Source organism: Marinobacter sp. AC-23 (genome assembly GCF_001858325.1).
Taxonomy (GTDB): Bacteria; Pseudomonadota; Gammaproteobacteria; order Pseudomonadales; family Oleiphilaceae; genus Marinobacter.
Window position 1 is genome coordinate 1 of the sequence record NZ_MBPP01000025.1, and the last position, 56,785, is coordinate 56,785.

Sequence of the window (56,785 nt, forward strand, 5' to 3'; positions counted from 1 at the left end):
ATGGCGATAATGATGGATAGCACAACCAACCAGGTACATAAAAAATGTACGGATTCATGAGCATTGCTCCATGCCGGTATAGTGCATGGAAGCAATGCCCAGCCCCATCAGAATGCCGCCCGATAACAGTCGCCCGAAAGGCAACTTGTCTTGGCACACCAGATAAAGTGCGAGTGCTGAGGAGGCGATGGCAATGAGCAACGAAAGCAGGGTCAGGGGAATGTTGTAGCCCAGATCAATGGGAAGGCTAAAGGCCAGCATGCCGACAAAATGCATCGACCAGATGCCAAACCCCATGGCGAAAGAACCGCCAGCCAGCCACAGTACAGCCGTTCTGCCCGAGGCGCTGGATACGCGGCTGGCCATGTTCAGAGCCGTGTAGGATGCAAGAATGGCAACTATGATGGAGCAGGCAACCAAAACTTCGTTGTAACTGCTTTCTAACATCGAAAACCTATTTTATGTGAGGTGGTGGTCCGGGGACACGATGAAAATTCGTTTGTTCACCACTACTTTAAAGAGGTTATTTTATTACAGGGAATTCATGGTTAGGTAGTGCAAATATGTTTTATTGCGTGAAGAAAGTTTTTTTGAAATGACATTTCAGGTGGATCAGTTCCTACTATTTGAGCGCGCAACGCCGCCGCTGGTTATAATGGCGTACCTCAAACCATTGCAGAGAACCCTATGCCAATCGAAAAGAATCAAGTTGTCTTGTTTCACTACAGTGTCAGTGATGACCAAGGCAACGCCGTTGAGAACTCCCGTAGCGGCGAGCCGAACGCTTACCTGCATGGCCACGGCGGCATTATCCGGGGCCTGGAAGAAGCCCTGGAAGGTCGCGACGCCGGCGAAAACTTCAGTGTCACCGTCACTTCCGAAAAAGGCTATGGTCCGCGCAAGGCCGATGCTATGCAGCGCGTGCCGATCAAGCATTTGATGGGAGCCAAACGCTGGAAGCCAGGCATGATCGCCCAGCTGCAAACCGAGCAGGGCCCGCGCCATGTGATCGTTGCCAAAGTCGGCCTCAAGTTTGCCGATGTGGACACCAACCATCCGATGGCCGGTAAAACCCTGACCTTCGATGTTGAAATTATCGAAGTACGCGCTGCCAGTCCGGAAGAAATATCGCACGGCCACGCGCATGGGCCGGGTGGGCATCATTGAACGATTAAGCCCTGCAGAATGAATGCTCCTTTTACGCTTAGGCCTTTTCAACAAGAAGCCGTTGATGCCACGCTGAAACACTTTCGCAAATCGGATGAGTCTGCCGTTATTGTGTTGCCAACCGGTGCGGGTAAAAGCCTGGTCATTGCCGAGTTGGCCCGACTTGCCCGGCGGAAAATTCTGGTGCTGACCCACGTAAAAGAACTTGTTGAGCAGAATCACGCCAAATACCAGAGTTATGGGTTAACGGCCGGCATCTTCTCTGCGGGGTTAAAGCAAAAGGAAAACCGGTATCAGGTAACCTTCGCCAGTGTGCAGTCTGTATCGGCCAATCTGGATCAGTTCAGGGATGAATACTCGCTGATCATCATCGATGAGTGCCATCGGGTCAGTGATGATGACAGCAGTCAGTATCAAAGGATCATCGAGTTGCTAAGGCAGCAGAATGACGCCCTTAAAGTGCTCGGGCTAACTGCCACGCCCTATCGTTTGGCTATGGGCTGGATCTATCGCTATCACTACCGGGGCTTTGTTCGCAGTGAAGAAGATAAGCCCTTTGCGCATTGCATCTATGAACTGCCATTGAGCTATATGATTAACCGGGGGTATCTCACCAAACCCGAGTTAGTTGATGCAGCGGTGTCGCAATACGATTTCTCTACGTTGTCTCAGAACCGATTTGGCGAATACGCTGAAAAAGACGTTAATCAGCTGTTGGCCAAACACCAGCGTGTAACCCGCGCCATTATCGAGCAGGTGATGGAGTTGGCCGTTGAGCGGAAGGCGGTGATGATCTTTGCGGCAACGGTGGATCATGCGAAGGAAATCACCGGTTATCTGCCGGAACAGCAAACAGCGCTGATTACTGGCGCGACCGATCAGAATGAACGGGATACGCTGATTCATCGCTTCAAACAGCGGCAGTTAAAGTATCTGGTGAATGTATCCGTACTCACCACCGGCTTTGATGCACCCCATGTGGATTTTATCGCCATTCTTCGCCCCACCCAGTCGGTGAGTTTGTATCAGCAGATCGTGGGTCGCGGTCTTCGTCTGGACGAAGGGAAAGAGGATTGCCTGGTGGTCGATTACGCGGGTAACCGTGTGAATCTGCATCACCCGGAAGTTGGGGAGAAGAAACCGGACCCCGATAGCGAGCCGGTGCAGGTATTCTGCCCAGGCTGTGGTTTTGCCAACATATTCTGGGGCAAAACAGACGATGAAGGTCATGTGATCGAGCACTATGGTCGCCGTTGTCAGGGGCTGCTGGAGCCTGCTGAAGAGGGTGAGCCTGGAGCGCAGAGCGGACGCCGGGAACAGTGCGATTACCGTTTTCGTTTCAAGGAATGCCCACACTGCAGTGCCGAGAATGATATCGCCGCCCGTAATTGTCACCAGTGTAAAAAAGCCATTATCGATCCCGATGATCAGCTAAAAGATGCCCTGAAACTGAAAGATGCCATGGTAATCCGTTGCGCTGGAATCACCATGAGTGGCACGGGCAGCAAACTGAGAATCACCTATCACGGTGAAGATGGGGAAGAGCTTAACGAGTCGTTTGATTTCAGCAAGCCGGCACAGCGCAACGTCTTCAACAAATTGTTCGGGCGTCGTTTGGCGAATGGCCAGGCCCCGCAAGCGTTCAGCAGAATTGAAGAGGTGCTTGAGGTGCAAGCCTTGCTGCCAGCACCGGATTTTGTCATTGCCCGCAAACAAAAGCACTACTGGCAGGTGCAGGAACGGATCTTTGATTATCAGGGTAGCTATCGTAAGGCGCAGTAAAAACCGGGGCAGACCGCCGTTTTTAACACAACCTTTCTATTTCGTTACCTAATTGAATTGTCCCACGTGTCCTTCCTCTCTACAGTCTGGATTCGCTTGCCGAAAGAGCGTTCTCAGTCGCTCAAGCTCCTGCTTGATAGGGGCTGTACCTAACTCCTGATCTCAGGATCAAAAGGAATAGAATATTTATGTCCGATTATCGGCCACTGTTTTTAAAGTCTTTTTGTCTGGTGACAGGATTATTTTTATTGTCCGGTTGTAACGACAACAATAGTGGCGGCACAGCGTCGTCGGAGAGCCCGCAAGTCAGCAGTGTAATGCCTGCTGACAGCGCCGCCGGCGTCAGCCCGGACACCACAGTTACTGCTGCTTTCGCCGAAGATATGTTGGGCACCAGTATTAGTGAGCGTACCGTTCGCCTATCCCGAAACGGCAATGACGTACCTGCTGGTGTAACGTTTGATGGTGCCAGCAATGTCGTAACACTGACGCCTGACTCCAGGCTTGGCCTCTTGGGTCATTACCAGTTCACGCTGGATGCTTCCATCGCGAATTTATCCGGTAATGCGCTGTCTTCCCCGGTGATGTCGTCATTTACCGTGCGTGATGGGGGCTGGGATGAAACGGCGACGTCGTTCAACATCCAGGAAACGAATACTGATGTTCAAGTGGCGACAGGCAACGATGGCCAGGCGTTCGCCGTCTGGGCTACGGCTAATGGAAATCCTGTCAGTAGCCACTATACGCCAGAGGAGGGCTGGAGTTCTTCCGTCAATCTTGATGGCGGCGGTTTTTCCGCAGTTAAGCGATATCCGCAGATTGCCATCGATAACGAAGGCAATGCTATCGCGATCTGGCAGACTTACGTCAACAATGGATCGTATTCGCTCAGCGCTAACCGTTATACAAAGGACGAGGGCTGGGGTGAGGCAGTAACAATTGGTACCGCCCCGATATACCTTGGCTTGTCACAACAAAATGAGAAAGCCCTGCTTGGGTTTGATGAGCAGGGCAATGCACTGGTCATTCGCGCTGGGAAAAACTATGGCCCTCCTGGTACCTATCAGGTTCTGGCCAACCGTTATACCAAGCAAAGCGACAGTTGGAGTGGCGAGACCCCCATAGCGTCCAATGGATCGCTTAAACTGCTTCACACACAGTTCACGATAACCGCCGATGGAAGCGCCTTTGCCACGTGGGTGCAGGAGAGCAGCTCTAGCGTCTGTGCTATCCAGGCCAGCCGTTATGCACCTGGTGGCGGCGACTGGACTGACGCCGAGATTGTTGGCCCGGGGCTCTGCGCTTCTGAACCGCAGATCGGAGCGGATGACGAAGGCAATGCTATTGTGGTCTGGAACCAGCCGTCAGGGCCAACGCCAAATATATGGGCTAATCGCTATTCGGTAGGCGAGGAGTGGGGAACCGCTCGGATGATTGAGTCGGACGACGAAGGTGCTTCCAGGGGCCCGCAGATTGCGGTAACACCGAAGGGCGACGCGCTTGTGGTGTGGCGTAAGAATAATGGCATGAGCGACCGGAATCGTGCCAGTCGCTATTCGCAACAAAGCGATAGCTGGAGCCAGCCTGAAAACATCAGTGCGGGTGATAGCGACAGCGTGAAGTCTCCCCGGTTGGCGCTTGATGTGGATGGCAATGCTTTGGCGGTGTGGGAGCGTGACGTGAATGGTGAGCTTGAAGTTCGCGCTGCCCGCTACGCAGTAGATAGCGGCTGGAAGGCACCTGAAACCATTTCATCAGATAAATCCGTGCCCAAAAACCTGGTTCAGATAGCGGTTGATTCTGCCGGTGTCGGGACAGCGTATTGGGTGCAGTCCTTGAATTCAGATTCCTATATTTATAGCAACCGTTTCGACTAGAGACGGCGGTATTGCTCAGAACCCGGTCAAGATCTCGAGACCATCATGCCTGCACTCGGTTCAATCCGGGGAGACATGCCAGGACAGGCCCAGCCGCTCGCTCCGTTCAAGTTCCGCGATTACCTGGGCGCCGAGCAGCAGGATAATGGACGCAATTTCCAGGCTGATCAGTATCACAATGATTGTGGCCAGGGAGCCATAAATTGCATTAACGAAGGATATATTGAGAAAGTAGTACATCAACAGCAAGCGGGTAGCTTCCCAGAGAACGGCCGCAACCAGGCCACCCACCAGCGCCCGTCGGGAGGAGACTCGCACAATGGCAGAACCTTGTAGATGGCGCTGAACAGAATAAATACGCCAACAAAACTGATCAAGTACAGAATCAGGCCCGGGGCTTCGTAAAGTGCGTTGATCAGGCTGAACAGCAGGGTCAGGGCTAGCAGACCGGCGCCCAGTATCAGGATAAAAAGATAGGGCAGCACGGCAGACACCCAGAAACTGCGATGGGGGTTGTCGGGCCGGTGGAAGATGATCGCAATGGAATCTTCCAGCATACGGAAAGCGAAGGAGCTGAAAAATAGCATCACCGGCAGGCCGACAATACCGATGATGTCTCTGGACTCCATAAAAGCTCGAACCGCATCAAGTAGCAGGCTGGCATGGGCCGGGGCAAAATGCTGTGCCTGCACTGCCATGACCTCCAGCAGTTGCTCTTCGTTCACCAGTCGGGTAAGCAATACCGCCAGCAGGGCAAGCATCGGCACCGCCGATAGCAGCACGTTATAACCAACACCGCCCGCCAGCAACACCCCATGATTGCGCAGAAAATTGCGTAAAACCCGGTGCGCGAATTGAAGAAACTGCCGGGTAGAGCCTAAGTGTGGCTGCTTACTGTCGGTTGTGTCTGTCATGGGTTAATCCTGACACAGATTGTGAAACTTTCCTTCATCATAAAGAAACCGAGAAATCGCCGGTGGGTTCGCTCCTATGCGTTACCAAGTTATAGCTGGCAGAAAGCGACACTGCGTTAAAGTTGGGACATGTGATTGACCGTGGCCCGGAGCTATGCTCCGATCATTAGAGGCTAGTGCTGTGATGAGAAAAAATGGAATCAACCCGATGCAACGAAAAGGAGAACACAATGCGCACTCAACTGATTCGGAAATTGAGCGTTCCCCTATTGGCAGGGAGTATGGTTTTAAGCTTTTCTGCGGCCGCGACGGAGGGCTTGTATTCGGTCGAAGCACTCCTGGATGCCGATGTCTATGATGCTGATGGCCAGGAAATTGGTGAAGTAGAGGACATCCTGTTAAGCGACGATATGTCGATTCATTCGCTGATCATCGAAACGGGTTCAGTACTGGGTTTGGGGGGCCGCGAGGTAGTAGCCGAGCGTGGAACTTTTACCGTCAGGGTGGAGTTGGAGGACGACAACGAGGCCTTTGATGATATTGACTACGAAGTGCATATGGAAGCCACTCAGGATGCTGTAAAGGCGCTTCCGGAATACAACGAGGGATGGTGGAACCAGACCAAAGAAAGCCTCAGTCAGGCCTGGGAGAATACGAAAGATACCAGCCAAAGCGCCTGGGAGAGCACCAAGGAAGCAACGTCTTCGGCATGGCACAACGTGCGTGAGGGTGTCGATAGCATGGGCGACAAAGCAAAAGAAGCAACCAACAACAACTAGTGCTGTGTCTCTCATGGCACCTCAACTTCTCGAACCGCCCGGAGAAACGGTTCATTGGCTCTGATGGACACTCGCCAAATAACTGCTTGCAGAGGGCGGAAAACTGGCTGTGATGATAAAAGCCACTGAACGCCGCAATATCCGACACGGATTGCGCGTCGTCGACAGTATTTATGGAGGCCTTGATCTTTTCCTCCACGGCTTTTCGATGGGCATAGCTAGGCGCAACTTTTGGGTTGGGCTTCTCCACAGAGAGTAGCTCCACCTTGATATTGGCCATTTTCCGATAACTCAGCTGTGACAGAAGGATTACAGTGGAATGGATAGCAATATCCGTTCCCCCGGATCTGGTGAGTGTTCCGGGGGAACCCTGTCGAGGGGCGAGAAAGCACATGGATTACAAGTACACCTATACATTGGGGGCGCGTACCTGGCACTTCAGGAGTCTGGCTGACCTGTTGGCGAAAGCCACTCCCGCGCGCTCCGGCGACCGGCTCGCCGGAGTCATCGCAGAGTCGGCGGAAGAGCGCGTCGTTGCCAGATGCGCCTTGCCGAATTGCCGCTGCGGGCGTTTCTTTCGGAGGCGCTGGTTCCCTATGAGCAGGATGAAGTGACCCGCCTGATACTGGATACACACGATCTGGCCGCGTTTGCACCGGTTTCTCATCTCACGGTGGGGGACTTTCGGAACTGGCTGCTGGGCGATGATGCCACGCCGGCCGCCCTGGGAAAGCTCCGCAGCGGTCTGACACCGGAAATGGTGGCTGCTGTCAGCAAGCTGATGCGCAATCAGGACCTCATCCTGGTGGCAAAAAAATGCCGGGTGACAACGGCCTTCCGAAACACCATCGGCCTGCCTGGCCATCTCTCCACCCGCCTTCAGCCGAACCATCCGACCGATAATATATCGGGCATCGCCGCAAGCCTCCTGGACGGCCTGCTCTACGGAAACGGCGATGCGGTGATCGGCATCAATCCGGCGACGGACAACGTCAGCCAGGCCATCAAACTGATGGGCTTGATGGATGATGTTATTCGGAAATACGACATTCCCACCCAGTCCTGTGTGCTCACCCACGTCACCAATACCCTTGAAGCGATAGAGCAGGGTGCGCCTGTGGACCTGGTGTTCCAGTCCATCGGGGGTACGGAGGCCACCAACAGCAGCTTTGGTTTCAGTCTGTCGACACTGCAGGAGGCGCAGGATGCGGCCCTGTCACTGAAGCGGGGTACGGTCGGCAACAACGTGATGTATTTTGAGACCGGGCAGGGCAGCTCGCTATCGGCAAACGCCCATCATGGTATCGATCAGCAGACCTGTGAGGCCAGGGCCTATGCTGTGGCACGGCATTTCGACCCCTTGCTGGTGAACACCGTGGTTGGCTTCATCGGCCCTGAATACCTGTATGACGGCAAAGAAATTATCCGGGCGGGACTGGAGGACCACTTTTGTGGAAAGTTGCTCGGCGTGCCCATGGGCTGCGACATCTGTTACACCAACCACGCCGAAGCCGACCAGAACGATATGGACAACCTGCTTACCCTGTTGGGGGTTGCCGGTTGCACGTTCATCATGGGTATTCCCGGCTCCGATGACATCATGTTGAATTACCAGACCACGTCCTTCCACGACGCCCTGTATGCACGCAGGTCCTTGACCTGAAGCCGGCACCCGAGTTTGAGGATTGGCTTGTTCGCATGCAGATTTTCGAGAGTGCAGCGAGCTATAAGCCAAGCAGGGAGTTACCGGACCTGTTCAGGGGGCCATTGAAAGGGCTGACCCGGGAGGCGGGGCATGAGTAAGCAAAAAAAATCGCTGGTAACCGAGAATGTCTGGCGGGTATTGCGCCAGTTCACGGACGCCAGAATTGGCTTGGGCCGGGCCGGTATCAGCCTGCCCACCCATGAATTGCTCAAGTTTCAGCTCGCCCATGCCCAGGCAAGAGATGCTGTCCACTTTCCCCTGGATGTGAAACGCCTGTTGAAAGACCTGGGCGAATCTAGTGCTGCATTACCGGGCCAGTCTCCGTTGTTGCTGAAAAGCCAGGCGGAAGACCGGCTGACCTACCTTCAGCGGCCGGATCTCGGCCGGAGTCTGTCCCAGGAATCTTTGGAGTGCCTTGCCGGGCTCTGCAGGGGTGATTCGGGTGAGCCAAGTGTGGCCATCGTGATTGTTGATGGCTTGTCTTCATCCGCCATCCAGAACAACGCAGTGCCCATGGTCACGCAGTTTCTCAGGGATCTAGAGGAAGAAGCTGGAGATTGGCTGTTGGCGCCCCTGATCATTGTCGAACAGGGAAGGGTGGCTATCGGTGACGAGATCGGTGAATGCCTGGGAGCCAGCGTGGTGGTTGTGCTGATCGGTGAGCGCCCCGGCCTCAGCTCACCCGACAGCCTGGGGATTTATCTTTCCTGGGGGCCGAAAAGTGGTTTGAGCGATGCGCGCCGCAATTGCATCTCGAATGTGCGGCCCGCGGGTTTGAGTTTTGAACATGCCAGCCAGCGCCTCCTCTATCTGATGCGTGAAGCAAGACGGCTCGGGATATCGGGAGTCAGTCTTAAAGATCGAACACAAGAGGTTGTGATCGAAAAAACGGCGAATAACAAAAACTTCCTGACGGATTGATGAGGAGCGTAGCCGGAGAACACAGATGACGAGCAATGTAGACTAGGACTACTCGGCCAAACGCCAGCTAAAGAAAGGAGCGGCGGACTGGGTGCTGATAGGGGTTGACGAAAACCCAATGGCCTATTCCTCATAAATCATCTTGCGAGTCATGCCGCCGTCGATCACGAAGTTCTGGCCGGTCACAAAGCCGGCTTCGGGCGAGACCAGGTAGGCGACCATGGCCGCTACGTCGTTGGGTGTGCCGACGCGACCGCTGGGATGCTGATTGTGATCGGAATCCGACAGCGGCTGCGGCTCAGAGGGCGCATGAGCCTGCCAGGCACTGACATCTATCCAGCCCGGGCTTATGCTGTTGGCCCGCACATCGGGGCCCAGGCTCATGGCCAAAGCGTGGGTCAGGGCGATCAGGCCACCCTTGCTGGCGGCGTAAGCCTCGCTATGGGGCTCGGACTGCAGAGCGCGGGTGGAGGCCATGTTGACTATGCTGCCTCGGCTCTGGCGTAGGTGCGGCACAGTATGCTTTGCCATCAGGAAGGCGCCGGTCAGGTTGACGTCGATTCGCCGTTGCCACTGGGCAAGCTCAAGCAACTCTATTGGGCCGGTTTCCGGATCCGCGATTCCCGCATTACTGACCATTGCGTCTAACCGCTCACCCCATTTCACTGCCTCGGCCACGGCGGAAGCCACTTCGGGCTCGCGGGACACATCCGTTTCGATCAGCAGCAGGTTGCCGGGATTGTCGAAATCCTGTCTGCATGCCTTGATGGCTTCTGCATCTCTATCCAAGACCACAACTCGCCAGCCCTTGTTCAGGAAATAGGCGGCAATGCCCTTGCCGATGCCTTGGGCACCGCCGGTTATGAGTATGACCGGGAGTTGCTGTGTCATGGGTATTGCCTCTTTGTGATCAGAAAATGGAAATGGGGTGGGGTCTGTTTTAAGGCCCGGCTAATTAAAGCCTCGTTAATTAAAGCAAACCTGATTTGATCATATCGAAGGTGTCCAGAATCCGCGCCACAAACTGGTCTTTCGGGCGAAAGCTGCTTTGGGTGCTGAGTGTCACGTCTCGCTGCAGGTGGTCCAGTAGCTTGTGCAGGCGCCGACGATGCAGGCCAACCGCCGCCTGAACGGGATCGAAAATAACACCAGATAAGGCCGCAAACGCCGCCAGTGTGGCCATAACAGCAACCATCACGCTGGCCGTTGTCGCCAGCGAAGGCTCCGGTGGAAACCAGCTGTAATACCACCCGCCGATGGTTTCACCCAGGATAAAGTCCTGAGCGGCCAGGGTCGTTGCGACCATGGAGGCGAGCACCACCCCAAGCCCAATACCACCCGGAGTAAACTTCTGGAACGCGAACGCCCCCAGCACCGTGCAGGAAATACTGTTGGTGATGTCGGCAGACGCTGTTCGGGTTATCCGGTACTGACTGAGCGCGTCGGCGACCAGCGGTTCAGTCAGTTTGCTAAACCGCTGGTGATCGACCGGCTTTGAGGTATGGCGCTCATAGACCGCCTCCAGCGCCTCAATCAGATAGTTCTCCAGTATTGGGTATGCCTGGCCATCATTCAGCAGATCCACCAGGATAAGGTGCGAGATGTGTTGTTGTACCCGTGTCGTAAAACCGGCGGGTAGACGATTTGCCACACTGTGTAGCCACTTCAGGCCTGTACGTTTGGGGGCCAGAATTTTTATCAGGCATGCCAGCGCGTACACCGGCGCCCACAGCAGGTTGATGGGGGCCCGCAACATGTCCCATCCCAGCGCCATCCGGTTGGTCGCTATGGCACCGGGATAATGAAAATGACGGTCAATAAACGCCGGTACCCGCGCCCGACAGTCGTCAAAGTAGCGCTCGATGCCTGAGCGGATTGCCTGCTCTATCTCAGCTTCGGATACGTTTTGCTCAGGCGATGTGGCAAGGGGCATAGTGATAGGCGTATTTACAGGCAAATGAGTGTCTCGCGCATTAAACCGCAATTGAGCAAAAATCGGGACAGATTTATTTTTACGGCCTCACCGGCCAACCCGCGTCCGGTTGGAACCGCTGGCCATATCGGTCGGCCAGGCTAACCAGTTGTTGCCGGATGTTATCAAACCCACGGTCATGGGCATACTTCATTGGCCCGCCACGGAAAGGCGCAAAACCGGTGCCGAAAACCATGGCCCCGTCGGCCATGTCTTCATCGGCAACAACCTTCTCGCGAATGCAGGCCATACAGGCGTTCAGCATGGGTAAAAGCAGGCGATCCAGGGCATCGTCAGGCGCTGAGGTCGTTTCGTCCTTCTTAACGGCTTTGCCGTCTTTCCATTGGTACAGGCCTTCGCCAGATTTCTTGCCCAACTTCCCCTCTTCCACTAAATCTGTCAGCCATTTCGGGGAATCCGGCATGTTGGTATCCAGGCGCTCCCTAAGCATGTCAGACACACTGATACAAATATCGAGCCCGACCTGGTCTGCCAGCTCGATGGGCCCCATTGGCATGCCGAAGTCCTCCGCTAACTTGTCGATGGTTTCCGCCTGAATACCTTCATCCAGCATGGTGATAGCTTCGACCAGATACGGCGTCAACGCCCGATTAACCAGAAAGCCCGGGGCGGTGGCAACAGGCGCTGGCAAGCGGTTGGTCTGGCCGACAAAGGCTCTGGCCCGATTATAGGTAGTCTCTGAGATGGCATCGTGTGTGACCACCTCCACCAGCGGCATGCTGGCCACCGGGTTAAAGAAGTGCAGGCCAACCAGTCGTTCGGGGTTTTTCAGTCCTTCCTGCAGACTTTCAAGTGGAATACTGGACGTATTGGTCGCCAGGATAGCGTTTTCTTTCAGTTTGGGTTCTGCTTCGGCATAGACCTTGTGTTTGATGTCCTTTTTCTCGGGGACGGCTTCAATGACAAGGTCCGCCTGGCTGACGCCGTGGTTCTGGAAATCCGGGATCATATTATCCAGAATATCGCGGGTTTCTGATCGGGAGCGATGCTTCTTCTCGCACAGCTTCGACAGTTTCGCCACGGCCTGGGCAATTTTCTCCGGCTCCATATCGAAAAGGGTGACTTTCAAACCCTGGAAAGCACACCAGCCAGCGATGTCTCCCCCCATTTCACCGGCCCCGATTACATGAACGTGGTGGATCGGTTCCACATCGGCCCGGGTGATGCCTTTCATTTTCTCCCGAAGAAAGAACACGCGCACAAGGTTGCGGGAGGCGTCCGTATTCAGCAGCTGAGCGAAGGACTTGAGTTCCGCCTTGCGCATGGCTTTGCCATGGCCGCCGTGAGTCTCCCACAGATCGATCAAGGCCTTGGGAGCAGGGTAGTGCTCTGGGGGCGCTTTACTGAAGGTCTTTGCGCGCATCTGACGGGCTTGGATCTGCCGCGCCGGGCGGGTGCTCAGCAGGCGCTCACGAAGGCCGTTGCCGTTGTGTTTTAGGTCACCCTGAGCGGCAGCGCGAATTGCCGCCTCCACGTGGCGCTCCTGAATCACGTCATCCACAAGTCCTAGCTTTTTAGCCTTGCTGTCATGGGTGTTTTTGCCAGTCAGCATCATGGTCATGGCTTCAATGGGGTCAATCAGGTGGGTGAGGCGGTCCGTCCCTCCAAGGCCTGGATGCAGGCCAAGTTGCACCTCCGGGAAACCCAGTTTGGCTCCGGCAATGGCCAGCCGGTGGTCGCAACACAGTGCCATCTCCAGACCACCGCCCAGGCAGGCACCGTGGATCACGGCGATTTTGGTAAATGGCAATGCTTCAAAGCGGTCGACCACCTCGTGGGCGCGGGAGAGCTTTTTGATCGCCTCCTCTTCCGATTGCAACTCTTTGAACTCGGAAATATCGGCGCCCATGCAAAAACCGGATGATTTAATGGAGCGAAGGGCGAGGGCTTTGGGTGGGTCGTTTTCGAGATCGCTGACAATCGAATCAAGCTCTTCCAGAACATCGGCCGAGAGCACGTTAACGCTCGCCTCATGCTTGTCAAAAAGAAGCCAGGCGACATCGTTGTTGTCGCAGCCCAGGCGCCAGTGTTTCCAGTTGTTCCCGTGGCTGGCTTGGTTGCTTGATTGCTCATTGGTGCTGAATGGTCCCAGCGCCATTTCACGGGCGCTTAGTGCTTTGAGAATATGACCGGTCATGGTTTTCCTCCTTAAAGCTGTTAGACCGTTTCGATCAAAATGGCGCCTGATTGGCCACCGCCAATGCATTCGGTTGCGATACCGCGCTTTAACTTCTTTCGGCGCAGCGCGTTTACCAGGTGGAGCACAATCCGGTTGCCGCTGGTGCCAACCGGGTGACCCAGGGCGATAGCGCCACCATCGACATTCAGGCGTTCGGGATCGAGACACCCCATGGGTTCGTCCAGCCCCAGTGCGACGCGGCAGAACTCAGGGTCTTCCCAGGCTGACGTGCAGGCCAGAACCTGTGCCGCAAAAGCTTCGTTGATCTCCCAGAGGTCTATATCGTTCAGACCGGAGTTATGGCGCTTGAGGATTTCGGTGGCACTCAGGGTTGGGCCAAGTCCCATGATTTTTGGGTCCAGCGCTGACCATTCGCTGTCTTTGATTATGGCGAGTGGTTCCAGCCCATATTTTTCAACCGCTTCTTCCGATGCCAGAATCAACCAAGAGGCGCCGTCGGTAATCTGGGAGCTGTTCCCCGGCGTGACTTGGCCGTACGGCGGCTCGAACGCTGGCTTGAGCTTGGCAAGGGCGTCTACGGACGTATCTGCTCGCACACCGTCATCCTGCGTATAGAGAGTGCCGTCGGATGTAACGGCAGGCACAACCTCGCCGTCGAGCCAGCCTTCGCGCTGGGCTTTGGCCAGTCGCTGGTGGCTGCTGACGGCATACTCATCAGCGGCTTGGCGGGTGATGTTGAATTGCTGTGCCAGCACTTCGGCGGTTTGCCCCATGCTCAGGCCTACGATGGGATCGGTCAGCCCCTTTGCCAGGCTGATTTCCGGTTTGAACTGGCTGGGGCTGAATTGAGCCAGTTGGCGAGCATAGTCCTGGGGTGATGAGGCGCTATTCAGCCCGGCGAGCCAGCGCGCTGCGTCTTCCGTGAGCATCATTGGTGCTTTGCTTAGCGCCTCCGCACCGCCTGCCAGAATCAGATTACTGTGCCCGTCACGGATGTATTTGTAGGCGGTATCAATCGACTGCATACCGGACCCGCAATTGATCTGCACAGTAAAGGCCGGCATGGCCTCGCCCATGCCCAGACGCAAGGCGGCCACTCGTGCTGGATTCATTTCTTCGGGGAGTACGTTAACGCAACCAAGAATAACCAGGTCGAAGGCGCTTGCCGGTATGGGCTGCCGCAAAAGCAGCGGGCGGCCGCACTGGACAGCTAGGTCAACGGGTGTGAACGGACCGGGTTGGCCGCGGGCCTTAATGAAGGGTGTGCGGGCGCCATCGACAATATAGACAAGCCTGGGGGATCTGGCCGACTTGTCGGTGCCGGAAGCCTGGTTTGTTGATTGAACGGTTTCTGAGTTTGAAGATCTCCGTGGCATTGATGTTCCTCCTTTGTCTGATCGGGCGATTTCGCAAGTACGGCGAATCTGATCAGGAAAGAACTGCTGGTGAGCTTTCCTTATTACTATGAATATTAGTTACAGCAATCAAAAAATTCCATGACTGAAGCGGGTTGCCCGGTTTCTATCGCCCCGAGGCCCAACTGCCTTGGGCCAGTTGCATTGCCCGATTGACTTCATCGGTTGGGACATCGCTTGGCTCGCCCTTTTCCAGCGGGTCATAGTGAAATACATACAACCTGGAGGCGAACTCGGCCACCGGCAAAGACGCTTCACCGAAACGCTCGCCATGGCCCTGGGTTGAGGTGACGATTCCCTGGCCCCAGTTTTGCCCACTGTCGTTGTTGGGGTTGAAAAAATAGACCCGCATAACCTCGTCTGGATCCAGCGAAAGCCGCTGGATGGTAATGGCGTGCCAGCCAAGAAAGCGCGTGGCGCTGTCGGTCACCGCAATACCGGCCGGTTGGGGCTGATGACCGGGATGTTGCCATTGTAAAAGGGGTGATAGGCGGCATAAAAGTCGCGAATAAACCCTTCAAAGTCTTTCAGACTACCCGTGAAAACATCCACGGCTATGCGAAATCCGTGGCCGACATGATCGCCGTGGAATTCAGCGTTAACCCACTTGTGAGGGTCTTCTCCGCGCCCGATACTGCGTCGACCCATTTCAAAATAGATGCGATCCAGGTGCGGCACGGTCAGCAGTGATACTGCATCCACATCCACCGGCGGCTCGGTCGCCAGCCCGGTGCCAAGTTCCCGCGAAGAAATACTGTTGCCTTCAAAGCGCATTACGATTTCATCGTCGCGCGCCGCCCAAGCAAGGATCCGAAGCAGCTCTGCCGGCATGTTGTAAGCCCACATGGAGAGGGCGCGCGTAGACTGGCAGGTGGGATAGTTGCCCTGTCCTATCCCTAGTGGGCGCCCGAGCACATTGAGCACGTCGGCGAGCAAAAAACATTCGGGGGAACGGCTGCTCCCAAAGACGGTCACAATTTTCTCGGCCGCGGCATCGCACAGCGATAGGCGTATCTGGCGCCACAGGGAAGGCGCCACCGAAGGCGCGTAGAGAATACCCCGCTCAAGCATCATGGCCAGGCCATAGGCACACTGGCTGGTCTCTGGAAACAGAGCTTCGTCAATCAGGGTGTGAATCAACGCAGGGTAGCAGTTAAACGCGTCTGCACCTGTGTAGCTGAGCCCCAAAGCCGTGGGGATCAGAGCATTCCAGCGGCCGCGCAGGTAGCGCACGAACACCGGCATGTAGGCCGATACCAGGCCAGTACTGTGCATGGCGTGGGCAAAGGCGATGGCTTCTTGAAGCAGGGTGGCATCGTCCATTTCCGCCAGACGTTCAGTGTAGACATTAAAGCCGGGATCTTCACGGCAACCCTCGGTGGGGCTGAATACGGCGTTAATCAGCTGCAGTGCGTCGTCGCTAACTTCGCCATCCAGGCGTCCGGTTTTTCCATGCAGACCGCTATTTGGGTCACCATCTGTTTGACACCATCAACCTGGACCGGGCGCTGCGCCAGAATCCGCCAGACTTCGGCCACCAGGTGTTCCAGAAGGTTGTCGTAGCCCAGATGCCTGAGCAGGTAGCGATACAGGTTCTGAACGGCGTAGCCAAGCCTATCGGGTCGCAGTCGGTCGCTCTCATGGAGATCACCGACCACCAGGTCGAGGTTCAACGCCAGTACCTGGGCGAGAAAGTGATGGGCGTGCTCCGCCGAGATAGACGCGTGGGTGTAATCGCCTTTTGCCACCGCCAAAAGGCGAATCTGGCTCAGGCTTTCAACCATTGTTGCAGCCGGTTCACCGTGGCGAACCGTGCGTGCGGCCAGTGAGGGCACCAGTGTTTGGGGGTAGTCCCAATCGCTCCCACCAAAGAACCCGGCCGCCTCAATGGCGGGCACGCGTTCGTAAAGCGCTTCCAGGCCCTCAGGGCTGAACATCAGGGGCTGTGCAGCATCGATCACTTCGAATACCGGCGAGACACCCTCAATAGTATTGCGTTCAGCAAGGCGGTTGAGGGCCGCGTCTAGTGGCTTCACAAACTCAACAGGCGCGCCGCTACTTTGATTTTCAGATTCATGATTTGCTTTAGCCATAGCGTCCTATCCTTTAGCTAACCTTAGAATATGTCAACCTGAGCGGATTGCCTGCTCTATCGCAACTTTGGAGACATTTTACTCGGCTATTCGCTTTTGTTTTAGGTGAACTGATACAGGCGATCGGGGTTAGCTACGAGGATAGCCTGACGACCAGAAGAGTCAGGTACCAGCCTCAAAAACTCATCAACAAGAGTGGCATCGTTGGGCATGGCCCCTGGCAGCTTTACGTGCGGCCAGTCTGTGCCAAATAGGCAACGGTCTTCGCGCGCTGCGCGCAGCGACAGGAAAAAAGGATCAACATCTGTGAACGGTGCCTGGTCCAGAGCGCTGATGCGGTTTGGGCCTGTGAGTTTTACCCAGGTTCGTCCATCTGCTAGTAGGCTCAGAAGCTCTTTAAAGCCTGGGTGGTTGATGCCGAACGAGGCCGGTACATGGCCCATGTGGTCTACCACTGAGGGCACCGGCAAATTGTTTAGTCGTTCTGCAAGGCGCTCAAACTTTGATACATCAACCAAAAACTGAATATGCCAATTCAGCGGCTTAATGCGATCAGCGAGGGCTTTGACGTCATCAAAGGTGACTCCGCCCGGGAACACCATGTTTACTCGGATCCCACGCACCCCTACTTTGTGCATGTAGTGTAATTCGTCATCACTGACATGGCGGTCGACGACGGCAATTCCCCGCCATTGCAGCTCATCGTCAGCGGTGATGCTGGATATGGTGTCTAGCATCCTGCTGTTATCGGTCCCATAGACACTTGGTTGCACTAACACCGCCCGATCAAAACCAAGGGTTTTTAACAGGTGTCGGTAAGCAGTTTCGCTGGCATCGGGCGGTGTGTAGTTTCGATCTGGATGATAGGGGTAGCGTTCTTGGGGGCCAAAGAGATGAGCGTGGGTGTCACAGGCGCCAGCAGGTAGCTTTTGAGCAGGCTGGCCGGGAGCTGGATCCGGTGCTGGTATATCAGAAGGCGCAATCATCGTCGGTTTCTCACTTGTTGGTCATGAGTGTCATAGTCAGTCATAAAAACCGGGAAGCCAGAGCGTCACGGCGGGTACATATGCAATCAGACCAACCACGCCGAGGAGTACCAAAAGGAACGGCCAGATATGGCGGGCTATAGTCTCGACTCGCATTCCGCTGATACTGGAGGCCACGAAAATGGAATAGCCAACTGGAGGCGTTACCATTCCAACCGCAAAGTTAATAACCACCATGCGCCGAGTTGTATCGGATCCAGACCAATCTGTTGGCCCAGACCAATCAATACAGTGCTGAGGATCACCATGGCGGAGATGTTATCCATCACGGCGCCCAGGACCAGCAACATGAGATTGATGATCAACAGCAGAAGAAACGGATTAGTGGTCAGAGTGAGCAAGCTTTCCGTGATTCTCCCGGGGATCTGTTCGCTGGCCATAACCCACGCGAACCCATAGGCCACAGCGATAATGAACATGATGACCGCAGTTGTGCGCATGGACTTGACCAGGATGGCGGGGAGTTCCCTGAAACGTAGGTCGCGGTAAAAAAACAGACCTATCAGGGCACTATAGAATGCCCCAGCAGTCGCAGCTTCTGTGGGTGTAAAGATCCCGCTGTAGATACCCCCAAGGATGACCACGGGCGCTAACAACGCCCAGGCCCCATCGCGCAGAGCAAACAGAATGTCTGCTTTGGTTGCACGATGTTCCTTGGGTATCCCCATACGCCGTGCGTATAGAACACTGACGACACAAAAACCAGCCGCTGCAATAAGCCCGGGAATAATCCCGGCGAGAAAAAGCCTGGAAATGGATTCTTCTGCGAGTACGCCCCAAACGACCATTGGGATAGACGGTGGAATCATTTGACCGAGCGGTCCCACTGCAGTGGCCAGTGCCGCGGCGTAACCCCGTTTATACCCCTTAGCTTCAAGCTCATCGATCATAATCGAGCCGACTGCCGCGGTAGTCGCTGGCGCAGAACCGGAAATTGCCCCAAAGAACGTGCCGGCCACGACAGTAGACATGGAGAGTCCACCGGTCAGATGACCAAAAAATACCGATGCCACTCGCACAAGACGGCGGGAGAGCCCGCCCGCGCTCATCAATTCGCCGGCAAGAATGAATCCGGGTATAGCCAGAAGGCTGGAGACTGAACCACCGGCGAGAAAGCGTTGCGCCATGATCATGGGATTGCTGTCCGCCATCCAAACGCCGACGGCTGTGAGCAGGCCCAGGGTAATGGCAATGGGGACCCCGAGAATGAGCATAACAAAGAGGCCGACAATCATAACCGTGCCGATGTCACCCATTGTTCACCTCAGGCATATCCCTGATCCACGAAGGGCGCAGCAAGAGAACCAACGCATGAAAGGCAATCAGCCCACCGCAAACGGGGATTGCTGCAGTCTGCAGCCACATCGGGTACCGGACAGCCGCCGACACACGGTTCGCCGTAAACTCGGCATAATCCCAGCCAGTCGTGAGCAGGATATAGCCAAAGATTAACACTAAAATAACGATGGCCCGCTCGAAGAGTTCAGCGGCCACACGCGGAAGGGCGTCCAGCAAAAGCGCGACCCGGACATGGCCGAAGTCGCGGACAAGAGCGCTTGCAAACAGGAAGATGGTCCAAATAAAAGCCAGGGTAGCGACCTCGTCGCTCCAAGCTAAAGATGCGTCAAGTACGTAACGGTAAAAGACGCCGAGGAGGAGGCTGCCCAACATAATCAGGGCGCTAAGCGCCCCGAGAAGGTGGGAAATTTTGACTACCCAGCTCCCTACAGTATCCAAACAACGATACATTGATAACATGTCCCGCAAAGATCGATTTCCAACTTCTGGCGGCGATCGCTTTATGTCTGCTTATTCGCTTACCTGACCCAGCGCTTTATCGACGAGATCGGCACCGATTTTGGCACTGTAGGCATTGTAAACGCTGGCGACTTTGGCTCGGAAAGCCTCGACATCTTCAACTTCATTCACTTTCATACCGGCATCTTTGATTTTTTGCAGGATGTCTTTTTCATTGGCGGCTACAGTAGCCCGTTGGCGTTCGATGGCGCTTTTGGCGGCGTCTTGTACGGCGTCTTGAAGCTCTTCCGGCAAGCCATCGAAGACGTCTTTCGACATCAACAACGCGAGGGCGTTGTAAGTATGGCTGGTCAACGAGAGGTATTTAGTAACTTCCGGGTACTTGTTTGCAAAGATGACGGCAAGCGGAATCTCCAAACCATCAACAGTGCCTTGCTGTACTGCCGTGAAAACGTCACTCCAGGCCATTGGCGTTGGGTTTGCGCCAATCGCACGGAAGCTGTCGATAAACAGGTCACTGGGCTGGACGCGCAGCTTGATGCCCTTGAAGTCGTCTGGCTTTGCCACTGGCCGTACATTATTGATGGTATGGCGGAAACCGGCCTCGGCAAAACCTAGTCCCATTATGCCTTGGGCTTCAAGCCGCTTGAGTAATTCCTGACCGACCTCGCCATCCAGAACCTCATGGGCCTGGGCGCTATTGGCGTAAAGGAATGGGAGGTCATTGAGCTGAAACGCCGTCTCCAACTGGCCTATCTGGGTGCCGGTAATTACACCTGCGTGCATGGTGCCAAACTGTAGCCCCTCAAGCATCGCAGTATCATTCCCGAGCTGATGGTTAGGGAAGAACGAAACGTCGAATTCGCCGGGTGCTGCGTTTTCGAGTTCTTCTGCAAAGTAGTGCGCGGCGATCGCGTAAGGGTCTACCTCGCTATCGGATGTAGTCCATCCGAGTTTAATTTCGGTAGCTGCGAAAGCACTACTTGCTAATAAAAGGCCAACAACGGTGGAGGCAAAAACAGAAACGGATCGAGTGCACGTATGGTTAAGCATTTGAATCTCCGGGTTATTTTTGTGGCCGGTTAGATTTCGTTTTGAGCCATTTGCCAATCAAATAAGAGATAAAAAGTATAGTTCTGATTGTCCGGAGTGCAAAGTTGCAAAAAGAAACTCAAGCAGCAAACCGTTGCTGAAGAGGATGATTGTTCCAGCTTCATAAGCAAGCCTGCACGTTGTCGCCGAGTGTCAGCTCGCCTCCTTCTACCACTCGTGCCGTAATACCACCGTGCCCGCGCGTGGCGTTGTACCCGCCGGGCCCCAGAGTGGTCTCCATCTTGCTGCAGGGGTGGCAAGGGCCCGTGTATTCCAGCACCACGCCCCCAATTCTGAACATTTTTCCTTTCAAGGCCAGGAGGTTTAGGCCCGATACCACGATGTTGCGCCGGAAAACGTCGGGGCTAATTGCCTCCCGCTGCAAGCAGGAAGCAATGACGTACAAGTGCTCCTTCTGAATCAGGGTAACCTGCCGTTTGCTGGTTTCGCTGCCCTTGAATCGATCGCCTTCCAGGCCTGTGCCCGGTGCGATCACCACGCTATTGAGCGCTTTCATTGCTTCACCACGGGCTGGACGGATACCGATCCATTCCACTCTGCCGGATTGGGGGAGGGTGTCGAACAAGGTTTGAAGTGGGGTTGGTTCAGGCATAAGCGATCGTTTTGATGAAGGTGGTTGTTGGAGTGTCACCTGCCAGGGCGATTCGGACCAGTAGTTGTTGAAGCTTTTTTAACGTTTATTATTAACATGCGTTAATGTTTTTGGGCGTTTTATCCCTTCCGGATGTGCCGCTAAGCAGTGCTTGGCTCCGTGTATTTATTTTCGGCTTTATTTCGTAACGATATATAATGATGTCGTTATAAGCGTCATAAATTTCGAGAGTTTTAATAATATATGAAACATAATAATCAACAGTATTAAGTAGTAACTAAATTTTATTGCTAATAAGCCATTGGGCGTTTTAATAGCGAATTCGTCTTTACCGCTTCGCTTGATCAAGCCTGCTCGCCCTATTCAACCCATCGAATTTGGTCTCAATGCTCAACGGCCGAACTATTACAAATTTCCGTTGACTCCATTGCGAACCCATTGTGTGACGTATGCTTTTATAACGCAGTTGCAATGCTCTTCCCGGCACTGATCTGGCATTTGGTTCCGGGAATACGAGAGCAGTCGCAAGCAGTCGCTCAAAAGCCAGTAGCACTTCAAATAAAAGCAGGAATGTACGAGGAAACAATTTATGAAACTCAAGTACTCTGCGGCAATTATTTGCCTGGCACTCTCACCCGCGCTGGTTTCGGCTGAACCCGAGGCCGGTGATGGCCTCTTTGCTTTGACCGGCACCGGTTCAAGTGACAATGAGTTCGATAACAACGTTGCTGCCGTCAGCTTTGATGTGGGTAAGTTCTTCTCCGACAATCTGGCCGCTGGCTTGCGCCAAAGTTTTGGCTTTGCGGATTCGGAAAATAATTCGAGTTGGTCTGGCGCCTCACGGGGCTTTGTCGATTACCATTTTGACGGTGGTAGCTGGCAGCCCTTTGTCGGTGCCAATCTCGGTGGTATCTATGGCGATGATGTGGATGAAACTTTCTTCGCTGGCCCCGAGGCTGGTGTGAAGTACTATGTTCGGGAAAAAACCTACATCACCGTTCAGATGGAATATCAGGTCTTCTTTGACAGCGCCAGTGACGCCGACGACAACTTTGATGATGGCGCCTTCGCATACAGCGCGGGTATCGGTTACAACTTCTGATCAATAACTTATTTGTTCTTTTGAAATTCCCCAAAAGCTGCAAGAGAAGCCTGGGCTCAGATCGCCCAGGGTTCTCCTGTCTCTCCCCCGTAGTTCTGCAGCCGACTGCAGTTAGGCTTTGATTTTTGAGGTCTTTGCGGCCTTTTATTTGGTAAGGTCGATTCAGGAAGAGCGGAACCCGTTGGTTGGCGCCAGGTTTCTGAGGTTTTCTTTTTCGGGATATTTTATGGCAAAGCCTACCGAAGCCCGGCAGCGGGCGATACTTGAACGGCTCGATAAGTTTAGCCGCTTTACCGACAACAGTATCGGCATTCCCTTTACTCGATTTCAGATTGGGGCTGAGGCCATTATCGGCCTGGTGCCTGTAGTGGGCGATGCCGCAGGCCTTTTGTTGTCTGGCTATGTGTTGGTCGAAGCTCAACGGGCCGGGGCCAGCAAGGATGTGAAGCGACTTATCCTGCGCAATATGGGTATCGATTTTGTCGGTGGGCTGGTCCCAGTGGTGGGAGATGCCTTTGATGCCATCTATAAGGCCAATACTCGCAACACTCGTTTGCTGAGAAACTATCTGGAAGAGCAACTCGCTGTGGAGCCGCCTCCGCCGCCTTTCCCATGGAAGGCCTTAATCGGTTTGTCCATCCTGTTTGGAATTATTACCGCTGGCTTGGTGTTCGTCTTTTGACACGCTGAGGTAGCTCAAATTCAGTTAAAAAATAGTCACTCGGGTGCGCGTATCGATACTGCATTTCGCCCACTATACTGACATTTGTCGAATACAAAGGAGGAAGTGAAATGAACAGGATCGCAATCACCTTATGTTCAGCACTGTTAATCGCGCCGGTCAGCGCGTTCGCTGAGAGCATGATTTCAGATGCCCCTGAAAATGCCGAAGTGTATTTTGTTCAGCCAAGCGACGGTGCAACGGTTGAGGGCACCTTCGACGTCGTGTTTGGTCTGCGCAACATGGGCGTCGCGCCGGCGGGTGTCGATAAAGAGGGTACCGGGCATCACCATTTGTTGATCGACACTGAGGTGCCGTCCGATTTGAGCAAGCCGCTTCCAGCCACAGACCAAATCAAGCATTTTGGTGGCGGGCAAACAGAAACAGAGATTACGTTGCAGCCTGGCGAGCACACCTTGCAGTTGTTAATTGGCAACTACGCGCATGTGCCGCACAGCCAACCGGTCGTCTCTGAGCAGATCACAGTCACGGTCGAATAATTGAGCTAAAGGTGAGGCCGGCAGGCGCGGCTGTCTGCGGTTGCCTTGCCTTCTAGATTGGTTTCAATACGTTACAATGTCATCGGGGACATCGGGAAACAGGTGAACTAGAATTCATGTAATTGGGTTGTTTTCCTAAGCTGCAGCTGCAATTTTCAGATCTTCTGGTGAATCCGATGCATCGATTACTTGTCATCATGATGAGTGCAGTGCTAATTGCAGGCTGTGGCAATTTAAAGACGAGTGACTTCCTGAGTCGCACCGGTGACGCGCTGAGTAAAATCGGGCAAAAGGCTCCGGCTGCGGGTCCTGACCAGGAAATTAAACCGCTTTTTGATCAACCATACATTGATCCGCTAACGGAATACCTCCAACGTTACGCGCGTGATCCGGCCCGCACGACCCAGCTGGAGCAAGTGAGCCAAGAGCGTGAACGCCGCTGTGGCGCTGTCGCCCGGCGTTACAACACGGATGAGATTACCGCAGCAGGCCTGGCCTCGTATCGCCGTGGATATAGTTTTTCCTGTGCGCAGGATGTGGCGGCCTATGAGGCGCGGCTCGAAGCTATGCCGCCGGCGCCAAAACCCTCGCAGCAGCCGTTCAATGCTCTCCTGAGCGATAACACTGAGGTGCGCGATGGTGAAGCTAAAAAAGCTGCCGTATCCCGCCAGTTGAACGACTGCTATTTGCTCACCCGGATTCGCAACTTCAGTGATGCCCTGATTGCCTGTCGCGGCCCTGCCGAAGATGGCGCTGCGGGTGCGCAGGCAAACATGGCTCAGATCCAGTACGCTCTGGGCAATCACGAATCAGCCTATCGCTGGGCCCAGATGGCCGTGCCTGAATCTGGGCAGGCGGCCTATCTGCTAGGCGAAATTTACGCCCAGGGGCTTGGCGTAGCGCAGGATAAGAATGCGGCTGCGAAGTGGTTCAGAACTGCTGCAGGGCTCGGCCACGCGGGGGCTGAAAACGCTCTTAACAATCTGGTTTCATCCCCTGAAGGTGCAAGTGCCAATTAAACAGCTGCCGTGGCCAGCCTTGTCCAGGTGGGCACGGCCACATCTTGGCTTCTGGAGAAGCAGCTATGCTATACACTCCATTATGGGGCTGCTACTGCTACTGATTGCGCTTTTTGCTATTGGCATGTTTCTGTTATCCCACTTGAACCTGAACTACTCCCAGCAGGCGATGTATGAGTTGCGCAGGGATCAGATTCGGGATGTGTTCTTCACCGGATTGGTCCGCATTGATGCCCACCAAACTGCTCTGGAGCGCCAGGTGGCGACACTCGCGACTATAGGCGAGACATTCTACCGGTTATCGCGGGAACAGCAGGGTTCGCGAACAGCCCAGCGCCAACTGCAGAGCCAGCTTGAAAAAACACTGCAAAGCCTTCTAGAAAGCGAGCTGGGTGTATCCGGTGCTGGTCTCTGGTATCAGCCGGGCATTGTAGCGCCTGCCGGTAAACGCTATGCGCCCTATCTGGTCAAGGCCGGAGTTGGCGACCCCAGAATGCAATCCCAATCAACTGATTTCAAACAGACTCGCTGGTTTGAGTTGACCCTGGGGAGGGAGGGTGCCCGCAGTCCCGCCTCTGGCGAGACTGCCTACTGGTCACCGGTTTACTTTGACATGGCAACCGGACGCGTTGTTCTTACCCTTGCTCAGCCGGTGGTCAGCGCCGAAGGTGTGTTAATTGGTGTCGCGACCATCGACTGGGCATCGGATCAGGTTGTTGATCTGGTCAGCCGTATGGAAGTCACGCAAAGCAGCTTTGCTTTCCTTAACGACCGTAACAACCGAAACCTGTCCAGTCTTAGTCAAAACGAAGATCCGGTTCAGGAGCAGAAGATTATCGATGCAATTTTGGCAGCGAATCTTTCCGGAAATGATCCGGACACGTCATCAGCATTAGGTGATAGCAAATCCCCTGAAAAGCGGCTGCGTACACGGCAGCTTAACGTTGACGGGCGACTCTATGAGTTGTATTACGCCACAACACCGGCAGGTATGGTTTACGGCGCTGGCGTTCCAAAGGATGAGATCGACCGGGTGCTGGTGCCCATGCGCGACACTAATTACCGGATACTGGTGACCACGGGCTCGGTTTTGTTGATTCTGAGCCTTTACCTGCTTTATCGGATTCTGCAGCTCATGCGTGAATTGCAGGCCTCCTACACCGACGTTCTGACCGGTCTGCCCAATCGAGTGCGCCTGTTGAGAGACTTGCAGGATCGGCAGGAAGCCTGTCTCATTCTCCTGAATCTGGATCGTTTCAAAGAGGTTAACAGCCTGTTTGGCAATGAATGCGGCGATGCCGTGCTGTTGGCCATGCGTAAGCAGGTGCGCTCGTTTATCCGTACCCATTCTCACCCCTTTGGACCTGCCCCCGAGCTTTACCGTCTGTCCAGTGACGAATTCGCACTTCTGGGCCCTGGTGTTTCGGAGTCTCGGGTGCGCACGTTCGCCAGTGAATTGACCGAATTTCTTTGTGCGCAGCGTGTTAACTGGCAGCAGCAGGCGTTAACCCTGGACACCAGCGCGGGCATTGCCTTTCTCCGCGAGAGCAATGGAAACGCAGCATCGGATCTTTTGCTTAATCAGGCAACTATTGCTGTTTCTCAAGCACGAGATCAGATGCGTCAGTACCTGTTTTATGACCAAAGCCAGGAAGTTGAAAAAGGCTACGAGAAAAATATCTATTGGGCGAGGCGCCTGAAAAAGGCAATCGAGACCAACGCATTACGTCCACACTTCCAGCCGATTCACGATAACCAGCTGGGCACGTTTACCAAATATGAGTGTTTGGTAAGGATGGATGATCCTGAGCATGGGGTGATCGCCGCCGGGCAATTCATGGAGGTGGCCAATAAGCTTCGGCTTAACCGCCAGATCACCCGGATCATGGTGGAAAAGTCGTTCGCCGCTTTTGCCACGCAGCCCCACGAGTTTTCCATCAACCTGTCCTATATGGATATCGTTGATCCGGAAACCCTTGCTCTGATTCTGGAGCATCTGCGGGCGGGCAATGTTGGCGAACGGGTGATCTTCGAGATTCTCGAATCTGATGGCATCGGCAATTATGGTGATGTGTTGCACTTTATCGACAAGGTGAAATCTTTTGGATGCCGGATCGCCATTGATGACTTCGGCACCGGCTACTCCAACTTTTCCCATTTGCTCAAGCTGAACGTGGATTTCATCAAGATAGACGGTAGTTTGATTCGCTATCTGGCGCAGGACCACACGGCGTTTCTTGTCACCAAGGGGATTGTGCAATTTGCCCGGAGCCTGGGGATCAAAACGGTGGCAGAGTTTGTACACAGTGAGGTGGTACAGCGGCGTGTCGTGGAGCTGGGTATTGATTTCTCGCAAGGAGAGTATTTCGGTATGCCGGCCGCTGAGTTGTTGGCTGGAGAAGGGCAAAAGGAACGAGATAAATAAACAGTTTGCTTGGCCACGATGGATACATGTCTTCCCCGGTCGGGGAGGTAGGCGCCTTTAACCTCCTTGGTCCAGCCAGGGAAAATCTGGATGTCCTGGGTGGCTGAGAGCTTCGATCATTTCATCGGGGTAGGTGCCACGGTAATACTGTGCAAATGTGCCATCCAGTTTCATCTTGTCCAGGATTTTCTGCCAGCGGGCAACGGTTGCATCTGCGGTATCCAGCGACATAGCAATGTATAGGTATTTCGCTGAGGTGATGTAGGCAAGGGTCACATCGTTTGCTGAATAATCCGTTTCGGCAAATAATGGCAGGTGCCCAATATCGCTGGTCATCCAGGCATCAACGCGCCTGTGCATTAGCATCTCCAGACACTGCGCCGGCCGGGTGGGTTGTTCCAGATTGGTAAAGCCCAGAGCTGTCAGTGACTGCCCGTCAGAGCCTCCCCGGTACGCACAGACGCCATTCAGCTCGCGCGCGTCGTCCAGTGTTTCTATTGCAAGGTCATCTTGGCGACGAACAAAAAAACCGCCGGTGACACGCTTGATCGGGCCGACCCACTTGAACAGGTCTTCCCGTATTTCTGAGCGGGTGGCTTCAAACAGTGCTACATTCGGCTCTTGCAGGGCCATCCTGTAACCACGTGCCCATGGCAGCAGAACGATATCGCCCGGCTCGCCAGCACGTTTCATCAATTCGCGGACGAGTTCAGCTGTCGCTCCGGTTACACGGCCGTTTGCATCGAGATATTCACCTGGAGGCGAGTGCTCAGTCACCACCCTCATCGGTTCGCTCCACACCTGGGGGCAGGAAAGCCCGGTGATTAGGAGTATTCCCGTCAGAGTTATTCTTCTTACACGATAATCTCCTGCCATTCGCAAACCCTGTGTCCCGGAAACCAGCCAACCATCAAAATGGCTCATGCTGCGTCAGAATAACGGGCAAGGGAAAAAATGTCTGTAACGAAACGAAACTCAGCCCAAAGCCAGTTCCTGGAGCCGGCTGTAGCTCAGCTGGCAGGCGCCCAAAGCCCCTGTAGTTGGCCTAGCAGTGAAGAGCCAACCCCTTGGTCTCCCAGAAAGCCCATTATAATCGGTACGAATTGCTGGATCATGGCGTTGTCCATGCCCAGCGCTGAGAAGGCCGATTGCACCTCGGACATGGACGAAATGCCGGAGAGGAGGCTGTCGCTCAAGCTGTTACCTCCCCCCAGCAGGTTGGATAGGCCCGGAGCTTTGCTCGTGAGACCACTCATGGTGCTGGTGCCCAGCTCATTTTTAGCGAGTTGCAACAAGGCGCTGGTACCACCAGCCGCCTGAGTTTCGGTAACGTCGAGTTGGCCCTCTAGCTGACCTAACAGTTGCTGGGCTTCACCGCTGACCTGTGTGGCTGAGGATAATGCTTGGGTGCCGCTGGAGATGGTGTCGTTCAGGCTGAAAGCGCCAGCGCTAGGTGCTAGCAGGTAAATACTTGAAACAAAAAGGAACTTCTTGAGAATGTCGTTCATTGTTACTTCCTGCGGGGTGTGTGGTCGAGAGGTTCCTTAATATATTGGGGGGCAGTAGCAAAATAAAAGTGCCAAAAATCCATACAGTTTTATATGCCGGCGTACCAAGCGTAGCCTCGATCTTCCCAGAAACCTCCGTTACCGCCTTCGATATCCTCAAAGTTTTCGACCACTTCAATCGCCATGATGAACTTGGCCATCTTGTAGCCCAGTTGTCGCTCAACTCGCAACCGAAGCGGTGCGCCATTGGCGGTTGGCAAGGTCTCGCCGTTGAGTCCATACGCGAGCAATGTTTGCGGGTGGTAGGCGTCTTCCATGTCGATACTTTCGTAGTAGCGGCTGCCGGTTGAGCCGTAGGAATCGGCGCAGTGAAATACCAGGTAACGCGCGCTGGGTAGCGGTTGAACCTGCTCAAGTACTGCGCTGAGTTTGGCGCCGGTCCATTCACCAATAACACTCCAGCCTTCCACACAGTCATGCCGGGTGATCTGGGTACGGGACGGCAAGGCTTTGAGATCGTTCAGCGACAGGCGGGCGGGGTTTTTGACGAGGCCGTCCACTCTCAGGGCATAATCTGCAAAGTTGTTGGCGGCCAGGCGTTGGTACTCTTGACCACTGCCGTTGGTGCTGCCGTTGGGGCGGTGTATCGGCGATATGTCGGCCCGGGTAAATTCTTTAGCCATGGCTTTTCGTGGTGTGATCGCATGCTGAGCAAAATTCGATAACTTTTCGCTACTGCGCAAAGTGTCAACGAACCAATCGCTGCGAGAGAGCTTGTCACACCCGGTGAGTGTCAGTAACCCACCGGACGCGAGCAGGCCTTTCAATAAACGCCGTCGGTTGTTATCCGTCATGGTGGGACTCCTTTTCATGCTTATCAGGTGTATCGGTTTGATAACGAAAATTACCGGTAATCATGGAGCGCAGGTTGTTCAACGGGCCGGTAACGACCACTTCAAACAGGTGGACAAACACAAACAATACAAAGGAGCATGCGATCAGAAAATGAATGCTCCTGGCTGACTGCCGCCCGCCTAGCACTTCAAGTACGCCGCCCATAACCGTGTCCATGCGAGGTGACATGCACAGGCCAGTGATTACGATCAAAGCCCCCAGCCCAAAGATGGTGATCAAGTACGCGAGTTTTTGCAGGATGTTGTACCGCGTAGCCTCTTCGCCAGCGGGGTGCTGCAGTTTGATGTGTGAAATTACCGAGCTGCCGAAGCTGCGCCAGTCCTCGCGTGTGGGTATCAGTTTTTTCAGGTGGCCTGAAGCTACCGCCCAGACAAAAAAGAGGGAGGCGTTAATCACCAGAAGCCAAGCAAAGAAAAAGTGCCAGTTTCGACCCATAGCTAGCCAGCGGCCACTGGGAATGGTCAGCCAGGAGGGAAAACCGCGCACCTGCGGATCGCCGTTTGCATCGCTTGATAGGCCCAGCACACCCGTCGTGTTCAGCTCCCAGCCAAACAGGCGGGTATGCCCGACCATTTCGCCAGCCTCCGTACGATGGGCACCCATGGACAGCCATGGCGAATCGAAATCAGAAACCGAGCCCCAATACAGGTGAGGGTGGGCATTAAAAATTTGAAGCCCGCTTAACAAAAGAAAAAACAGGCAAAGAGCGTTTGCCCAGTGAGTTATCCGCATTGGTAGCCCATGCCGGTATAACGTGCGGGTATGGGCTTTTGAATTCTTCATGGAACAATCCCTCTGCGGAGTTCCGGATCAAATACACGCCTGATTCGGAAATTACTCTTTGTTATTTCGAGTCGCTTGGCCCTATTGCACACACTACAAGCCAAAAAACTCGGAATCATTACGCAAAGATAAAAAAACTATAAACGATAGGGCGCGATTGCTTATTGGTTTTTGCTTTGTTGGTGATTGAACCTGCGCAGGTTTTCGGTTAAACCTAGCTTCTCTCATTTCTCTCACTGTGCGAAACCAACACGCTTAACCCCCAGAACAGGAGCCCGACAATGGCGGAATTATCACTCAAGGAACAATTGAGCAACGCGGTAAAAGAGGCAATGCGGAACAGGGATAAAACCCGGCTTGTCACCCTGCGTATGGCTCAGGCTGCGGTTAAACAGATCGAGATTGATGAACGCCGCGATCTGAATGACGAGGAAGTCCTGAAGGTGCTGGACAAAATGCTTAAGCAGCGCCGTGATTCTGCGCGACAATATGATGATGCCGGCCGCAAGGAGCTGGGCGACACGGAGCGGGCGGAAATGGTGATTATTGAGGAATTCATGCCCGCTGCCCTTTCCGAGGATGATTTGGATGCGCTGATTCGTAAGGCAATCAGTTCAACCGATGCTCAGGGAATGCAGGATATGGGCAGTGTAATGAACACTCTGCGCCCTCAGGTGCTTGGTCGGGTCGAAATGGGCCACCTGAGCAAGAAGGTGCGGGCTGCGCTGGCGGGGTAACGGTTCTGCATGGAACGATATCTTATTCTTAGGAAGCAAACGCAATGATTAGTACCAAAATATATAAATCCGTTTATGGCTTAGCTGAGAAGCTAATGGAGGCTGATAAAAACGGCGATAAAGTGGCGTTTAATTCGCTGTATGCAGAGTTAAGGGCTGTTTGCATTGATAATGAAAATACCGACAAAGACCACCCCGAACAATGGGAAACACTTGCGGACTTTGCAGAGAATTTAGAAGAGGCTTTGGAGGGCTACGAAAAAGCCATGGAAAAAGCCATGGCTATCAATGCGAAAGACCATATGTCATCGATCGCATTTTCTATGGCTACCGTGCAAATTGAGCTGGGCCAAACCGACGCAGCTATCAAAAATCTTCAAGATGCAAAAATCAATGCTAATAAAATTGACGATAGAGAATTAAAAACAGACATAGACGAGCTGCTTGAAACGTTACTGGCAGATTAGCTATGCCTATAATGTGAGCAGCTCCGGCGACTCTTCTTGAAGGAAGTGGCCTGTTGCTCACGCAAAAGCGTATTCTCCACCCTTCTCAAGCGCCTTCTGGTAAGCAGGTCTGGCGTGCATACGTTCTACCCAGGCTAAAATGTTGGGCCGGTTCTTGCCGACGATACCCCGGGCTACTGAGGCTTCCAGCGGGAAACTCATCTGAATGTCTGCGGCGCTGAGGTTGTCCCCGAGAAACCAAGTGTTTTTCGCCAAGTGAGACTCGACAAAATCCAGATGCGTGTTGATCATCGGGCCTATGAACGTTTGATGGGTTTTGTTCACAATGCCTTTAGCTACTGGCTTGATAAAAAACGGCATTGGGCTGTTTTTCACCTTTTCAAACACCAGGCGCATAACCAACGGAGGCATTAAAGAGCCTTCGGCGTAATGCAGCCAGTACGTGTAATCAAGCCACGCCTGGCCACCGCTCTCGGGCAGCATGGTGTCTTTGCCATAGGTGTGGGCAAGATATTCGATAATGGCGCCAGACTCCGCTACTACCAGATCGCCGGTGGTAATTATCGGTGATTTACCCAATGGATGTATTTTTTTCAGGCTTGCAGGCGCCAGCATGGTTTTTTTGTCGCGTTCGTAACGCTGGATCTCGTAGGGCACTCCAAGCTCCTCCAGCATCCAGAGAACGCGTTGCGAGCGGGAATTATTAAGGTGATGAACTGTAATCATGCAGAACTCCGTTCACTTCAAAAGAGAGATCAGACTAGCAGAGTAGTCTGCAAATGCCTTTCGGGTTTACCATTATTAACTTCGACTGGAGAATATTGCCCGGCTTAGTTGCTGTTTATTACCATAGCGGCAATGCTTGGGCAGCAGCAGCTGCGGTTTTGATTTGTCGAAGTTTTTGTAATCTCTTATTTGGGGCTCACTATGAACAATATGCACATTGATATCGTTTCCGACATCGCCTGCCCATGGTGCGCCATTGGCTATGCCCGCCTAGAGCGCGCCATGGGGCAGTTGGCGCCAGAGTATGAGTTCACCGTTCAATGGCATGCATTTGAGCTGAACCCCGATCACAGCGGTGAGGGTGAGCCGATTCTGCCGGCTTTGGCCCGCAAGTACGGGCGGAGCGAGGAAGAGTTGCGCGTCACTCAGAACCAGATGATGACGATCGCGGAAGATCTTGGCCTTAATTTTGACAGCATTCAGGAGCGGCTCACCTGCAACACGTTCGATGCCCACCGGCTGGTAAAATGGGCCGGCGAGCAGGGCCAGCAGACGGGCATGAAGCAAGCGTTGTTTGAAGCCTACTTCGGCAAAGCGGAAGACGTCTCCAACCACGATGTTCTGATCAAATGCGTTGAATCTCTCGGGTTGGATTCCACAAAAGCCAGAGATGTGCTGGGCACTGACCAGTACGCGACTGAGGTGCGAGAAGACGAAGCCACGTACCAGAAGGCGGGTGTTACGGCTGTACCGGCGTACATAATCAACGGCCAGTACCTCATCTCCGGAGCACAAGAGCCCGATACTTTGGTTCAGGCGTTGCAGGAGATTGGCGCAGAGCCTGCCTGAACGACACAGGTTTCAATCGGTTTTGTCAGCGCCTTAGAGCCCCTGCGCTCCGCGCCGCAACCAGTCATGCACAAAGGCAAGCTTGCGGCGAGCAACATCTGACAGCACGAAAGGATAGAGATCTTCCAGGCCCATTGAGCGGTTGACGTGGTTGACGCCAGGAACAAGGGAGGCAGCAACATGGATCAGGCGTTCCGCGCTGGGTTCGGTATAGGGATCCCAGTTTTGGTGCGGCAATTCCGGTGAGGAAAGACCTGCCGCGACGAAGCTGTCGGTTATATCGGTCAGGTGTAGCAAGTGGGCGGTGGTTTCGGCCCAGTCCTCATGAGGGTGCGCCGAGGCGTAGCTGGTCAGGAAGCTCAACGGCCAGCCGGGTGGCGGGCCTTCCTGGTAATATTGCTGTAAGGCCGTTGGATAGTCCGTGCGCTCGTCGCCGAACATTCCTCGAAAAGCATCGAGAAAATCCTCGCGCAGGCTGAGTCGCCACCAAAGCATATGGGCGATCTCGTGTCGCATGTGGCCTATCATGGTGCGATAGGGTTCCTCCAGCGCTTCACGGCGGGTTACTCGCAGAACAGGGTCTACTTCGGCCACGCTGATGGTCACCTTACCCTGAACATGCCCCATGGGTACTGGGGTGGCACCCTCGGCAAGCATGTGGAACACAGGTGCGCGCCAGGGTCTTCGGGCCGGAACCAGTGCCACCGGCCAAGATTGTCCAGTGCCCAGCGCTTGGCTGCCTCTGTTTGCGCCCAGTTGGGAATGGCGTTGGGAATAGCCGGGTCTGGCGCTAGTTCGGTCATTGCGCAGGATCGACAAAAAGCGCCTTGCTTGGGGGCAATCCAGTTGCAACCGATAATTTCCCGGTTCGCGCAAAAAGGCGGCATAGGCACGAATTCCCGCGCCTGCGGGTCGTAAGCAACAGGAGTTCCTTCGGCTGTAGCCAGGTTGTCGAACCAGAGTGTGCCGGAGCCTACTGGATTGGAAAAAACACGCATGGATCATGGACTCCAAAGGTATGGCAGGGCGAGCGACCCTTAAAATGATCATTCGATACTTCTCTTCTCCCGGCTTTTTGTCAAATGGTGGGCGCCGCAGGTTTGCTACTATCCTGATACAGTCGGTGAATAGTTTGCGGACCCATAACCACACAAGTAAGAAGGTGCCTTTTCCATGACGGAACTCAAACAGGTTGCCGGCCTCGCTCCCCGCCAGCTTCTCAACATTGAAGGCCATCTTGACCGTTGCTATATCCAGCCTGGTAAATTGCCCGGCGCATTAACACTGGTGGCCCGGCGCGGAGAGATTGCTTATGTAAAAGCCCAAGGGCTGATGGATGTGGAACGCAACAAGCCGGTGTGCCGTGATACGGTTTTTCGCATCTACTCCATGACCAAGCCGATCACGTCTATCGCCATGATGCAGCTTTATGAGCAAGGGCGGTTTTTGCTGGATGATCCAGTGCACAAGTATATTCCGGCCTGGAAAAATCGGCGGGTGTATAAAAGCGGTGTCTATCCTGATTTCCTGACCACACCCGCAACCAGCATCATGACCATTCGCGACCTGTTCACCCATATGTCTGGCCTGACCTATGGATTTATGAACCGCACGAATGTTGATGCGGCTTACCGGGAATTGAAGCTTGATGGCAGCCGGGATTTGACGATGGAAACACTGGTCGATCAGCTTGCGGAATTGCCATTGGAGTTTTCGCCGGGCACAGCCTGGAACTATTCCGTCAGCACGGATGTACTGGGCTATCTGGTACAGCTGCTGTCGGGCCAGCCATTTGATGAATACCTGCGTGAGCATATCTTTGCCCCCCTGGATATGCCCGACACCGGCTTTCACGTTCGTGATGATCAGCTTGACCGCTTCGCCGCCTGCTATCAGTACCAGCCTGGCGATCGGTTCCAGCTGCAGGACGATCCTGAGACATCGCCTTTCCGTCGTAAGGGGAGGTTTTTGTCGGGCGGCGGCGGACTGGTTTCTACTATTGACGATTATTTCCATTTTGCCCAAGCGCTTTGTCAGGGTGGAGAGTTTCAGGGGCAGCGAATTATTGGTCGCAAGACCCTGGAGTTCATGCGCAGCAATCATCTGCCGGGGAATCAGGATCTGCCAGGCCTTTCCGTGGGTGCGTTCAGCGAGACGCCCTATGCCGGAAGTGGTTTTGGCCTGGGCTTTTCTGTCAAAACTGACGTTGCCAAATCCCAGACCAACGGGTCGGTGGGGGAGTACGGTTGGGGTGGTTTGGCGAGCACCAACTTCTTCATCGATCCGGTCGAAGAGTTGGTGGTGATTTTTATGGCGCAGTTAATTCCTTCGTCGTCCTACCCGATCAGGCAGGAGTTGCGGGCGATCGTTAATGGAGCGTTGGTATGATGAGCACGGGCGTTGAGGATCGTGATCATTAATCTCGACCACACCACCGCTCAACGCATTGTAGACCGGGCAATGCAGGTTATTGGCCACTCGGTAAATGTGATGACCCCAGACGGCGTTATCATCGCGTCAGGAGATCCACTTCGAGTGGGTGAAGTTCATCAGGGCGCGCGGCACGTCGCTCTGCAGGGAGAGTCTCTGTCGGTTGATGCCGCTAATGCAGAGCACTTCCCCGGGGTTCGCCATGGCGTTAACGTTCCCATCACAGTTGGCCATCAGGTTGTAGCGGTTGTTGGTATTTCTGGAGAGCCTGCGAAGGTCTTGCCGTTTGCTGATTTGGTGAAGGTTACGGCGGAGCTTATGCTCGAGCAAACGGCTCTGTTGGAAATAGGCCAGCATCGTCGCCGGCAAATAGAAGACACGCTGTTAGCTTTGATTAATGGCCGTACCGTGCCGCAGAGTTGGCTGGATAGGATCGATGTCGATCTGGTTCAGCCGCGCCTTGCCTTGATCATCGAACCTGCGCAACTTCCTGGGGCCGATGATTTTGTTATTTCGTTGATGCGGCAGCTGGAACTCAGTGACAAAAGTCTGTTATTGGCACAGGTAGCTCCACAGCGGCTTCTTGTACTCGCTCCGGTAAAGCCATCGGGCGCTACAGGGGGGCGATCAATAGCAGAACAGGCATTGTTACGCCTGCAACGGAGCTTGTCAGCCACCACTTATATGTCGGTTGTGTTCGCCGCTGGACAGTACATTGAGGGGAGTTTGCAGGGGTGCTACGAATCTGCTCTTGCAACAATGACTAACGGCAGACGCGAATCACCGCAAAGCCGGCTCCATTATTACTCGGATGACCCGGTCACCATTTTATGGGAAAGCCTGCATCCTGGCTGGCAGCAACAGGAACTGTTGCGACCTTTGCAAGCGCTGCAGACGCACCCCCGTCATCTTGTGTATGTGCGTACTCTGCAAGCGTTTCTTGATGCCAATGGTGATGTGCAAAGATGTGCGACAGCTCTGCACTTACACCGCAACACCATTCGGTATCGCCTGAAAAGCATTGAACAACTGACCGGGCTATCTCCATTTCGGCTCCCTGAACTTCTGCATCTATACCTGGCTCTGAGCTCTGATAGCCTTCCAAGTGATTTTTGATTTGTGCAAGTGCACAAAAATTCCCAGCTGAGCTCTTGCACATCAGGCCTTATGTCTAAAGACGAATCTCCGTTCAGCTTCTATGCTCAGGGTTTGAGCCAGGGCCCTTCACTGGGACAATAATAATTAAAGCGATGCCGGAGATTTTCTATGTATATGGTTTTAATTTTAGTCGCTCTTATTGCGTTCATTGTGTTCGCAACGAGCAGATTGCGACTCAATCCTTTTATTACGCTTTTGCTGGCGTCGTTCATCGCCGCTTTTGCATTTGGCCTGCCTTTCGACTCAATCGAATCAACGATTCGCGGTGGTTTTGGCAAAATTCTCGCTACATTGGCCTTGTTATTGTTTTGGGCACCATCATTGGCGTCATCCTTGAGCGCACCGGTGCCGCTATTGTGATGGCGGAAACCATCATTAAGCTTTTGGGGAAGAAATTTCCCACCATGACCATGTCTATCGTCGGTTTTATCGTGTCTATTCCGGTGTTTTGTGATTCCGGTTTCGTCATTCTAAACAGCTTGAAACGCTCTATGGCACGAACCCTGAGCGTATCCCCTGTAGCCATGACGGTGGCGCTTTCTACCGGTTTGTTTGCAACCCATACCCTGGTACCGCCCACACCCGGCCCGATTGCGGCGGCGGGTAATTTAGGGCTGGAAGACAATCTGGGCCTGGTTATCGGTGTTGGACTCGGTTTTGCGATAATTGCGGCGCTGGCGGGTTTGGTTTGGGCGTATTTTTCACGCAACTTGCCCAGCACTGAATTGGAACTGACCGAAGAAGCGTTTCAGGAAGGCAAAGAGCAATACGGCGATCTGCCTGGCCCGTGGAAAGCGTTCGCCCCTATTTTTGTACCAATCGTCCTGATTTGCCTGGGCTCAGTAGCCAATTACCCCACGGCTCCGCTGGGTGATGGCGCTTTGTATGAAGTGTTGAACTTTCTAGGCAAGCCATTGAATGCTTTGATGATTGGCCTTGGGTTTGCGTTATTTTTGATTCAGGGTGGCGAAAAACTCAAAGAGTTTGCCCGCCACACTGAAAAAGGCCTGGTTGTCTCCGCGCCGATCATTCTGATTACCGGTGCCGGTGGTGCATTTGGTGCAGTTCTGGCCGCGACGCCGCTGGGCGATTTTCTTGGCCAGAACCTGTCTACACTGGGCTTGGGCGTTGTCATGCCGTTTATCGTGGCCGCTGCGCTTAAATCGCGCAAGGCTCTTCAACGGTCGCCTTGGTTACAGCGTCTGCGTTGGTTGCGCCGTTGCTGCCACAGTTGGGGCTGGACTCAGATATGGGTCGCGTATTAACGGTGATGGCTGTTGGCGCTGGTGCCATGACCGTCTCTCATGCTAACGATAGCTATTTTTGGGTGGTATCCCAGTTCAGTAAAATGGACGTGGCAACAGCGTATCGCTCACACACGGCTGCAACACTGTTTATGGGGTTGGTGACAATCAGTGCCGTGTGGCTGGTATCAATGGTGGCGCTGTAAGTGCCGTCAGAGATACTTTAAAGAACTTACCAGTAAGGACGCAGCATGCGCGTACTCATTGCCCCAGACTCGTTCAAAGAGTGTCTCACGGCAGAAGCCGTTGCGAGTGCCATTGCCACTGGCTGGGTGCGAGGTGCTCCGGCTGACCACGTGGTTCAGATTCCTCTGGCAGATGGAGGAGAGGGCACAACCGCCACTCTTGTGAGGGCCATGCGCGGCACACTGCATCGAGCACGTGTAACCGGGCCTTCCGGTGCCGCTGTCTGCGCCAGTTACGGGCTCATAGAGGATGGCAAAACAGCCATTGTGGAAGTTGCTGAGGCAAGCGGCCTGCACTGTGTGCCCGAGCCTGAGCGCAATGCAATGACGGCAACCAGTTATGGCACCGGTGAGCTCATCATGGCTGCCCTGAAACACCAGCCAGAAACGCTCATTGTCTGCCTGGGTGGCAGTGCCACCACCGATGGTGGTGCGGGTTTGCTGCAGGCGATGGGTGCGAAACTGCTGGATGCTTCCGGCCATGACATACCACCCGGTGGTGAGGGACTGCAGCATATCAATCACTTTGATCTTGCCGAGGCCAAAGCCTGCGTAGCAGGTATACGGATTGTGGTTGCGTGCGATGTCACCAACATTCTACTTGGGGATTTGGGTGCGGCGGCGGTGTTCGGGCCGCAAAAAGGAGCTTCACCAGACGAAGTCAAAATACTTGATAGCAACCTTGGCAAATTCGCCCGGTGCGTGGAGAAAAGCGGTTACGACATAAGTAGCTTTGCAGGAAGTGGCGCTGCCGGCGGTATTGGCGGCGCTGTCGCCGGCATCCTCGGAGGGGTTCTGAAGCCCGGGATTGAGCTGGTGATGTCGGCCGTGGATATGGACGCGCACATGCAGGACAGCGATCTGGTGATCACGGCCGAAGGTGCGATTGATGGGCAAAGCGCATCGGGGAAAACGCCCACGGGCGTGGCTAAACTGGCGCAACGCTACCAGGTGCCTGTTATTGGCCTGGCTGGAAAGTTGGGGGAAGGCGATATGACCGCCATTCATAACGCAGGCATTACGGCGGTTTTCCCGATCGCCCCGGGGCCGATCAGCAAAGACGATGCCATCGCTAACGCCGTGCACTATCTTGAGAACACGGCCGAGCAGCTGGCCAGGCTTATTTCGGGGCTGAAATAAGCCTCCCGCCACAGCAGTAAAAGTTTGAGCCCGGTTCTATGCCATAATGGCGGCAAGTATTTAGTGGGTTTAAAGCGAGGTAATGTAATGAAGCTGTTTAAAAGTACAAGAATGAAAACGTTGGCGTTGGTGCTAGGTGTAACGGCCGCTGCTAGCGTGGTTCAGGCCGGAACCCTTGGAGATAGGATTGAAGACGGCGAGACGATCCGCATCGGATTTGCCGCAGCACCACCCTGGGCTTACGCTGGGGACGATGGCTCAGCCAAAGGTTTTGTCAACGGCATCACCATTGATGTACTCAAGCGCATGGGCTACACCAATATCGAACCTGTTCTGACCGATTGGTCCAGCCTGATTCCCAGCCTGAAAGCGCGTCGCGTGGACATAGTGACGGGCGGTATGTACATCATTAAAAAGCGCTGTGAAAACATGGATTTTTCAGATCCAATTGGTGCTTTCGGTGATACCTTTGTGGTGCCCAAGGGCAACCCTAAAAATCTTGAAACCTATCAGGATCTGATTGACCAGAACCTGACCATGGTTGCGCCTTCCGGTTACAACACACTGACGGATGCCAAAGATGCCGGCGTTCCTGGCAGCGATATCAGGGAAGTGCCCGGCACGACGGAAGCCCTAGCTGCCTTGCGTACAGGCCGTACCGATGCGGTTCCGATTAACGTGTTGGAAGCCAAGCACGCTGCAGACCTGGATGAAAGTTTCGATATTTCAGATCCCGAGGTTTTCGTAGGCCGTGAAAAGCAGGTTGTGGGTGTCGGTTTTCGCGCCGAAGACAGTGCGTTTCGTGAGGCATTCAACAAAGCCCTGAAGGATTACATGGGCTCTGATGAAATGATGGCAACCGTTACGCCCGATGAGTACATCAAGGCGTTCTTGCCTACAGGGCAAACAACGGAAGCGGCCTGTAAATCCAACTAGGTTAATGGCCTAGTTGGCGTCCAAAACCGCACTCAGGAACTGCTGAGTGCGGTCGTTCTGGGGGCTGTCCAGCAGTATTTTTGGCGCTCCCTGCTCTTCAATCTGACCCGCAAAGAAGAAGCAAATTCGGTCTGAAATTTCCCGAGCAAAGCCAATTTGGTGCGTGACCATCAGCATGGTCAGGTTGTGCTGATCCACCAGGCTGCGGATAACGCTGGTTACTTCGCTGATGACCTCAGGGTCCAGTGCGGAAGTGACTTCGTCAAACAGCATTACTTTGGGGCGCATAGCAAGCGCGCGGGCGATGGCTACCCGTTGTTGTTGCCCACCAGATAACCGAGAAGGGTGCTGATCGCGCTTCTCCGCCATGCCGACCATATCCAGAAGTTCCAGTGCACGCTTCTCGGCCTTTTCTTTAGACAACCCCAACACCTGTATTGGCCCTTCCATGCAGTTGCCAAGAGCCGTCATGTGGGGAAACAAGTTGAAGTGCTGAAAACACATACCTATCTTGGAGCGGATCTTGCGCAAATGAGCCGCACTGGCACGCACAAGGCGACCATTCTTCTCCATATGGGTCAGCGGTTCGCCGTCTACGTAGATCACACCGCTGTCGATGGTTTCCAGTGTCATCAGCATGCGCAGCACGGTTGTTTTGCCCGAGCCTGAAGGGCCAATGATGGTCACCATTTCGCCTTCTGCAACGTCCAAATTCAAGCCGTCGAGTACGGTCAGCTGACCGTATTTTTTGGTCACATTCTGAAACCGAACCATGGGCACATTATCGCCCTCAAGCTTCAGGGGGTAGTCGCTCATATCGTATTTCATCGAGTCAGTCCCATTTTGCGGCGCAATGCCTTGTCGAATCGCCGGATGAGCCAGGCAGTTGGCAGCGATATGGCCAGGAAGATAAGGCCGACGATTGTGTAGGGTTCCAGATAGCGAAAGTTATCGGCGCCAATGGAATTGGCAGTGTGCATCAGTTCAGCCACCCCGATAACGGACAGCATTGGCGTGTCCTTGAGTATGCCAACCAAATAGTTGCCCATACCCGCCAATGCTGGCGGAAGTGCCTGTGGAATAATGATGCGGCGATAGGTTTGGACCGTTGACAGGTTGATGGCCCGAGCGGCCTCCCACTGACCTTTAGGCACGTTTTCGATACCGCCCCGATACACTTCGGAAAGATAGGCAGCGTAATGCAGGCCGATGGCGATGAGGCCCGCCGCCCAAGGTGACAGGCGCAAACCGAACTGGGGGCCAACGTAATAGATAAAGAAGATCTGCAAGAGCAGTGGCGTGGAGCGGACAAACTCCACCAGTTCGCGCACGATAAAAGTTAGCGTGCGCGAAGGTGTGCGTTGTGCCAGCGCGAATACCAACCCCAGCACCACCGCCACAAGATAGCCGCCACCGGCTGCCACTAGCGTATTGCCCGCTGCTGCGATCAGGCGGGGCAAAATTTCCCAGGTAAAATCCAGTTTCCAGTCAAGCATGAGTTACATTCGTCCGATTTTGCGGGCCATAACCCGTTCCAGCCAGCGCATAACGGGCGTCACCATAAAGCGCGCAAAAATATAGTAGATGACAAGCGCGGTACCGAACGCCTGGGCTGACAGGTAAGTGTTGTTGTTGATCTGGCGGGTTTCAAACATCAGATCGGCGACCGAAATCAGGGCAACCAGGGCGGTGCCTTTCAGAATCTCGACCATCAGATTTCCCCAGGGTGGCAGTATGGTGACCAGCGCCTGCGGCAAAATGATCCTCCGCATGCGGGCTGCGGGTGACATATTCAGAGCCAGTGCGGCTTCCCACTGGCCCTTGGGAACGGATTGGATCGAGCCACGAACCAGTTCCGCACCGTAGGCCCCATAGCAGAGCCCGACGGTGACAAAGCCTGCGGTGAACTTCTCCAGAGTGAATCCAAAGAGCGGCAGAACAAAGTAAAACCAATAGAGCTGCACCAAAAGCGACGTGCCGCGGAAAAGCTCAATATAGACGGTGGCTGTGGCACGCACGGTTTTCGAGTGCGACATCTTCATCAGCCCTGAGATAAGTGCGGCGATAATTGCCACCAGAACGGCTAGCCCGAACTGCCCCAGAGTGATCAGCGTGCCGTCGAGGAAGCGGTCGCTGTAGGTAGTGAGAAAATCCAAATAGGGCATCGTTACGCTTGGTCTCTGGCTCGTTGCGGGCCGGTTTCAGTTTCTGTAATGCTGTCAAATAAAGCACGGCATTGTTGCATAAATTCGACGGCGAAGGTTACTGCTCTAAACGTTTTGTGTCTAAGTATTTAAATCCCCAATTGCAGCCCGATTTCGATCACTCGGCCAGAGGGAATCTGGTAAAGCGAAGTGGCATGTAGAGTATTGCGAACCATGAACGCAAAGAGTTTATCGCGCCAGGCCATCATGCCGTCTTTCTTGCGGTCAGCAATCACCGATATCCTGCCCACAAAATAGGTGGCGTCGTCCAGGTCAATCGGTAAGTTGCCGTGCTCAATACAGTTGGTTAAATCGGATGGAATATTGAAGCCTTGCATGAAGCCGTAGTTGAGTTTGACTCCGTACAGGCCCTGGCCGAATGCTTTAACTTGCATGCGCTGGTCATTGGGTACGCGCGGATGGCGGGTCATTTTTACGTTAACGATGACGACTGCTTCGGGCAGCAGAATGTTGTGCTTTTTCAGCTGTATCAGGGCATTGGGCACTTCTTCTGCCCGCGCGGTGAAAAATATGCCGACACCGGGCGAGCGTTCGATCGGGTCATGCTCAAGGTGACCCAGCAGGGTTTCAACGGTAATAGTATTGGCTTCGTAGGATTGGAGTAGAAGCTCGGTGCCACGGCGCCAGGTTACGATCACCGTGAAGATAATCGCGCCCATGGCCACGGGAAACCAGCCTCCACGGGGGATGGTTTCTGCATTGGCGGTGAGAAATGCCAGATCAACCGTTAGAAAAACCAGCAGGAAAATACTCGCCTTCGCCAGGCTCCAGCCGCCTCGTTCCCTGGCCACATTGAAGGCCAGAATGGTGGTCACCAGCATGGTGGCGTTCACGCTCACGCCGTAGGCTGCTGCCAGGTTGTCGGATGAGCGGAACGTAAGCACCAGGGCAACCGCCGCAATCACCAGGAACCAGTTAATACCCGGCATGTAAATCTGGCCGTGGGAATACTCGGAGGTTTGCTGAACCCGCAAGCGCGGCATAAATCCAAGTTGCACCGCTTGCCGGGTGAGTGAGAATGCCCCGGTGATCACAGCCTGTGATGCAATGATTGTCGCTGCCGTTGCCAGGCCAACCAACGGCAGCAGTGCCCAGTCCGGTGCCAGATGAAAAAACGGCTGTAGAGCCCCTTCGGGCTTATCCAGCAGCAAGGCACCTTGACCAAAATAGTTCAGTAGCAGGGCGGGTAATACGAAACAGAACCAGACCACTCGTATTGGGGTGACTCCAAAATGCCCAAGGTCTGCGTAGAGAGCCTCGCCGCCGGTGGCCACCAGAAACACCCCGATCAGCACCAAAAACCCCGTCAATTGATTGCTCGCAAGAAACTGTACTGCGTACCAAGGCGCGACTGCCTTGAGCACTTCGGGGTGTCCGATAATGCTGTTCACGCCCAGCGCGGCCAAGGTTACAAACCAGACCACCATGATGGGGCCGAACATGGCTCCTACCTTGGCGGTACCGTACTTCTGCATAGCAAATAGCAGCACCAGGATGGTAATGGTTATTGGCAGCACGTAGGTGTGCAGCGACGGCGCTGCGACCTCCAGCCCCTCCACGGCACTGAGTACTGAGATAGCCGGCGTCAGCATGGTGCCGCCATAGAGCAGGCCTGCGCCGAACAGGCCGACCAGAATCAGCGTGCGGCGGGGCCGGCTGTCCCGATCTTGATGCGGCCGTAACAGGGCTAGCAGCGCGAAGATTCCGCCCTCGCCATGGTTGTTGGCGCGGAGAATAAAAACCATGTACTTCAGGGAGATGACAATGATGAGTGCCCAAAATATCAACGACAGAATGCCAAGGATATTGGCCTCGTTGATAGGCACTGGGCTGACCCCGCGAAAGCACGCTCGCAAGGCGTAGATTGGGCTGGTGCCTATGTCGCCGTAAACGATGCCTAGCACTGCCAAGCCGACCGCGGAGCGGCCAGGTTTCGATGCCTTATCGGATTCAGCCATGGCCCGCCCTTCTCGGTGAACTCAGGTGTTGTTCTATAGTCTAGTTTAGTTGCAGAACTATGGCCTTCATGGATTTTGAGACGGCCCAACTGCTCATAGCTCGTAACTCATGGCCCCTTTCGGCTCCTGTATGAAGTACCCCTGGAAGTTGCGAATGCCACGCTCCCAGAACCAGGACAATGCTTTGGCGTCTTCTACGCCGGTTACCACAATTTTCTGGCTGGAGTTGAGGGCGGCTTTGAGCTGGTGCAGGAGATCCTCAAGCGTAGGTGTTTGTTGGGCGCTGGCGCCGAGTGTTGGCACCAGTTTTACGAAATCTACAGAGCCCAGTTCCTTTAACAGCTCCGCCGGGGCGGCGGCCGCATCAACGTGCTCTATGATTAGCCCGCAGCCCATTTCCCGAACCAGGTTGGCTATCTTTTTTGCCTTGGGCACATTTTTTAATACGGTTGGACATGACAGCGCCAAGTAGATGCGGCGATCGCCCTGATGCGAGCGTTGCGCATTGTTGTGCTGAGCAACGTGAGAAGGCGCTCCACATCTACCATGGGAGAGGACAGCTTTATGCATACTGAATGGCTGGCGGAGGCTTTGCCTTCCAGGAGCGCAAGGCTGTTTACTGCATGCTGAATCACCCAGCGATCGAGCTCGTAAAATGGGCCTCGATCGCTTTGAGGCAAACAAGGCAGGAACTGCCAAGCAGATACACTGCGTTGTCATCGCCCACCAACCGCACTTGTGCCTCAAAAACGGTGTGATCGGTTTCCATGTTGACTATGGGTTGGTAATAAAGCTTGAATGCCTGCTCTGCTACCAATTCTTTTATGCGGTCGTCCAATTTGGATTCAGGTGACCGTTCGGGCGCCTGTTGCCATACCAGGCTGTTGCTGCCGGATTGCATGGCCTTGTGACAGGCTTTTTCCACCTCGATCAGCGCTTTGTCTTCATCCACGGTATGGTTCAGGGTCAGCGCGCCCAGGCTCAGCGTGACTGGGTCGGGGGCATTTTCCAAAGCCCAGGCGGCGTTGTTCAAGGTGTGATGAAAGTGTTCGAGACAGGTTTTTCCGTCATCAGCGGCAGGCGTTGTTATCCGAAACAGGAAGCTGCCGCCTCCAAGGGCGCAGCCCGAATCCCCAGCGGCGAGTTGTTCCGCGAAATGTTTTTCCATACGAGCGTTCAGCTTCGCCATGGCACGGGCACCATGTTGGGCCCGGAGATACGCCTGTCGGTCTACGTTTGCCTGTATTAGATAGTGAATCTGGTCTTCCTGATCGCTTTCTACTCGGGCCAACACATCCACGAGTTCGGTCAAAAAGTAGTCGTGGTTCTGCAGGCTACGGGATTCCTTGCGTTGGCTGACCAGGTTGATGCGCGCCGCAATAAGTTTGGCGTTCGTCAGGTGACGGTGCAGCGAGCTTAGGAACAGTTCATTGTCTAGCGGCTTCTGGAAGAAATCGTTGCCGGCAATACTGTGCTGTTCGAGCAGTTCCCGGCTCTTGGGTGACGCCGATACGAAAAGAATCGGGATGGTCATATAGTTAGCATCCTGCCTGAGCACCTTAGCTAACTCCATGCCTTGGCAACCGGGCATGTCGTGATCCAGCACGATGACATCCGGCTGAAACTTTCCGATGCGTTCCAAAACGCGCACCGGTTGGCTCAAGCCTTCTACCTCATAGCCTTCCTCGCTGAGCATGGCGTTGTAGTAGGCGAGAAGATCGGTATCGTCATCCACCCAAAGCACCCTTGGCTTTGCCGAGGGGGCGCTCTCCAGTAATTGGTGGATACGCTTTTCGAGTATGCCCATGTCGATGGGTTTGGTCAGGTAGATATCTGCGCCAGCCCGGAGCGCCCGCATGCGGGCGACCATATCGCTCCTGGCGGACATCATAATCACCGGAGTATTGGTGCCTGACTGGCACTTCATGCTCTCCAGCCAACCGATACCTTCCAGGGCGCCTTGGGGGAAACTGATGTCCAGAAGAATCAGCTGATAAACATGGCCGTCGGTTCGCTGGCTGTAGGTGTCTGGATCTTTGAACGTTTCAGCGGAATAACCTTGTTGTTCCAGCCAGTTCTTGAGGTGGGCGGCCTGGCTTTCATCGTCTTCAATAACAGCGATTCGGTACGCTTGACGCTTCCTTACATCGGCTTTTGACACGAAGGCGGCTATCTCCGTGTTAAGGGAGGCACGCGAGGCCTCCTCAATGGCGCCTTCGAGCGCTTTGAGTGAGTTTTCGATTTGCTGGCGCTCTGTGGAGGTGGCATCAGATTTTGCCAGTAGCGCCTGTAGCTGATCTTCAAGTATTCGCGCTGTGTTGCTGATCTCAGGAAATTGAAAGGTGGCGCCACTTCCGGTCAGCTTGTGGGCGCCTTGGTGCATGAATTCCAGCGCCTTTGGGTTCCAGCTGACGTGCACGAGCCGGTTCCATGAGTCTCTGAGTTCGCCCATGCGATCGGGTAAGCCTGCGATATACCTGCTTCTGAGTTCTTGGAGCTTTCGCCCAGGGCTGGCTTCCGCCATTGCTGCACCTCTTGTATCTTGAGTTGCTCCTTGGGCTGTCTGGGAAATTATTGAATGGCCGCATTTGCCCGACAGGAGACTGTGAAGCGTATCTCAAATTTGCCTTATTAGTTACCCCAGGCGACAATCCTGCTCGCCTCCTGAACAATACCGCGCTATCCCGAAGAAAATGGGACAGACCTATTCTTGCGCATAAATATCCCTTTCCAGGCAAGTGTCGAAACGTCGATGGAGAAGCTCAAGTTATTTCTCACGATGTCGATATTTTGTTGACACAAAGACGATTTCAACACTTAATCGAATCGGGACGTTATCTATATGTCGCTTTATTATATAGTTATTCACTAATAACAATGGAGACTCTTCCGTGAAGCTCAACCTGTCCTAGCGTCAGAAGTTTCTGATGCTCATTATCGGAACATTCACTGAGCTGACAAAAGCACACGGCGCTTCATGTCGAACCAGCATTGGCGTCTCTGCTGAGCGATCCAGCTAGCGACCTGCTTCATTGAGCCGGCGCAGCCTGAATGAAAGCGAGTGTGGCACCAATCAAATCCTCAGCTGTAGCGTGATCTCGGTCACCCGGCCACAGGTGGTCCTTGAAGGCTCCACTAACCTGGCTTTCATGGGGGTGTTGGAGAAACTGCGCGTACGCCGCTAAGGCGCACACTCAGAGCATTTCAGTTTTGAATTACAGCCTATCGTTCTGCGCGGCTAGCACCGAACGATAGGCTGTAATTCCATTCATGCAAGCAGGAACACCCGCATAGACGGCCATTTGAATAACGATTTCGAGTAACTCCTCTTTGCTTACGCCTACATTCAACGCGCCACGCATATGAAACTCTAGTTGCTCATGTGCGGTTCCCATGGCAGTAAGCGCCGCAACTGTGAGCATTTCGCGCGTTTTTAGTTTTAGCCCTGGCCTTCCTATTACATCCGCAAAAGCATAATCCGTGATGAGTTTGGGCAGATCTGCATCTAATTCAGCAAGCCGACTTGTTACGCGGTCACCAGCTCCTGCCTCAAGGCGATCCATAATCTCTTTGCCTTTAGCGGTTTTCTCATTTAAAGCTGTCTCGTCCAGATGCCCACTCATAGTGTATTCCTTGCCGGTGCATTGCAAAGTGAAACAAGACCAATACTGATCATACCGCCAACGCCAGCCAGACCGAGTAAGCCCATGGGGCCGGTATGACCTAGGACCCAGGAGCCCAATATGGCACCGCTACCAATTGCCGCGTTAAAGATTGACACATATATGGCAGAGGCCGGCATGGCCGCATTTTCGGCAATCTTTAGAATCCAGGTTTGAAAGCCTACAAAGATGATGGCGATCGCCATACCCCAGAGCGCCACCAGAGCCATCAAGAGCCCAATCGCGAGGCTTTCACCAAATGTCGCCAGGCAGATGAGAGTCGCGCTCATTGTCGCCATCGCTAAAATCAAGGTGGTTTTAAGATTTTTGTCCAGATAGACCGCTGTTACAACGTTACCAGCTATCCCTGCTGCACCGAAACTGAACAGCAAGGTAGCTACCATTGAGCCGGATACGCCCGCAGTGTTTGATAGGAATGGTTCAATATAGGTGAAAGCGGTGAAATGCGAGGTAACGACAAGGGCTGTGGCCAGGTATATAGCTTTTAGATCGTTCCTGCGCAATACCTCGGCTAGAGCTTTGCGACCGACAGGAGCCTCCGCTTTTACGTGCGGAACCAAAACAATCATGGCCAAAGCTGTGGCAAAGCATAAAATTGCAATGGCACCGAAGGAAAAGCGCCACCCATCTGATTGACCAATTAGTGTGGCTAGGGGCACGCCGAGAACGCTGGCTGCAGACACGCCTCCGAACACTATTGAAGTTGCCAGCCAATCTGCCGGGCAGGTGCAATTTGAGCAGCCAAAGCACCAATCATTGCCCAGAAGAGGCCGTGAAATACTGCTCCAATAGCGCGAGCTCCTAGTAGCATCGAAAACTCATTGGAAGCCATAGCCACGCCGTTGGAGATGGCCAGCCCCAGCATAAGTCCAATCATTAGAGGTTTGCGGGGGATTTTCCCGAGCCATATTGTGGACAGAAGCGCACTTAGCGCTCCGATCCAGGCATAGGCGGTTACAGTAAGACCAATGGCTGCTTCTGAGCGGCCCAGATCACCAGCGATCAGTGATAGAAGGCCTATTGGTGCCAACTCCGTTGAGACAATTGAAAACGCGCCAATGCCTAATACGATGATAGCCAGCCAGGTGCGCGTGAGTCCGGGCTCTGGGCAAGATGTACTAAGGGGGTGAGTCATAAGCTACTCCTTTTAGTGCAAGGGGAAAGTTAAGTGGCTAGCTGGGCCCAACCGCGCTGCCGGCTGATCTGAAGAAGTTCCGGGTGCGAGCCTACGGTGACTGGGTTGCCTACTGCTTCAAGCATGGCAGATCTGAAATGTCATCGCCATAAGCAAAACAATCGGCTGATTTCGTATGATGAATAGCTAAGAACTGTTTGACCGCTGTTGCCTTCCCTTCCCCGATGGTTTGTGGCGAGCCAATTTCACCAGTGAGACACCTGCGCGCATTAACGATTAATTTTGTACATAAGATGTTTGATACTTTAAGGTCACGAGCGATTGGCTTAAGCAAAGGCAGCATTGAGCCTGAGACTAGTACGGGTTGCACTCCCTCAAGACGGTGTGTCTCCAGCCTGCGCTTCAACATATTGCAGAAGTTCTCGGTGGACATCGCCTGTCATGAATTCAGAAAATTGATTCCAGTCGTTATCCAGTTCATTGGCATGAGCCGAAAAATCTTCGAGATTCTTGTAAGCTCTGAGTTGTAGTATTTCTTGCTGGTCTATATCGATTAGGTAACGAGTTCTGACGTCATCAACGAGAAGATCTCGAACAGATGTCATCATGCTGGGGTCGATTGGAAATCGTGAGGTTAGGACAATATATGCAGCCATGTAGTGTCTCCGTTGGTAAGTTTGGTAACCGATGTCGCAATGCAATAATAGATAGGTATTCTTTGCTCACAGAAGTGTGTATTTTGAATTACCCTTATTGCATCACGGACGGGAATGCCGTGTGACACATGAGAGTTACGACTCTCTCTAATCGACACTCGTGTTATTACCAGCTCGGAAGGAACCTGCTCTTGTCGATTCTCTCTGGGCGAATGCCCACCATTAAACAGCTACAGTGTTTTGTCTCAGTCGCTCAGGAATTGAACTTTCGTCGTGCGGCGGAACGTTTGAACATGTCTCAGCCACCGCTATCTCGGCAAATCAAAAGCTAGAGGGGTTGCTGCGAATCAAACTGTTTGAGCGTGATACCCATAGCGTAAGCCTTACTTCGGCTGGCGAAGCATTTGAGCAAGAAGCGCATGCCATACTCACCATGCTTGACGCGGCACTCGTTTCTTTACGTCTCGAAGAAGGCGTTGACGAAGCCGATGTTCGATTAGGCCTAACCAGTGTGATCGATTTCAGTCTCGTGCCAGGAATTCAGGGCGTTCTTGGCGATCCGGTTTTACCGGTGCAAATTCGTATTGAACATGCTTACTCAAAGCACCTACTTGAGCGATTACGAAGCGGCCAAGTCGACCTTGTGGTTGTAGGGAATATCCCTGCGCAGAGCGGGGAGTTCAAAGTGCAGCAAGTCGCACAAGACCCGTTGATGGTTGCTTTACCAGAAGGGCATAGCGCGGCTTTTAAAGAACAGGTATCGTTTGATGATCTAAAAGATACTCTTCTGTTCTGGTTTCCACGAAAAGATAACCCGGTATTTTATGATCGCTGTGAGAGGGTTTTCATTGATTTCAGGTACGAACCGCTACGCAAGCCCGAGCCAAATGAGCATATGATGCTGCTATCAAAGATTGCTGCTGGAGAAGGAATGGCCTTTTTCCCTGCATCCATGCGAGCGGCAAGTCGGCTTGGCGTAGTCTATCGACCGTTCATTCCCGAGATCAGCAACCGATTGACTATATCACTCCAAATCGTATGGCGCTCGAGCGAGACACGTGCAGAGGTTCTCCGAACGGTCGACAGCCTGCAACAGGCTGCCGAAGTGGTTTAGTGTTTCGGCGCTAGCAGGCTACCTTAGACATTTACTCCCTTCATACCTTCCCATGTGTATCGAGCGCCGTGCGCAGCATTGATGGGTAAGGACGCTTCTATGTCGGCCAGATCGAGGGCGGTCAGCTTCAGGTCAATCGCGCCCAGATTCTCTTGAAGGTACTGTGAGCGTCGAGTTCCGGGAATTGGAACGATGCTTTTGTCTTGTGCCAAAAGCCACGCGAGAGCAACCTGGGCGGGTGTGGCTCCATGACGGCCTGCCACCTGGCGCACCTTGTTCAGAAGGTCAAGATTGTGTTTCAAGTTCTCTCCTTGAAAGCGCGGATTATTGCGCCGAAAGTCATTCTCGCTAGTGCCGTGGTCGATGTGATGCGCCCAGTCAGGAACCCTCTACCTAAAGGCGAATACGCTACGATACCGATGCCCAGTTCACGTGCTTTGGGTAGGGTTTCGAGCTCAATGTCACGGGTCCAAAGGGAATACTCAGTTTGCAGGGCTGCGATGGGGTGTACACGATGCGCCTTTTCCAACGTTAGCGCAGAAACTTCGCACAGACCTACATGATTGATTTTACCTTCGTTGACCAGCTCTCTCAGGCACTCCATGGTCTCACCGATATCCGCTTTTGGATCAACTCGATGAATGTAGTAAAGATCGATGCATTCCACACCTAGTCGCTTGAGCGACGCTTCGCAACAGGCGCGGATATATTCTGGCCGATTATTGATCGATCGGTCATACTCGTTACCTTGTCTGTCAATGCCACACTTCGTTGCAATCTTGAGCCTGTTGTTTTCCCCCTTACCATGGCGTGTTTTGAAAAACTCCCCGATCAGCTTTTCGTTGTGGCCATTTCCATACATATCGGCTGTATCAATCATTGTGATGCCGCTATCTGCCACCAATGACAGCATATTGAGAGATTCCGTATCGTTCGAAGGGCCATAGAACTCACTAATGCCCATGGCGCCATAGCCAAGTGCAGATACCTTCAGGTTGTCGCCCAGGCTGCGCTGAGGTAGCGTTAGAGGTACTCGTTTATCGTCGGTCATGGTGATCTCCTTTGGAACATTATTTCCGTTATTACCCACGTGGGAAGCGTGACGCTAAGAGGTTTTTTGGGGAATATCATTTCGAGTAATACAAATTTGGTATCACAATAAAGATCATCCAACTATGCGGCGGGAGAATGAGTGCTATGAGTGCGGGAATTCTGAGCGGTTATATGAAGCCTTGTAGCTCAACGGTACCGTCGCTTTCCCCCTACGCCGCTTATCAGCAGGCACTGGCCTCAGGCTTTAAAGACGACCCCGCGCAACACCAGGCGGCCATGTGTTTGCAGCGATGCTATGAGCAGTTGCAGGCTGGGGATCCGAGCACCCAAGGCGTTTATCTTTGGGGGCCCGTAGGGCGGGGTAAAACCTGGTTGATGAATCGTTTCTACCAAGCTTTAACCGTGCCGGCACGGAGGCAGCACTTCCATCATTTTATGCGCTGGGTACACCGGCGCTTGTTTCAGTTAACCGGGCAGGAACATCCACTTAGCCTACTTGCACAAGAACTGGCTGCTGAGGCGCGGGTGCTATGCTTGGATGAACTGTTCGTGAGTGATATCGGCGACGCAGTGCTGTTAGGTGGTTTATTTCAGCAACTGTTTGCCAACGGCCTGGTGCTGGTGAGTACTTCTAATCAGACGCCGGATGATTTGTACGAGGGCGGCTTTAACCGTGAGCGCCTGCTGCCAGCTATTGCAGCCATCAAACAGCACATGCAGGTGGTAAGTTTGGATGGTGGCCAGGATCACCGGCTACATCCTGGGGAGCGCCTGCAACGTTATTGGGTGAGTGAACCGCAAGCTCTGGAAGCCGCATTTACCGAACTGCTCAGTGACAGTGAGCCAGCTGACAGCGAGCCCTTGCTGCTTGGACATCGTGAAATCAAGGTAGTGAAGCGTAGCCAGAAGGCATTGTGGTGTCGCTACGATGACCTATGTGAGCAAAAGCTGGCGGCGCAGGACTTTATCGAGCTGTGTGACCGTTTCTCTCATGTGTTTTTGAGCGAGGTGCCCCAGCTCACGGGTGGCGGCCAGCAAACTGCTATTGCACGTGGCACCGAAGATGGCGTAACACAGGTGGCCGCAGGGGATCGACAGTTGCAGGCGCTGTCTCATCAGGATGACGGTGTACGCCGGTTTATTGCGTTGGTGGATGAATGTTACGACCGCGGCATCCCGCTTTACCTGGGTGCGGCAGTGCCCTTGAACGAGCTATACAGCACGGGGGCTCTCGCTTTCCCGTTTCGCCGCACGTTGAGCCGCTTGCAGGAAATGCAGTTACAACGTTTTGGGCGATGAACACTGCAAGTCAGTGCCTTGTCAAAAACCTGTAACACACTACATTTAAGGTCACGAGTTCTTCGAGTTTGTTTCTTCTCGCACACAAGGACGAGCCATACCATGAGATCTTTTCGTCAATTCAAATACCTTACAGTGGCCACTGCCGCAGCTGCGGCGTTTTCGGTTTCTGTACAGGCTGAAACTCTGCGGCTGCTCACATGGGGAGGCTACGCACCGCAGGATGTCGTTGAGCAGTTTGAGAAAGAAACCGGTATTGAAGTCAAAATTACTCTCTCCAATAATGAAGACATGATTTCCAAGCTGCGTGCCACACGTGGTTCGGGCTTCGATCTGGCTCAGCCAAGCCAGGACCGCATCGTTAGTGCTCAGGCTGATTTCGATATTTATAAGCCTATGGACATGAGCAAGATCGAGACGGCGCAAATTATCCCGTCCATGCTGGCCGCCACCGAAAAGAACACGCAGTTTGAAGGCGAGGTCTATGGCGTTCCCCACGTTTGGGGCACCAGCGGGCTGATCGTTAACCGCAAAGCCGCAGGCACGATAAAGGATTACACAGATCTGTGTGATGACTCACTGAGTGGCTCCGTGTCGTATCGTCTTAAACGCCCAACGCTGATTGGTTTTGCTTTTGCACTTGGTGAAGACCCGTTCGCCGCCTACGGCGACACTGAAAAATACCAGGCCATTTTGGATAAAGTGGAGAAAAAGCTAACCGAGTGTAAGCCTAACGTGAAAGCCTATTGGTCCGGTGGCGATGCTTTGCTGAACCTGATGCGCTCAGGGGAAGTATCTGCCGCGATGGCGTGGGATGCCGGCGGCTGGAAGCTTAACGCAGAAAACCCTGATATCGCTTTTGTGGCACCAAGCTCCGGTGCGCTGGGTTGGATCGACACGTTTGTTTTGCCCCGTAAAACCAAGGCAGAAGAGGCGGCTTACAAGTGGATCAACTTTGTTATGCAGCCAGAAGTTGCTGCCCGCATTACCGAATCTGCCGGTAACTTTACGGCTGCGAAAGGCAGCGACGAATTTGTTAACGACACCCTCAAAGCACAGTTCAAGGAAAGCTTTCCACAAGCTGATCTCGATAACATCAACTGGTACCCACCCGTTCCGGCAGGCCTGGAAGAGATGGAAGGCAAGGTGCTCGACAGGGTGAAAGCCGCTAACTAGACACGGCAATTTTTTCCACAACGGGTTGTTGTCTATGACGGATCAAGCATTTGCTTCGGGTGTCGATGCGGAGGTGCAGGAGGACCTTGCCTGCGCCTTGCTGAGCAAGCATTTTGGTGAGTTTGCCGCGGTTGATGGGGTGTCGTTCAGTATTCCTCGGGGGGCGTTTTTTTCCATTCTTGGCCCCTCTGGCTGCGGTAAAACAACGCTGTTGCGAATGTTGGCTGGTTTCCAGCAACCGGATTCCGGGGATATCCTGATCAAGGGCAGTTCGGTACTGCACACTCCCCCAAACAAGCGCCCGGTTAACATGGTGTTCCAGCACCTGGCGCTGTTCCCCACCATGTCGGTTGCCCAGAACATTGCCTACGGGTTGAAGCGCAAAGGTGTTCCCAAGCGCGAACACGCTAGTTTGATCGATGAGGTGTTGGCCAAGGTACAACTGCCAGGCTACGGCGACAAACGCATTGATCAACTCTCCGGTGGGCAGAAGCAGCGTGTCGCAATAGCTCGTTGCCTGGTATTGAACCCAGCCGTGTTATTGCTGGATGAGCCTTTGGGCGCGTTGGATCTAAAGCTTCGCGAGCAAATGAAAATTGAGCTCAAGCGACTGCAGCGCGAGTTCAATACCACGTTTGTGTACATCACCCATGATCAGTCTGAAGCGATGGTGATGTCCGACCAGGTGGCGGTGATGAACAAGGGCCGGTTTGAGCAGGTAGGCACTCCGCAAGAGCTTTACTACCAACCAAAAACGGCGTTTGTTGCAAGTTTTGTGGGCGACAGCAATCAGTACGCAGGCACTGTACAGGCGCAGTCAGGGCAGGTTGTCACCATTGTGACCGAGCACGGAGTGCGTTTGTTGAGCTACGGTAGCCAGCCTATGCCTTCAGGCTCTCCCGTCACGTTGTTCATTCGGCCAGAGGTGATGCAAATCAGTACCTCTCAGCCGGTAACGGAACAGGACAACTGCCTGAAAGTTACCATTTTGCGCATGCTGTTTGATGGCGCACACAGCCAGGTGCAGGTGGAAACAGCCGAGCGTGTTGTGCTCACTGTGGCCCTGCCGCAAACCGCGGACTTTCAAGCCTTGGAGGCGGGCCGTTCGGTGTATGTGAGCTGGCAGGCGAGCCAGTGCTTGTGCTTCCCTGTTTCACCGGAACCGGCAGAGGCTGCGCAGTGAGTGGCGAGCCCGGCAACGTCAACCGCACACAATATCGCCTTGGTTTTTGGCTGCTGCTGGCGCCTATTGTGCTATGGCTAAGCTTGCTGATTATCCTGCCGCATATCGACATGGTGCTGGTGTCTCTGCGGGAGCGCATTGCCTCGCGGCAATATGGTTTCAGCCTGAGTAACTACACGGCATTTTTTACCGAACCGCTGTACTGGAATACCTTTGTTCGCACCGCGGTCATGTCTGTTATTGCCACGTTGCTCACTCTGATTATTGCCTTCCCTGTGTCTTTTTATATTGCCAAGGTGCTCACAGGCAGGCCCAAAATCGCACTGTTTATTTTATGCCTGATTCCATTCTGGGTAAGCGAGTTGGTGCGCACTTACGGCTGGATGATATTACTGCGAGAAACCGGGCTAATCAGTGGCGCACTTCAGTGGTTTGGGCTGGCTGATCAACCGGTTGAAATGTTGTATAACGATGTCGCTATTATGGTGGGGCTTATCTATACCTCGATGCTGTTCATGGTGGTGCCACTGGTCACCACGCTGGATAGCCTGGATAACAGCCTGATTGAAGCTGGTTACGACCTTGGTGGAAGTAGCTTGCACGTTATGAAGAGCATTGTTATTCCCCATGCCATGCCCGGCATTATGAGCGGCTGCATTGTGGTGTTTATGCTCACGCTTGGGAACTATCTAACTCCAACTCTGCTGGGGGGTAAAGACAGCTTGTGGTTTACCGAGCAAATCTACACCCAGTTTATCACCCGTTTTAATTGGGAGCAGGGCGCAGCTTTCGGCATTCTGTTGCTGGTGCTGTCGTCGCTGATTGTCTGGCTGGGTTTGAAGATCACCAAACAGTCTTTTACACGGGTGATGTCGTGATTCCGTCTATTGCCAGCAGTCGTTTTTTCCGGATGTCCTATCTGGGTTATGTGACGCTGTTTTTTATCTTTTTGATCACCCCGCTGGTGGTTGTGGCGGCGTTCTCGTTTAACGATTCGCTATTTCCATCGTTGCCATGGAATGGGTTTACCTGGGATTGGTATTTTGGCGAAGGCGAGCCCCGGCTTGGCCTTTTTCATGATGAAGCCCTGCTCGACAGCATTG

General features: G+C 53.8%; 54 protein-coding genes and 6 pseudogenes (1 of these 60 cut by a window edge). 26 read left to right on the forward strand and 34 right to left on the reverse strand.

Annotated elements, in window-relative coordinates; all coding sequences use genetic code 11:
* A pseudogene (locus BCA33_RS09350) lies at window positions 1-447 on the reverse strand (MHYT domain-containing protein); the annotation flags it as partial.
* Between the two features lie 240 nt (window positions 448-687).
* Between BCA33_RS09350 and BCA33_RS09355 the strand changes: the two are divergent.
* From BCA33_RS09355 to BCA33_RS09365, 3 genes are all read left to right on the forward strand, one after another.
* Window positions 688-1,167, forward strand: a complete 480-nt coding sequence (locus BCA33_RS09355) for a peptidylprolyl isomerase (protein WP_071265251.1) — start codon at window positions 688-690, stop codon at window positions 1,165-1,167.
* A gap of 18 nt (window positions 1,168-1,185) precedes the next feature.
* The gene (locus tag BCA33_RS09360; RefSeq protein WP_071265253.1) at window positions 1,186-2,949 is read left to right on the forward strand and encodes a DEAD/DEAH box helicase; all 1,764 of its coding nucleotides are present in this window, start codon (window positions 1,186-1,188) and stop codon (window positions 2,947-2,949) included.
* A 248-nt stretch (window positions 2,950-3,197) separates the two neighbouring features.
* On the forward strand, window positions 3,198-4,826 hold the full coding sequence (locus BCA33_RS09365) for an Ig-like domain-containing protein (RefSeq protein ID WP_175469745.1): 1,629 nt from the start codon (window positions 3,198-3,200) through the stop codon (window positions 4,824-4,826).
* 60 nt (window positions 4,827-4,886) lie between these two features.
* Here BCA33_RS09365 and BCA33_RS09370 read toward each other — a convergent pair.
* A pseudogene (locus tag BCA33_RS09370) lies at window positions 4,887-5,740 on the reverse strand (YihY/virulence factor BrkB family protein).
* A gap of 230 nt (window positions 5,741-5,970) precedes the next feature.
* Here BCA33_RS09370 and BCA33_RS09375 point away from each other — a divergent pair.
* The 3 genes and pseudogenes from BCA33_RS09375 to eutC all read left to right on the forward strand — a co-directional run bounded on the left by BCA33_RS09375 (window position 5,971) and on the right by eutC (window position 9,145).
* Entirely contained in the window at window positions 5,971-6,519 is a 549-nt protein-coding gene (locus tag BCA33_RS09375; protein WP_071265257.1) for a PRC-barrel domain-containing protein, read from the forward strand.
* 392 nt (window positions 6,520-6,911) lie between these two features.
* Window positions 6,912-8,322 (forward strand): annotated as a pseudogene (locus tag BCA33_RS09380) (ethanolamine ammonia-lyase subunit EutB).
* The gene (eutC, locus tag BCA33_RS09385) at window positions 8,315-9,145 is read left to right on the forward strand and encodes an ethanolamine ammonia-lyase subunit EutC (protein WP_071265259.1); all 831 of its coding nucleotides are present in this window, start codon (window positions 8,315-8,317) and stop codon (window positions 9,143-9,145) included. Before BCA33_RS09380 ends, eutC begins: the two are co-directional and overlap by 8 nt.
* Before the next feature lie 123 nt (window positions 9,146-9,268).
* Here the strand turns inward: eutC and BCA33_RS09390 are convergent, their stop codons facing one another.
* From BCA33_RS09390 to BCA33_RS09435, 12 genes and pseudogenes are all read right to left on the reverse strand, one after another.
* Window positions 9,269-10,036, reverse strand: coding sequence for an SDR family oxidoreductase (locus BCA33_RS09390; protein WP_071265261.1), 768 nt, complete (start codon window positions 10,034-10,036; stop codon window positions 9,269-9,271).
* Between the two features lie 79 nt (window positions 10,037-10,115).
* On the reverse strand, window positions 10,116-11,102 hold the full coding sequence (locus BCA33_RS09395; RefSeq protein WP_254774300.1) for a DUF6635 family protein: 987 nt from the start codon (window positions 11,100-11,102) through the stop codon (window positions 10,116-10,118).
* Between the two features lie 55 nt (window positions 11,103-11,157).
* Entirely contained in the window at window positions 11,158-13,275 is a 2,118-nt protein-coding gene (locus BCA33_RS09400) for a 3-hydroxyacyl-CoA dehydrogenase NAD-binding domain-containing protein (protein WP_071265265.1), read from the reverse strand.
* A gap of 20 nt (window positions 13,276-13,295) precedes the next feature.
* On the reverse strand, window positions 13,296-14,654 hold the full coding sequence (locus BCA33_RS09405) for an acetyl-CoA C-acetyltransferase (RefSeq protein WP_083394701.1): 1,359 nt from the start codon (window positions 14,652-14,654) through the stop codon (window positions 13,296-13,298).
* 145 nt (window positions 14,655-14,799) lie between these two features.
* Complete coding sequence (locus tag BCA33_RS21680) at window positions 14,800-15,123, reverse strand: hypothetical protein (RefSeq protein WP_254774301.1); 324 nt, start codon at window positions 15,121-15,123, stop codon at window positions 14,800-14,802.
* A complete protein-coding gene (locus BCA33_RS21685; protein ID WP_254774302.1) occupies window positions 15,120-16,016 on the reverse strand; it encodes a hypothetical protein in 897 nt (298 codons plus the stop codon). The genes BCA33_RS21680 and BCA33_RS21685 overlap by 4 nt, the downstream gene beginning before the upstream one ends.
* A 77-nt stretch (window positions 16,017-16,093) precedes the next feature.
* On the reverse strand, window positions 16,094-16,786 hold the full coding sequence (locus tag BCA33_RS21690) for a hypothetical protein (RefSeq protein ID WP_254774303.1): 693 nt from the start codon (window positions 16,784-16,786) through the stop codon (window positions 16,094-16,096).
* Between the two features lie 101 nt (window positions 16,787-16,887).
* Window positions 16,888-17,772, reverse strand: coding sequence for an amidohydrolase family protein (locus tag BCA33_RS09415; RefSeq protein ID WP_071265267.1), 885 nt, complete (start codon window positions 17,770-17,772; stop codon window positions 16,888-16,890).
* 36 nt (window positions 17,773-17,808) lie between these two features.
* Window positions 17,809-19,088 (reverse strand): annotated as a pseudogene (locus BCA33_RS09420) (TRAP transporter large permease).
* Entirely contained in the window at window positions 19,081-19,581 is a 501-nt protein-coding gene (locus BCA33_RS09425) for a TRAP transporter small permease (protein WP_071265269.1), read from the reverse strand. The pseudogene BCA33_RS09420 and the gene BCA33_RS09425 overlap by 8 nt, the downstream one beginning before the upstream one ends.
* A 60-nt stretch (window positions 19,582-19,641) precedes the next feature.
* On the reverse strand, window positions 19,642-20,643 hold the full coding sequence (locus tag BCA33_RS09430; RefSeq protein ID WP_071265271.1) for a TRAP transporter substrate-binding protein: 1,002 nt from the start codon (window positions 20,641-20,643) through the stop codon (window positions 19,642-19,644).
* Window positions 20,644-20,803: 160 nt separating this feature from the next.
* Window positions 20,804-21,295, reverse strand: a complete 492-nt coding sequence (locus BCA33_RS09435; protein WP_071265275.1) for an MOSC domain-containing protein — start codon at window positions 21,293-21,295, stop codon at window positions 20,804-20,806.
* A 589-nt stretch (window positions 21,296-21,884) separates the two neighbouring features.
* On the opposite strand from BCA33_RS09435, the gene BCA33_RS09440 reads away from it, so the two are divergent.
* The 5 genes from BCA33_RS09440 (at window position 21,885) to BCA33_RS09460 (ending at window position 27,062) form a co-directional block, all read left to right on the forward strand.
* Entirely contained in the window at window positions 21,885-22,397 is a 513-nt protein-coding gene (locus BCA33_RS09440; RefSeq protein ID WP_071265277.1) for a hypothetical protein, read from the forward strand.
* A gap of 226 nt (window positions 22,398-22,623) precedes the next feature.
* A complete protein-coding gene (locus BCA33_RS09445) occupies window positions 22,624-23,079 on the forward strand; it encodes a DUF4112 domain-containing protein (RefSeq protein ID WP_071265400.1) in 456 nt (151 codons plus the stop codon).
* Between the two features lie 179 nt (window positions 23,080-23,258).
* Window positions 23,259-23,618 (forward strand): DUF4399 domain-containing protein, encoded by a 360-nt coding sequence (locus tag BCA33_RS09450; protein ID WP_254774314.1) that lies wholly within the window; start codon window positions 23,259-23,261, stop codon window positions 23,616-23,618.
* Window positions 23,619-23,794: 176 nt separating this feature from the next.
* Window positions 23,795-24,637, forward strand: coding sequence for an SEL1-like repeat protein (locus BCA33_RS09455; protein WP_139172961.1), 843 nt, complete (start codon window positions 23,795-23,797; stop codon window positions 24,635-24,637).
* Window positions 24,627-27,062 carry an EAL domain-containing protein gene (locus BCA33_RS09460; RefSeq protein WP_254774306.1) on the forward strand — a complete coding sequence of 812 codons (2,436 nt, stop codon included), beginning with the start codon at window positions 24,627-24,629 and terminating at the stop codon, window positions 27,060-27,062. The genes BCA33_RS09455 and BCA33_RS09460 overlap by 11 nt, the downstream gene beginning before the upstream one ends.
* A 57-nt stretch (window positions 27,063-27,119) precedes the next feature.
* Here BCA33_RS09460 and BCA33_RS09465 read toward each other — a convergent pair whose 3' ends face one another.
* From BCA33_RS09465 to BCA33_RS09480, 4 genes are all read right to left on the reverse strand, one after another.
* Window positions 27,120-27,848: an ABC transporter substrate-binding protein gene (locus BCA33_RS09465; protein ID WP_071265285.1), complete on the reverse strand. Its 729-nt coding sequence runs from the start codon at window positions 27,846-27,848 to the stop codon at window positions 27,120-27,122.
* Between the two features lie 224 nt (window positions 27,849-28,072).
* Window positions 28,073-28,570: a DUF2780 domain-containing protein gene (locus tag BCA33_RS09470; RefSeq protein WP_071265287.1), complete on the reverse strand. Its 498-nt coding sequence runs from the start codon at window positions 28,568-28,570 to the stop codon at window positions 28,073-28,075.
* An 89-nt stretch (window positions 28,571-28,659) separates the two neighbouring features.
* On the reverse strand, window positions 28,660-29,424 hold the full coding sequence (locus tag BCA33_RS09475) for a molybdopterin-binding protein (protein WP_071265289.1): 765 nt from the start codon (window positions 29,422-29,424) through the stop codon (window positions 28,660-28,662).
* The gene (locus BCA33_RS09480; protein WP_071265291.1) at window positions 29,414-30,268 is read right to left on the reverse strand and encodes a cytochrome b/b6 domain-containing protein; all 855 of its coding nucleotides are present in this window, start codon (window positions 30,266-30,268) and stop codon (window positions 29,414-29,416) included. The genes BCA33_RS09475 and BCA33_RS09480 overlap by 11 nt, the downstream gene beginning before the upstream one ends.
* A 281-nt stretch (window positions 30,269-30,549) precedes the next feature.
* Here BCA33_RS09480 and BCA33_RS09485 point away from each other — a divergent pair, with 281 nt between their 5' ends.
* Together BCA33_RS09485 and BCA33_RS09490 are read left to right on the forward strand one after the other, a co-directional pair.
* Complete coding sequence (locus BCA33_RS09485) at window positions 30,550-31,005, forward strand: GatB/YqeY domain-containing protein (RefSeq protein WP_071265293.1); 456 nt, start codon at window positions 30,550-30,552, stop codon at window positions 31,003-31,005.
* A gap of 44 nt (window positions 31,006-31,049) precedes the next feature.
* The gene (locus tag BCA33_RS09490; RefSeq protein ID WP_071265295.1) at window positions 31,050-31,472 is read left to right on the forward strand and encodes a Replicative DNA helicase; all 423 of its coding nucleotides are present in this window, start codon (window positions 31,050-31,052) and stop codon (window positions 31,470-31,472) included.
* A gap of 57 nt (window positions 31,473-31,529) precedes the next feature.
* Here BCA33_RS09490 and BCA33_RS09495 read toward each other — a convergent pair whose 3' ends face one another.
* Window positions 31,530-32,198: a glutathione S-transferase family protein gene (locus tag BCA33_RS09495; RefSeq protein ID WP_071265297.1), complete on the reverse strand. Its 669-nt coding sequence runs from the start codon at window positions 32,196-32,198 to the stop codon at window positions 31,530-31,532.
* A gap of 201 nt (window positions 32,199-32,399) precedes the next feature.
* Here BCA33_RS09495 and BCA33_RS09500 point away from each other — a divergent pair, with 201 nt between their 5' ends.
* A complete protein-coding gene (locus BCA33_RS09500; RefSeq protein ID WP_071265299.1) occupies window positions 32,400-33,047 on the forward strand; it encodes a DsbA family oxidoreductase in 648 nt (215 codons plus the stop codon).
* A gap of 33 nt (window positions 33,048-33,080) precedes the next feature.
* Here BCA33_RS09500 and BCA33_RS21700 read toward each other — a convergent pair whose 3' ends face one another.
* Window positions 33,081-33,704, reverse strand: a complete 624-nt coding sequence (locus BCA33_RS21700; protein WP_254774315.1) for a putative zinc-binding metallopeptidase — start codon at window positions 33,702-33,704, stop codon at window positions 33,081-33,083.
* Window positions 33,650-34,045 carry a hypothetical protein gene (locus BCA33_RS21705; protein WP_254774307.1) on the reverse strand — a complete coding sequence of 132 codons (396 nt, stop codon included), beginning with the start codon at window positions 34,043-34,045 and terminating at the stop codon, window positions 33,650-33,652. The genes BCA33_RS21700 and BCA33_RS21705 overlap by 55 nt, the downstream gene beginning before the upstream one ends.
* Window positions 34,046-34,220: 175 nt before the next feature.
* Here BCA33_RS21705 and BCA33_RS09510 point away from each other — a divergent pair, with 175 nt between their 5' ends.
* The 5 genes and pseudogenes from BCA33_RS09510 (at window position 34,221) to BCA33_RS09530 (ending at window position 40,200) form a co-directional block, all read left to right on the forward strand.
* The gene (locus BCA33_RS09510; RefSeq protein WP_071265301.1) at window positions 34,221-35,435 is read left to right on the forward strand and encodes a serine hydrolase; all 1,215 of its coding nucleotides are present in this window, start codon (window positions 34,221-34,223) and stop codon (window positions 35,433-35,435) included.
* Between the two features lie 21 nt (window positions 35,436-35,456).
* A complete protein-coding gene (locus BCA33_RS09515) occupies window positions 35,457-36,593 on the forward strand; it encodes a sugar diacid recognition domain-containing protein (protein WP_071265303.1) in 1,137 nt (378 codons plus the stop codon).
* Window positions 36,594-36,743: 150 nt separating this feature from the next.
* A pseudogene (locus BCA33_RS09520) lies at window positions 36,744-38,085 on the forward strand (GntP family permease).
* A 45-nt stretch (window positions 38,086-38,130) separates the two neighbouring features.
* Entirely contained in the window at window positions 38,131-39,264 is a 1,134-nt protein-coding gene (locus BCA33_RS09525; protein ID WP_071265305.1) for a glycerate kinase, read from the forward strand.
* Between the two features lie 87 nt (window positions 39,265-39,351).
* The gene (locus BCA33_RS09530) at window positions 39,352-40,200 is read left to right on the forward strand and encodes a transporter substrate-binding domain-containing protein (RefSeq protein ID WP_071265307.1); all 849 of its coding nucleotides are present in this window, start codon (window positions 39,352-39,354) and stop codon (window positions 40,198-40,200) included.
* A 9-nt stretch (window positions 40,201-40,209) separates the two neighbouring features.
* Here the strand turns inward: BCA33_RS09530 and ehuA are convergent, their stop codons facing one another.
* From ehuA to BCA33_RS20495, 11 genes are all read right to left on the reverse strand, one after another.
* The gene (gene ehuA / locus BCA33_RS09535) at window positions 40,210-41,016 is read right to left on the reverse strand and encodes an ectoine/hydroxyectoine ABC transporter ATP-binding protein EhuA (RefSeq protein ID WP_175469747.1); all 807 of its coding nucleotides are present in this window, start codon (window positions 41,014-41,016) and stop codon (window positions 40,210-40,212) included.
* Window positions 41,017-41,024: 8 nt separating this feature from the next.
* Entirely contained in the window at window positions 41,025-41,696 is a 672-nt protein-coding gene (gene ehuD, locus BCA33_RS09540) for an ectoine/hydroxyectoine ABC transporter permease subunit EhuD (protein ID WP_071265311.1), read from the reverse strand.
* A gap of 3 nt (window positions 41,697-41,699) precedes the next feature.
* Window positions 41,700-42,365: an ectoine/hydroxyectoine ABC transporter permease subunit EhuC gene (ehuC, locus tag BCA33_RS09545; RefSeq protein ID WP_071265313.1), complete on the reverse strand. Its 666-nt coding sequence runs from the start codon at window positions 42,363-42,365 to the stop codon at window positions 41,700-41,702.
* A 128-nt stretch (window positions 42,366-42,493) separates the two neighbouring features.
* Entirely contained in the window at window positions 42,494-44,383 is a 1,890-nt protein-coding gene (locus tag BCA33_RS09550) for a potassium transporter Kup (protein ID WP_071265315.1), read from the reverse strand.
* A gap of 93 nt (window positions 44,384-44,476) precedes the next feature.
* Window positions 44,477-45,103: an EAL domain-containing protein gene (locus tag BCA33_RS09555; protein ID WP_083394704.1), complete on the reverse strand. Its 627-nt coding sequence runs from the start codon at window positions 45,101-45,103 to the stop codon at window positions 44,477-44,479.
* Window positions 45,015-46,907, reverse strand: a complete 1,893-nt coding sequence (locus BCA33_RS09560) for a response regulator (RefSeq protein WP_071265319.1) — start codon at window positions 46,905-46,907, stop codon at window positions 45,015-45,017. The genes BCA33_RS09555 and BCA33_RS09560 overlap by 89 nt, the downstream gene beginning before the upstream one ends.
* Before the next feature lie 691 nt (window positions 46,908-47,598).
* The gene (locus BCA33_RS09565) at window positions 47,599-48,006 is read right to left on the reverse strand and encodes a carboxymuconolactone decarboxylase family protein (RefSeq protein ID WP_071265321.1); all 408 of its coding nucleotides are present in this window, start codon (window positions 48,004-48,006) and stop codon (window positions 47,599-47,601) included.
* Window positions 48,003-48,749 (reverse strand): MFS transporter, encoded by a 747-nt coding sequence (locus BCA33_RS09570; protein ID WP_175469749.1) that lies wholly within the window; start codon window positions 48,747-48,749, stop codon window positions 48,003-48,005. Before BCA33_RS09570 ends, BCA33_RS09565 begins: the two co-directional genes overlap by 4 nt.
* A gap of 11 nt (window positions 48,750-48,760) precedes the next feature.
* The gene (locus BCA33_RS20225; RefSeq protein ID WP_139172965.1) at window positions 48,761-49,201 is read right to left on the reverse strand and encodes an MFS transporter; all 441 of its coding nucleotides are present in this window, start codon (window positions 49,199-49,201) and stop codon (window positions 48,761-48,763) included.
* Between the two features lie 109 nt (window positions 49,202-49,310).
* Complete coding sequence (locus BCA33_RS22765; RefSeq protein ID WP_083394705.1) at window positions 49,311-49,634, reverse strand: HAD-IB family phosphatase; 324 nt, start codon at window positions 49,632-49,634, stop codon at window positions 49,311-49,313.
* The gene (locus BCA33_RS20495) at window positions 49,576-49,857 is read right to left on the reverse strand and encodes a hypothetical protein (RefSeq protein WP_071265323.1); all 282 of its coding nucleotides are present in this window, start codon (window positions 49,855-49,857) and stop codon (window positions 49,576-49,578) included. Before BCA33_RS20495 ends, BCA33_RS22765 begins: the two co-directional genes overlap by 59 nt.
* 212 nt (window positions 49,858-50,069) lie before the next feature.
* Here BCA33_RS20495 and BCA33_RS21710 point away from each other — a divergent pair.
* Both BCA33_RS21710 and BCA33_RS09580 read left to right on the forward strand, forming a co-directional pair.
* Window positions 50,070-50,275, forward strand: a pseudogene (locus BCA33_RS21710) (LysR family transcriptional regulator); the annotation flags it as partial.
* Between the two features lie 15 nt (window positions 50,276-50,290).
* Window positions 50,291-50,971: a LysR family substrate-binding domain-containing protein gene (locus BCA33_RS09580; protein ID WP_254774316.1), complete on the forward strand. Its 681-nt coding sequence runs from the start codon at window positions 50,291-50,293 to the stop codon at window positions 50,969-50,971.
* 23 nt (window positions 50,972-50,994) lie between these two features.
* Here the strand turns inward: BCA33_RS09580 and BCA33_RS20800 are convergent, their stop codons facing one another.
* Entirely contained in the window at window positions 50,995-51,273 is a 279-nt protein-coding gene (locus BCA33_RS20800) for an aldo/keto reductase (protein WP_254774308.1), read from the reverse strand.
* A complete protein-coding gene (locus tag BCA33_RS09585; RefSeq protein WP_217632647.1) occupies window positions 51,270-52,022 on the reverse strand; it encodes an aldo/keto reductase in 753 nt (250 codons plus the stop codon). The genes BCA33_RS20800 and BCA33_RS09585 overlap by 4 nt, the downstream gene beginning before the upstream one ends.
* 146 nt (window positions 52,023-52,168) lie before the next feature.
* Here BCA33_RS09585 and zapE point away from each other — a divergent pair, with 146 nt between their 5' ends.
* The 5 genes from zapE to BCA33_RS09610 all read left to right on the forward strand — a co-directional run.
* Window positions 52,169-53,323, forward strand: coding sequence for a cell division protein ZapE (zapE, locus tag BCA33_RS09590; protein WP_254774309.1), 1,155 nt, complete (start codon window positions 52,169-52,171; stop codon window positions 53,321-53,323).
* Between the two features lie 102 nt (window positions 53,324-53,425).
* Window positions 53,426-54,499: an extracellular solute-binding protein gene (locus BCA33_RS09595; protein ID WP_071265327.1), complete on the forward strand. Its 1,074-nt coding sequence runs from the start codon at window positions 53,426-53,428 to the stop codon at window positions 54,497-54,499.
* A 34-nt stretch (window positions 54,500-54,533) separates the two neighbouring features.
* Entirely contained in the window at window positions 54,534-55,682 is a 1,149-nt protein-coding gene (locus BCA33_RS09600; protein ID WP_071265329.1) for an ABC transporter ATP-binding protein, read from the forward strand.
* Window positions 55,679-56,560, forward strand: coding sequence for an ABC transporter permease (locus tag BCA33_RS09605; protein ID WP_071265331.1), 882 nt, complete (start codon window positions 55,679-55,681; stop codon window positions 56,558-56,560). The genes BCA33_RS09600 and BCA33_RS09605 overlap by 4 nt, the downstream gene beginning before the upstream one ends.
* A protein-coding gene (locus tag BCA33_RS09610) for an ABC transporter permease (protein ID WP_071265333.1) crosses the window boundary here: on the forward strand, window positions 56,557-56,785 show its 5' portion. Its footprint extends 629 nt past the window's final position; 229 of the gene's 858 nt are visible here — the first part of the coding sequence; the start codon lies at window positions 56,557-56,559; its stop codon lies off the right edge, out of view. Before BCA33_RS09605 ends, BCA33_RS09610 begins: the two co-directional genes overlap by 4 nt.

Excerpts from the sequence above, each read along its gene's own strand:
- BCA33_RS09355 (WP_071265251.1), top strand. The coding sequence starts at position 688 with ATGCCAATCGAAAAGAATCAAGTTGTCTTGTTTCACTACAGTGTCAGT.
- BCA33_RS09360 (WP_071265253.1), top strand. The coding sequence starts at position 1,186 with ATGAATGCTCCTTTTACGCTTAGGCCTTTTCAACAAGAAGCCGTTGAT.
- BCA33_RS09375 (WP_071265257.1), top strand. The coding sequence starts at position 5,971 with ATGCGCACTCAACTGATTCGGAAATTGAGCGTTCCCCTATTGGCAGGG.
- eutC (WP_071265259.1), top strand. The coding sequence starts at position 8,315 with ATGAGTAAGCAAAAAAAATCGCTGGTAACCGAGAATGTCTGGCGGGTA.
- BCA33_RS09390 (WP_071265261.1), bottom strand. The coding sequence starts at position 10,036 with ATGACACAGCAACTCCCGGTCATACTCATAACCGGCGGTGCCCAAGGC.
- BCA33_RS09400 (WP_071265265.1), bottom strand. The coding sequence starts at position 13,275 with ATGACCGGTCATATTCTCAAAGCACTAAGCGCCCGTGAAATGGCGCTG.
- BCA33_RS09405 (WP_083394701.1), bottom strand. The coding sequence starts at position 14,654 with ATGCCACGGAGATCTTCAAACTCAGAAACCGTTCAATCAACAAACCAG.
- BCA33_RS21685 (WP_254774302.1), bottom strand. The coding sequence starts at position 16,016 with ATGGACGATGCCACCCTGCTTCAAGAAGCCATCGCCTTTGCCCACGCC.
- BCA33_RS21690 (WP_254774303.1), bottom strand. The coding sequence starts at position 16,786 with ATGGCTAAAGCAAATCATGAATCTGAAAATCAAAGTAGCGGCGCGCCT.
- BCA33_RS09415 (WP_071265267.1), bottom strand. The coding sequence starts at position 17,772 with ATGATTGCGCCTTCTGATATACCAGCACCGGATCCAGCTCCCGGCCAG.
- BCA33_RS09425 (WP_071265269.1), bottom strand. The coding sequence starts at position 19,581 with ATGTATCGTTGTTTGGATACTGTAGGGAGCTGGGTAGTCAAAATTTCC.
- BCA33_RS09430 (WP_071265271.1), bottom strand. The coding sequence starts at position 20,643 with ATGCTTAACCATACGTGCACTCGATCCGTTTCTGTTTTTGCCTCCACC.
- BCA33_RS09435 (WP_071265275.1), bottom strand. The coding sequence starts at position 21,295 with ATGCCTGAACCAACCCCACTTCAAACCTTGTTCGACACCCTCCCCCAA.
- BCA33_RS09440 (WP_071265277.1), top strand. The coding sequence starts at position 21,885 with ATGAAACTCAAGTACTCTGCGGCAATTATTTGCCTGGCACTCTCACCC.
- BCA33_RS09445 (WP_071265400.1), top strand. The coding sequence starts at position 22,624 with ATGGCAAAGCCTACCGAAGCCCGGCAGCGGGCGATACTTGAACGGCTC.
- BCA33_RS09450 (WP_254774314.1), top strand. The coding sequence starts at position 23,259 with ATGATTTCAGATGCCCCTGAAAATGCCGAAGTGTATTTTGTTCAGCCA.
- BCA33_RS09455 (WP_139172961.1), top strand. The coding sequence starts at position 23,795 with ATGCATCGATTACTTGTCATCATGATGAGTGCAGTGCTAATTGCAGGC.
- BCA33_RS09465 (WP_071265285.1), bottom strand. The coding sequence starts at position 27,848 with ATGAGGGTGGTGACTGAGCACTCGCCTCCAGGTGAATATCTCGATGCA.
- BCA33_RS09470 (WP_071265287.1), bottom strand. The coding sequence starts at position 28,570 with ATGAACGACATTCTCAAGAAGTTCCTTTTTGTTTCAAGTATTTACCTG.
- BCA33_RS09475 (WP_071265289.1), bottom strand. The coding sequence starts at position 29,424 with ATGACGGATAACAACCGACGGCGTTTATTGAAAGGCCTGCTCGCGTCC.
- BCA33_RS09480 (WP_071265291.1), bottom strand. The coding sequence starts at position 30,268 with ATGAAGAATTCAAAAGCCCATACCCGCACGTTATACCGGCATGGGCTA.
- BCA33_RS09485 (WP_071265293.1), top strand. The coding sequence starts at position 30,550 with ATGGCGGAATTATCACTCAAGGAACAATTGAGCAACGCGGTAAAAGAG.
- BCA33_RS09490 (WP_071265295.1), top strand. The coding sequence starts at position 31,050 with ATGATTAGTACCAAAATATATAAATCCGTTTATGGCTTAGCTGAGAAG.
- BCA33_RS09495 (WP_071265297.1), bottom strand. The coding sequence starts at position 32,198 with ATGATTACAGTTCATCACCTTAATAATTCCCGCTCGCAACGCGTTCTC.
- BCA33_RS09500 (WP_071265299.1), top strand. The coding sequence starts at position 32,400 with ATGAACAATATGCACATTGATATCGTTTCCGACATCGCCTGCCCATGG.
- BCA33_RS21700 (WP_254774315.1), bottom strand. The coding sequence starts at position 33,704 with ATGCTTGCCGAGGGTGCCACCCCAGTACCCATGGGGCATGTTCAGGGT.
- BCA33_RS21705 (WP_254774307.1), bottom strand. The coding sequence starts at position 34,045 with ATGCGTGTTTTTTCCAATCCAGTAGGCTCCGGCACACTCTGGTTCGAC.
- BCA33_RS09510 (WP_071265301.1), top strand. The coding sequence starts at position 34,221 with ATGACGGAACTCAAACAGGTTGCCGGCCTCGCTCCCCGCCAGCTTCTC.
- BCA33_RS09525 (WP_071265305.1), top strand. The coding sequence starts at position 38,131 with ATGCGCGTACTCATTGCCCCAGACTCGTTCAAAGAGTGTCTCACGGCA.
- BCA33_RS09530 (WP_071265307.1), top strand. The coding sequence starts at position 39,352 with ATGAAGCTGTTTAAAAGTACAAGAATGAAAACGTTGGCGTTGGTGCTA.
- ehuA (WP_175469747.1), bottom strand. The coding sequence starts at position 41,016 with ATGAGCGACTACCCCCTGAAGCTTGAGGGCGATAATGTGCCCATGGTT.
- ehuD (WP_071265311.1), bottom strand. The coding sequence starts at position 41,696 with ATGCTTGACTGGAAACTGGATTTTACCTGGGAAATTTTGCCCCGCCTG.
- ehuC (WP_071265313.1), bottom strand. The coding sequence starts at position 42,365 with ATGCCCTATTTGGATTTTCTCACTACCTACAGCGACCGCTTCCTCGAC.
- BCA33_RS09550 (WP_071265315.1), bottom strand. The coding sequence starts at position 44,383 with ATGGCTGAATCCGATAAGGCATCGAAACCTGGCCGCTCCGCGGTCGGC.
- BCA33_RS09555 (WP_083394704.1), bottom strand. The coding sequence starts at position 45,103 with ATGACAACGCAGTGTATCTGCTTGGCAGTTCCTGCCTTGTTTGCCTCA.
- BCA33_RS09560 (WP_071265319.1), bottom strand. The coding sequence starts at position 46,907 with ATGGCGGAAGCCAGCCCTGGGCGAAAGCTCCAAGAACTCAGAAGCAGG.
- BCA33_RS09565 (WP_071265321.1), bottom strand. The coding sequence starts at position 48,006 with ATGAGTGGGCATCTGGACGAGACAGCTTTAAATGAGAAAACCGCTAAA.
- BCA33_RS20225 (WP_139172965.1), bottom strand. The coding sequence starts at position 49,201 with ATGACTCACCCCCTTAGTACATCTTGCCCAGAGCCCGGACTCACGCGC.
- BCA33_RS22765 (WP_083394705.1), bottom strand. The coding sequence starts at position 49,634 with ATGTCCACCGAGAACTTCTGCAATATGTTGAAGCGCAGGCTGGAGACA.
- BCA33_RS20495 (WP_071265323.1), bottom strand. The coding sequence starts at position 49,857 with ATGGCTGCATATATTGTCCTAACCTCACGATTTCCAATCGACCCCAGC.
- BCA33_RS09580 (WP_254774316.1), top strand. The coding sequence starts at position 50,291 with ATGCTTGACGCGGCACTCGTTTCTTTACGTCTCGAAGAAGGCGTTGAC.
- BCA33_RS09585 (WP_217632647.1), bottom strand. The coding sequence starts at position 52,022 with ATGACCGACGATAAACGAGTACCTCTAACGCTACCTCAGCGCAGCCTG.
- zapE (WP_254774309.1), top strand. The coding sequence starts at position 52,169 with ATGAGTGCGGGAATTCTGAGCGGTTATATGAAGCCTTGTAGCTCAACG.
- BCA33_RS09595 (WP_071265327.1), top strand. The coding sequence starts at position 53,426 with ATGAGATCTTTTCGTCAATTCAAATACCTTACAGTGGCCACTGCCGCA.
- BCA33_RS09600 (WP_071265329.1), top strand. The coding sequence starts at position 54,534 with ATGACGGATCAAGCATTTGCTTCGGGTGTCGATGCGGAGGTGCAGGAG.